Genomic DNA, 48,312 nt, shown 5'->3' with positions numbered 1-48,312 from the left:
CTGCCGCAGCGGCTCGTCGCCGACGACGTGCGGCGCGGCGAGCTCGCGATCGTCGGGGGCGCCGACTGGCAGATCGGCTTCGACATTGCGCTGTACCGGCGACGGAACGACCCGCACCCGGTACTGGACGCGATCTGGCGCACCGCGCCGGCCCGCGACGACGGCGCCGCGTAGCCTCCGCGGGCAGCGCCCGCGCGGCCTGCGCGCCGATCGGCACGATTGCGTGCCGAAACGGCACGAACGCCCGCCCCGCGTTGCCTACACTCCGCGCTTGACTGGCCCGAACGGCCGCCGGCAAAGCCGCGCGCCGTCTTTCAAAATCCTGACGGCCAGCATTACCGGAGGAGCAAAGGGATGACCCGCAATACACACGGCGCGATGCCGGCCCCGCACAACCCGTGGCGCGAGATTTGCGCCGCGAGCATCGGCAACGCGCTGGAGTTCTACGATCTGCTGATCTACGGTTACTTCGCGATCGTCATCGGCCAGCTGTTTTTCCCCACGCACGACGCGGCGACTTCGCTGCTGCTGTCGGTCGGCACGTTCGGCATTTCGTTCGTCACGCGTCCGCTCGGCTCGATCGTGCTCGGCAGCTACGCCGACCGCGCGGGCCGCAAGGCATCGCTGACGATGTCGATCGGGCTGATGATGCTCGGCACCGCGATGATCGCGTTCGCGCCGACGTATGCACAGATCGGCATCGCGTCGCCGTTGCTGATCATCGTCGCGCGGATGCTGCAGGGTTTCTCGACGGGCGGCGAATTCGGCGCGGCGACCGCGTTCATGGTCGAGCAGGCCGACGCGAAGCGCCGCGGCTTCTTCGCGAGCTGGCAGATGTCGACGCAGGGGCTCGCGACGGTGCTCGCGGCCGGCGTATCGGCGCTGCTGAGCCTGCTGCTGACGACCGACCAGCTGCACACGTGGGGCTGGCGCGTCGCGTTTTCGGTCGGGCTGCTGATCGGCCCGGTCGGGCTCTACATTCGCCGCAACATCGACGAACCGGCCGATTTCCGCCGGCTGGGCGAGCAAGGGCGCGCGAAGTCGCCGCTGCGCGACGTGTTCGTGCGTGATCGCGCGAACATGCTGCTCGGCGCGGGGGTGGTCGCGACGGCCACGGCCTTCAACTACGTGCACAAGCTGTACATGCCGACGTACGCGGTCAAGCAGCTGCATATCCCGGCCACGTCGTCGTATCTCGGCGCGGTCGTCACGGGCGCGATGCTGATGGTCGCCGCGCCGGTCGTCGGGCATCTGTCGGACCGTTTCGGCCGCATCCGCGTGATGCTGATCGCGCTGATCCTGGTCGGCGTGACGACGTGGCCGCTGTTCGTCATGCTGAACCGCTATCCGACGGTCGAGACGCTGCTCGCGGTCCAGGCGCTGGTCGGCCTGTTGATCGCGGTGAGCCTTGCGCCGCTGCCGGCGCTGCTCGCCGACATCTTCCCGACGAGCACGCGCGGCACGGGCCTCGCGCTGTCGTACAACTTCTCGGTGACGCTGTTCGGCGGCTTCGCGCCGCTGATCGTGACCTGGCTGATCGACGCGACGCACAACAAGCTGGCGCCGAGTTTCTACGTGATGGCGACGGCCGTGCTCGGGATCACGTCGGTGATTTCGCTCGGCCGCCGGATGCGCGGCACGGCGGCCGCCGCCGCGCCATCGACACGCGCGACCGGGGCGTGACGCGCCGGCCGCAAACCCGATTCCGGCGCAGCCGGCACACGCCGGCCGTGCCTTTTCCGAACCTTGTTGAGCCTTTCCGACATGACCACGCTTGAAGCCATCCGCGCCGCCTTGCCGGCCTATCCGATCGAAGTGGCCTTCCCCGACATCTCGCGCTGGCGCGCGGGCAATACGGGCATCGACTATCTGCATACGTTCGACAGCGGCCGGCCCGGCAAGCACGTGATGATCCTCGCGCTGACGCACGGCAACGAAGTCAGCGGCGCGATCGCGGTGGACACGTTGCTGGCCGCGGGCCTGCAGCCGGTCGCGGGCCGGCTGTCGCTCGGCTTCGGCAACGTGGGCGCCTACGAGCACTTCAGTGCGGAGAACGCCGATGCGACGCGCTACCTCGACGAGGACATGAATCGCGTGTGGACGCCGGCCGCGCTCGACGGCACGCGCGACAGCCGCGAGCTCGCGCGTGCGCGCGCGATGCGTCCGCTGCTCGATACGGTCGACCTGCTGCTCGACATTCATTCGATGCACGAAGCGTCCGCGCCGCTGATGATGACCGGGCCGCTCGAGAAGGCGATCGCGCTGGCGGCTGCGATCGGCACGCCGGAGCACGTGATCATCGACCGCGGCCATGCGAACGGCACGCGGCTGCGCGACTACGGCGGCTTCGGCGACGCGGCGAGCGCGAAGAATGCGCTGCTGATCGAGACGGGCCAGCACTTCGCCGCGAGCGCGCGTGACGTCGCGCTCGACAGCGCGGCGCGCTTCCTGCTGCATGCGGGCGTGGTCGCGCGCGACGACGTCGCGGCCTTCCTCACGAAGGCCGCGCCGGTGCGGCAGAAGTTCGTCGAGATCACGGAGCCGGTCGTTGCGCGTTCGATGGATTTCCGGTTCTCGCAACCGTTCACGGGGCTCGAGGTGATCGGGAAGGCCGGCACCGAAATTGCCCGCGACGGCGACCATGTGATCGTCACGCCGTACGACAACTGCGTGATCGTGCAACCGTCGATGCGGCATCTCGGCGTGAACGTCACGATGATGCGGCTGGGGCGCTTGCTGGATCGGTGACGTCGCCTTTGGCGGACCGCCGGGAGGCGGCCCGCGCGGTCGCGCTTCTCAGCCGATCCGTGGTGGGCCATGCCGCATGCGATTCACGCATCGGCGCGGGCGGCGCAGACCGAACAGCTAGGGCGCCCGTGCATCGATGTGCTACGCGTGTCGCTTCGGGTTCCACGCCTTGTGTACGAATTCGAGGCGGTTGCCGTCGAAGTCGGCTACGTTGGCGGCGTAGTAGCCGGGGGCGAAGTAGGTACGATCCGCCGGTTTCCCCTCGTCAATCCCGCCGGCCTTGATCGCAGCGGCGTAGGCGGCGTCGACCAGTTCATTGGTATCGCAGACGATCCCGACGTAAAGCCCGGTCTCGCCGGGATGACGTTTGCGCAGCCAGATGCTCGATCCGACTCCCGCTCCCTTGCCGTACACATCGTCGCCGATGCCGTAAAGATCGGGGACGCTTTCCGGGCCCGAGGCGGAGTCGTAGTTGCCGAAAATGCTCCAGCCGAGCGGCTTCAAGGCTTCAGCGTAGAAGGCCAGCGATTTTTCGATGTCGGTGACTGAGATGTAAACGTGGTCGATCATTGGGCGCCTTCGACGTGGATGGGTACGGTCTGCGCATGGCGATATCCGACAGCCGGGCGTCTGCTCATGACCGGGCCCCGACGGTCGCCGACGCAGGGATGCCTGATGCTACGGCCGTGCATGCGCTTTCACAAGCCGCACATGGAATCACGCGCGAGCCTGGCGCAACGAACCGGGCATCCGGCTCGGCGTGAACGTCACGATGATGCGATGGAGGCGACAAACGCCGGACGACGCCTGAATTGCAACGGCAAGCCGGCCGGCTTCGTCGGTACCCGGACGGGAATGGCAGACGGATGAACAGGTAGCGGGCATGCAGGTGCGATGTCGCGCAGTATCGGCACCCCAGCCCGCGGTGGTGCTGGATTCAGACCGTCAATCCAGCACCGGGCTTCACGTGTCGATAATCGTCGAGCGCTTCAAGATCGATTAACGAATCGCAAAGCGGGTCGCCGGCGAGCCATTCGCGCAATTATTTCCATAGATAAACATATTTCTGTTTTCCGAATATGCCTGGTAAATAATCGAATAAACTTCCTTGGCACTGAACGAGTAGACGCCATCGTTGATCGTCACCAGCAGGTTGCCGGTGGTGTCGGTTTCGATCTTGTCGATCTTGCCGGCTTTGCAAAGCGCCTGTGCGGACGCGCACGTGGAGGCGAGCATCAGTGCTGAAAACAGCACGGTTGCAATCTTCTTCATGACTTTCCTTTGGAATTGAATGAAATGATGCGATCTGACGACGTCGGCCACGTCCGGAAAGACATGTCTGTCCTTCCGGATTGCTGATTCGCAAGCGTCTGGAAATCAACGGGGCCTGGCAAGCTGGAACTTTGCGACAAAGCACGAATGAAATGATTCGTGCTGCGCCTCCGTTACCTCTTTGATTTTTGAATCGCGGTGTTGCGGCGCACAACACAGACTATTTATTTGGGTTTGAGGGCGCCAATCGAATTAATTTATCGTTAATGGAATTCGATAATTTTTTGTTTGAATTTGATTTAATTGAATTCTGGCTGGTGTTGTTTTTATTTTTTGATTGTTTCGATATTCAAATAATCGGCGGCGAATATTGAGGCGATGATCGATGGTGGTGCCGGCGCGGCAGGCGAAGCGCATGGGCGTACATGGGGCTCGATCGTTCGGGCGCGGGAGGAATCCCTGGCACGAAGCGACTCGTGCCCGAACGGAAAGGCGCTACACTGCGCGGGTTCCCGGGCACACCGGGCGCGCCAGGGCGTCGGGCACACGGTTTGCCGACACGCGACGATGGTTTCGCCCGCACCCCGGCTCATTCGAACAAATCACGAGAGCAAGAGAGGGCCCATGCTGACACGTCTTCGTATCGGTCTCGATCGCGCGCGCGACCTGCGCGAAGCGGGACGACCATCTCCCGTCCATCCACGGCCGCAGGCGAGTGAACTGGTCGACCTCAGCGCGCAGCGCGCGATGTGGCGTGTCGCCGTTCCGGGCCAGGCCGACTGCTACATGGCGGCGACGCCCGCCGAAACGGAGCGCTACGTCGTGCATCTCGACGCGCAGACGTTCTACAGCCTGTGGCTCGGCACGAGCCCGAGATTCCCGCAGCCGAACTCGCAGGACTGCGTGCCGCGCCGCGTCATGCCGCTCGACAGCAAGTACGCGTCGGCCGCTGCCGCGTTCCGGGCCGGCCGCCTCGAACCGGTGGCACTGCCGCCGGTCGGCTACTGGATCGAGGGAGGCGGGTACGAAGTCGCGATGAGCAACGGCATGACGCGCACCTTCTGGCTGCTCGCCAACCGCGTGCGGTCGTTTCCGGTCAGCGTCGACAACGCGACCTGGGCCACGATGCTGAACAACATGGCCGGCGTCGGTGTCGCGCCGATCGCGTACCGCGAACTGTTTTCCCGGCGTGCGTAGGTCGGTGGTCGCGATCCGGCAGCACCGGATCGCCCCGGTTTGACACGCCGCGTTCGCGGCCTTTAAAGTCGCATCGCGGGCCGGTGGGTCAAGCTCACGCCCGGAACAGGCAGCCGATGTTCCAGGACTACGGGGCTACCCCGTGGATCAGATCGACATCCCGATGCGTCGCAAGGAGCGCCGTTGCGCGTTGCGCAACGTGACTCCTCGCAATACCCGTCACGTTGGCTCATCGTCCCGCCCATCCTTTTCCATGTCTTCATCCCTGCGCGATACGACCCGCACGATTGCCGAGGCGATGCTGGCCGGTGCGCCCGAACGTGCCGGCGTCCTGTCCCGGATGGCGGCGGTGCTCGGCGGCGCGCCGCCGTGGACTCACGAAGTCGCGGACGCCGCGCTTGTACGCTTCGGCGCGCGCTGGGCCGATGTCGACATCGATGCGCTTGCGGCGCACCTCGCCGATGCGCCGCCGTTCGTGCTCGCGTGGTACGGCAGCGACCGGCCCGCCGCGATCCGCGTCGTGCGGCGGCCGCTCGTCCAACTGCCGTTGCCGGCGCCGCTGGCCGGCTGCGACGTGCCGCAATGGGCGACGCCCGGCGATCTCGCCGACTGGCTCGGCGTGCGCGTGCCGGAACTCGACTGGCTGTCCGACCATTGGCGCGTCGACGCGCGCAGCGGCGCCACGCCGTTGCATCACTACACGTACGTGGCGCACGACAAGCGCAGCGGCGGGTGCCGCCTGGTCGAGATCCCGAAGGGCCGGCTGCGCGAAGCGCAGCGCCGCATCCTGCACGGGCTGCTCGACCGCATCGCGCCGCACGGAGCGGTGCACGGTTTTCGCAAGGGGCACGGGATCGTGTCGTTCGCGGCGCCGCATGCCGATCGCGATGTCGTCGTCCGTTTCGACCTCGCGGATTTCTTCGTATCGATACGCGCCGCGCGCATTCACGCGCTGTTCGTCACGCTCGGATACCCGGCCGAAGTCGCGCGTACGCTTACCGGGTTGTGCACCAACCGCGTGCCGTCCGCGCGGCTGCTCGCACCGGATCTGCGCGACCGGTTCGACTGGATCGGCCGCCAGCGCTATCGAGAACGGCATCTGCCGCAGGGGGCGCCGACGTCGCCGGCGCTGGCGAACCTGAGCGCCTTCCGGTTCGACATGCGGCTCGCCGCGCTCGCGCGTTCGCTCGATGCAACCTACACGCGTTACGCCGACGATCTCGCATTTTCCGGCGGCGCCGCGCTGGCGCGCGACGTCGAGCGGCTGCAGGTGCGCGTTGCCGCGATCGCGCTCGAGGAGGGCTTTGCGCTGCACCTGCGCAAGACGCGCGTGATGCGGCGCGGCATGCGCCAGCAACTCGCCGGCGTGGTCGTCAATCGTCATCCGAACCTGGCGCGCGATGAGTTCGATCTCCTGAAGGCCATCCTGACCAACTGCATCCGGAGCGGGCCGGCGGCGCAGAATCGCGATGCGCGTCCGGACTTTCGCGCGCATCTCGCCGGGCGCGTCGCGCATGCGGCCGCGCTGAACGCGGCGCGCGGCGCGAAGCTGCGCGCGCTGTTCGACAGGATCGCGTGGGACGCCTGCGACGCCGGTCTGTGAGCGGCCGAAAAGCGATCGACGAGCGGCCGAAAAGCGACCAAAAAGCGACCGGGTCCGGATCGACGCCGGCCGACGACTTCTGCATCGCGATGCCGTGCACTGCTATCATTCGCGCCATGCCGCGCCAGTGCCTGGTGCGGCGCCTACTTGCCGCAGTCGTTCGCCCGTGCCTTCGTATGCGGCGGGCTGCGCGTTGCCGGGCCGGTTCAGTCTGTCATCGATTGACGCGCGACGTCGTTTAGTGCGTATCGCGCAAGCCACGCCGGCTCAGGCAAACGATACATACATTTGACAGCACCCATCGGCGGAACTTCGTGGTAGGTTCCGCCATCGGAGCTTTTTGCGAAAACATGCCCAAAGAGGATGAATACATGACCCAGGCCCTGCAGGAACTCGAAGCACAACTTCGGGACCTGAATATCAAGCTGTCGGATGCGAAGCAGAAGGAGAAGCAGGCCGCGCTCGCGGCATTCAAGGAACAGGTCGAGCTTTTGGGAATTTCGCAGCAGGAAGTGTTGAGCGCGCTCGGTTATATCGTCCAGCGAAAACGCAAGGCGCCTGCCAAGTACTACGATCCGACGACCGGCCGCTCATGGTCGGGCCGCGGCCCGCGGCCGAAATGGCTTGAAGGCAAGGATCTCGACACGCTCGCCGTCGACCGCGAGGCCAAGACCTGGTGGCCCGGAGACGACCAGGGCTGAAGCCGGCCAGGCCGCCGGACCCTCCGGCGCCTTCCGGCTCGCGCAAGCGGGCCGGCCGGCAACCTGCTCCCCCTACGTAGTCGTTCATCCGGTGTCCGGCCTGGCCGCGACATCGCCGGCTTCACCGCCGACACCGGCCCGCCGTTTTTCTCTCCCGTTCATGACCCGCAGGTTGCCGCCATGCCGTCCCGCAGGCGGGTGCCGGCGCGCGCGGAGCCTCGCCACTGGCCGACCTGCCGGTCCTTCGTTCGCGGGCACAGGCCTTAGAATGTCGCCGGACAATCGTGGCAGGACATCATGGCAGCAAACATGAAATCTCCGACGCTCGGCGGCCCGTCGGCCCCGCGCGTCGAGCAGGTCGGCGCGTACGCGTGGAAAGCGCTGGCCGGATCGGCGATCGGCTATGCGATGGACGGCTTCGACCTGCTGATCCTCGGCTTCATGCTGCCGGCGATCACGGCGGCGCTGCACCTGACACCCGGGCAGGGCGGCGCGCTCGTCACCTGGACGCTGATCGGCGCCGTCGCGGGCGGCATCCTGTTCGGTGCGCTGAGCGACCGCTACGGGCGCGTGCGCGTGCTGACCTGGACGATCCTGCTGTTCGCGGTCTTCACCGGGCTGTGTGCGTTCGCACAGGGTTTCCGGGATCTGCTCGTCTACCGCACCATCGCGGGCATCGGGCTGGGCGGCGAGTTCGGGATCGGCATGGCGCTCGCGGCGGAAGCGTGGCCGGCCAGCAAACGCGCGCGCGTGTCGTGCTACGTCGCGCTCGGCTGGCAGGCCGGCGTGCTGCTGGCCGCCCTGCTGACGCCGTTCCTGCTGCTGCACATCGGCTGGCGCGGGATGTTCCTGGTCGGCGTGCTGCCCGCACTGCTCGCGTGGGCGATGCGCAACAAGCTGCACGAGCCGGAAGCGTTCGTGCAGCGCGCGGCGCAGCCGAAGGCCAACGCGTTCCGCCTGCTCGTCGCGGACGGCCGCACCGCGCGCACGAGCCTCGGCATCGTGATCCTGTGTTCGGTCCAGAACTTCGGCTATTACGGGATCATGATCTGGCTGCCGACCTTCCTGTCGAAACAGATGGGTTTCTCGCTGACGAAGTCGGGGGTGTGGACGGCGGTGACGGTCGTCGGGATGATGATCGGCGTCTGGGTGTTCGGGCAGCTGGCCGACCGCATCGGGCGCAAGCCGACGTTCTTGCTGTACCAGCTCGGCGCGGTGGCGACGGTCGTCGCGTATGCGCGGCTGTCGGACCCCACGGCGATGCTGTGGGCCGGCGCGCTGATGGGCATGTTCGTCAACGGGATGGTCGGTGGCTACGGGACGCTGATGTCGGAGGGTTATCCGACGGCCGCACGCGCAACCGCGCAGAACGTGCTGTGGAACATCGGCCGCGCGGTGGGCGGCTTCGGCCCGGTCGCGGTCGGCGCGCTTGCCGCGCACTATTCGTTCCAGACGGCCATCGCAATGCTCGCCGGCCTCTACGTGCTCGACATGGTCGCGACGCTGTTTCTGATTCCCGAGCTCAAGGGCGTCGAGCTCGAATGAGCGCGGCGATCGCGCGCAATCCAACCCCTTCTCCGGAAACCACGATGCAGCAGAAGAACAGGACGATCGGCGTGATGGGCTCGGGCAAGGAGCCGTGGCTCGCGTTTTCGGAGCCGCTCGGCGCGTGGCTCGCGCAGGCCGGTTTCAACCTGCTGACGGGCGGCGGGCAGGGCGTGATGCTGGCGGTCGCGCGGGCGTTCGCCGGCGTGCCCGGGCGGACCGGGCGGTCGATCGGCATCCTGCCGACGCAGGCCGATCCGCTCGCGGGCTTCGTGCCGCTCGACGGCTATCCGCATCCGTTCGTCGACATCCCGATCCTTACGCCGCTGCCGCGCCGCGAGCCGGATGCAGAGCCGCACACGATCAACCGCAACTACGTGAACGTGCTGAGCAGCGACCTGATCGTCGCGCTGCCGGGCGGGCACGGCACGGCCGAGGAGATTGCGCTCGCGCGGCGCTGGCGCAAGCCGCTCGTCTGCTTCGGGCCGGAGGGGGCGTTTCGCGTGCTTGCGGCGGGCGCCACGTGCACGTCGTCGCTCGACGACGTGATCCGGTTCGTGGAAGGCGCGTTTTCGGCGGAGCACGCGAAGCGATAGTTCATGCAATCGGCCTCGGTGGAGATCGGACCCGCTCGTGTCCCGGCCGGTCGTCCCGCATGCCGAGTGCACGCTCACTGTCGAATGGCAGCCATTGCATCATGGTCGAGCCGCGCGCAGAGGCATGACCGATGGTCTCGTACCACATCTGGCCCAGGCGCCACGGGGGGGCGCCGGTCGACATGTTGGTAGATGCGGTTCACGTCGTGACGGTGTTCGTGGCGGTGACATGCAACACGGTGGGGCGTGCGGCTCCGGCAGGAGTACCCCTGCCGGGCGAGGCGCCGACCGGCAAACCAGTCCGTCAAGACGTGATTGCCGGTGAAATAAAACAAAGAGACTGATTTTTTAGAATATATAAAAGAGATCCGTTGATTGTTGTTTTTGGCATATCACACCTAGAATAATCCTGGTTAGGGCCTGGATTTTAGATGGGTTGATCGTGTTGATTAAACGGATTGAAAAATGAACGAGATTGTTTATATCGTCGCGGAGCGATCGGGGTACTTTCTCGGTAAATATTTGGGCTGGCTGATATACCCCTATCTCGTGATATTGAAAGGCGGCGCCTGGAATATTCAGCAAAGTTTTGAAGGGCTCGGACTTGTCTCGTCGAATTTTGTCGAGCAGGATGCGCAGGGGCAGGTCGTTTCGAGTTATTGGTCGCCAGGCGAAGCGATGCTGCCGATTCTGGTCGTGCTCTGGATACTCTTGCTGGTATTGGCGTTCCTCTACATCATGACGGGATATGTGCTCGCCAGGAAGAAGGGGGCCCTGGTTGCATTGTCAATTCTTTTGCTCCCGGGGTTGCTGGTACTGCAGGGCTGGTGGCCCTTGATTTCGCTTGTGCCCGATTCGTTCGTCATCGGCGGGAGCGGTGTGCTGGGCAGCGGTTGGGGCATGCTGACGCTGGTAGGCTTAGGGCTGGTCGCGGGATGGTGCGGCGTGCTTGTGCTCATCGACCTCCTGCCGATCGGCGACGGTTTCGGGCATGTCTACGATCATGTTTGGTACGCGGCCGCGTTGCTCGCGGGCATTTTTTTCGTGTTCGACTCGCAAGCGAACCGGCATGTCCAGTCTCTGCAGGAGAGTTCGCGCGATACGCAGAGAGCAAGCGCCTATCTGTTGAAGCAGGCGGAACGGTATGAATCGTGGTGCGCGCAGAACAGGCTGGGGGAGAGCCTGTCATGCCGCTGGGCGTCGAGCGTGCAGCAAACACTGCTCGATTACTCGGCAGAAGATCCGGCTGTCTTTGTCGTCACGGGGCCGCATGCCGCCGCGGATATGTATCAGATCAACGGGCGACGTCTGACACCGGAGCAAATTACGTCATTGCGAAACGAAATTGCGACATACAACGAGGACATGTGTCCTGTTACGCGGATCAACGATAGGGTCAGCGTGATGCCGCCGTCATCGTCGCGGTGCCTGAGAACCCCGATACAGTTCTGCGCGTCGTTTCCCGAACGGCTTGACGGGCGAGACGTCAGGCACGATGCGTTCAATCCGGCATCGCTTGCAAGCGAATGTGTCGTTTCGACACTCGTCGCGTTTCGCGACCAACAAGAGAAACTGCTGACGCAGGTCAACGACGATCGTCGGTCGAAGCACTATCGATGGATCTACTACGTGCTTTTTTCCATTGTCATCGGCGGGAAAATCGCGCTGGCGACGGCCAAGACGGCGGGCTTGAACAAGCGCACGCCGACCGAGAGGCGGAGAAGCCTGCACTGGGTTAGTCGTCTCTGGCAGATTTCATGGAGAGGATTGCAGATCATCTGGTGGGTGATCGCAGGGAGCGCGGCGATCTGCGTGGCATTACTGCGATTCGCGATGCCCCGGAGCGGAAAGCGATAAGTCGAGACCAGCTGGCCTTTGCGACAGCCCGATTGACGGTAGCCTTACGCGGAGAGTCGCGCGACCGTCCGTCGCGAAGTCGATGTCTGACGAGGGCTCGTCGGTCAGCTGGGGCGGGCGGTCGACGCCTTGTCGGATAGGTCGACTATTCCGCAGCCGATCGGAACAGTGCCTGCGGCGCGAGCCGCCGCAGGCACTGTTCAGTCCCGCGGTGCGACGCTCAGCGCCCCGTCTTCAACTGCGCCCACAGCCGGTTCTGCAGCCGGCGAATCTCGGGCGGCATCGGCTTGAGCAGCGTCATCCTGCTCAGCACCTCGTCGGCCGGATACACCGACGGGTCGCGCGCGATAGCGGGCTTCACGTACTGGCGCGCGGCCTTGTTCGCGGTCGGATAGAACACCGCGTTGGTGATGCCGGCGTTGACCTTCGGATCCTGCAGGTAGTTGATCCACTTCAGCGCGGCGTCGCGGTTCGGCGCATCCTTCGGGATCACCATCATGTCGAACCACAGCAGCCCGCCTTCCTTCGGGTTCGCGAAGCGGATCTCGTACGGGCGCTTCGCTTCGGCGGCGCGGCGGTGCGCAATGCCGACGTCGCCCGAGTAGCCGAACGACACGCACAGGTCGTTGTTCGCGAGATCGTTGATGTAGCCCGACGAGTTGAACTGCGTGATGTACGGGCGCACCTTCTTCAGCACCTCGTACGCCGCGCGGTAGTCGGCCGGGTTCGTGCTGTTCGGGTCCTTGCCCATGTACTGCAGCGTGGCCGCGAACACGTCGACGGCCTGGTCGAGGAACGACACGCCGCAGCTCTTGAGCTTCGCCATGTTGGCCGGGTCGAACACCAGCGCCCAGCTGTCGACCGGCGCCTTGTCGCCGAGCGCCTTCTTCACCGCCTGCACGTTGTAGCCGATGCCGTCGGTGCCGTAGGCCCATGGCACGCCGTACTGGTTGCCCGGATCGGCGTCGGCGACCATCTTCATCAGCAGCGGATCGAGGTTCGACAGGTTCGGCAGCTTCGACTTGTCGAGCGGCTGGTAGACGTTCGCCTGAATCTGCTTGGCCATGTAGTTCGACGTCGGCACGACGATGTCGTAGCCGGAATTCCCCGACATCAGTTTCGCCTGCAGCGTGTCGTCGCTGTCGTAGTTGTCGTAGCGGACGTGGAGGCCCGTCTGCTTCTGGAAGTTCGGGACCGTGTCCGGTGCGATGTAGTCGGACCAGTTGTAGATGTTCAGTTCACCGGCCGCGTGGGCGGTCGTGCCGGCGGACGCGGCGGCCGACAGGGTGGCGGCGGTTGCAATGCTGCGGGCAAGCGTGCGGATTCGCATGACGAAGTCTTCCATTTTCAGGGCGCGTGTCGATCCGCGATGCGCGGGCCGGTGCGCGACGGTTCATCGGATGAAGCGGGCGTGCGCGAGCACCGCTCGCGGTGAGCGAGCGTGGTGCGCGACGATCAGGAATCCGTTCGATTGCGGGCCGGCTCGCACGGAAACGAAGCGCGAGCGGATTCCGTCACCGGTCGGGCGACACGGCGGGCAGGTCGAACGGATGCAGGGAAAGGGGTGAAGCGCTAAGGCAGCAGCGAGGCTACGTCGTCGGTATGGATCGCGACGTACGCACGCGCGGCGACGGCGTTGTGGCGGCGAACGGAGCGGCGGGACAGGATGGTGTAGATCGACAGATGCAGGCGAGGACTTTGCCAGCCGTCACCACTGTCGGTGGACGCGATCGCGGCGCGCAGGTTTCGCGCATCGCCTCGTCTCCACCGCACCAGCGGGCCACGGAATCTCACGTTTACTCTCGACCGGGTTGTTGAAAGTATTGAACACCTGACGATTCGCCAGCGACTGCCGTTTCAGGCCGCGGTCATTGAATTTGCCGCGATGCGTCATCGGTTTCGAGACGCGAACTGAAAGCTTGGCGGACCGCTGGATCGCCGAAACATGACGCTTCCGTGAATCATCAGGTAAATCGCTGTAAGGATGTCTCGGGATTTTCCCTAGTGATTCGCAGGCCGATGCAGGCGTTCGACGTGATCGCGATAACGGATGAACCGCGCACGCGACGCGGCTCAAGCGGCCATGACGCGCGTCAAGTGATGAGAATATTCGACGGCATGCAGCCCGTCGACCCTCAGCCGCCGAATGGCCCGGGCCGGCTGAAGCGCTGCTCGACCACCTCGGTGCCCCAATGCGTGCCCGCGGATTCGCTCGTCAGCGTGAAGCCGAACGACTCGTACAGGTGGCGTGCCGAATCGAGGCCCTTGAACGTCCACAGATAGGTTTCGCGAAACCGCTGTGCGTCGACGAAGCGCATGGCTTCCGTCATGAGCCGGCGCCCGATGCCCGAGCCGCGCAACGCATCGTTCACGATGAACCATCGCAGGTGCGCGACGCCCGTTGCCGGGTCGCCGTCGATCGCGAGCGACGCGAGCGTCCGTCCGTCTTCCTGGCACAGCCAGAGCGCCTTGCCGTCGGCCGGCAGCGCACCGGCGAACTCGGCCAGCTCGGTCGCCACCCGCTTTTCGAAAAAGGCGCCGAATCCCCAGTGTTCCGAATAGAAGCGCGCGTGAAGGCTCGCGATATCGCCGATGCAGCCCGGCTGGTAGCCTTCGCGGATCGATGGCGCATCGGGTGTCGCGGTGCTCGCCCTGGCGGCGTTGTCCTGCGCGAGCGCATCGGCATACAGCGCGAGCGAGCGCAGCAGCGCCTGTTGATCCGCCGGCACCATGCGGCGCAACGCATTCGACACCTGATCCGTCGCGAACGCGTCGATTCTTTTCTGGAGCTTCTTGCCGTCGGCGGTCAGGTACAGCTCGGTCGCGCGCGCATCGTCGCTCGATACGCGCCGTTCGACGATGCCGGCCGCCTCGAGCCGCGCGAGTTGCCGGCTCGTGTTCGACTTGTCCAGCCGCAGGATGTTGCCCAGATCGCGGGCGTTGATGCCGGGCGCCATCCCGATCTCGAGGATCGCGTGAACCGCCGAAGGCGCCCAGTCGCTGTCGGCCAGCGTCGCGCGCATGAAGCCGAGCTCGCGAACCAGTTTGCGGGAGAAGTCGCGAAGCTCGAGGATGGTTGCTTCGCGAGGCTTGGCGGGAGCGTCGATGAGGTCCATGGTCAGCCCGGAAAGGTTGCGGATCGCAATCAATAATAGTTGCGGGTCGCAACTTGATCAAGGCGGATTTTCATCGGGACGCGTCGTGCCGAGCGGTGATTGCGGGGCCGGCGTCGGCGCGGATCACGGGGACGGATGGGCGGGCGGTGAGTGGTATTGGCGCGGATGGCGGAGTGCCGCGAACCGGACGCATACTCGATGCATCCGGACGCCCCGTCATGCGAGCACGGGTGTCGGCCGGTCATCGATCCGCGGCGGCGGACAACGGAGCCCACCATGAACAATCTGAAGCCGATGACGATTGCGTTGCTTGCCGGGTGCGGGATCGGTGCCGGTGCCGTTCACGCGGCCGGCAGCATGGATGCGCCGCCCTGCAGCGCGGCGCATGCGGCGGATCAGGGCGGGATCGCCGCGATGCCGGGCACGTCGGTGCGCAGCTTTTCGTCCGCCGGTTGCTCGGGCGCGGTGCTGCAGGGCGACCGGGCCACCGCGACGGTCAACGGCGACCGGATCGAGCTGCGGGACGGCATCGTCTACGTGAACGGCCGTTCGTACGGCGCCGTCACACCGGCGCAGACGGTCGAATACGAAGCCGCGCACGACCGGCGTACGTTGAAGGTCGACGGGAAACCCCGCACGCCGGTGCGCTGAGTCCGCGCCCGGGCCCGCGGCAACCGCGTCGCGCCTAGTCGACCAGCGTCAGCCGGCCGTCGCTGAGCCGCACCTCGCGCCCGATCCACGCCGCGTCGACGCGCGGCAGCACGGCCGACGGCTTGCGCAGTTCGCGCAGCAGCGTCGCGCCGTGCGACAGCCGGCCGCCCATGCGCGCGATCACCGCGCGCGCGGCCTGGTACTGCGCGTGCCGGCCCGGGTCGAGCGTGTCTTCGAGCAGGATGTCGCGGCCGAGCACGCCTTGCGTGTGGCCCGGATAGATCATGAAGCCGGCCGCCTCGTCGGTGCCTTCGCTGCCGTCCTGCCAGAAGCTGCCGTTGCGTTCGCGGCGATCGGGATGGGGCGCGAACCATGCGTCGCGGTCGGCGGCCGGCATCGCATGATGCAGACGGAAGAACACGCGCATCAGGTTGTCGCGATACCACTCGCGCACCTGCAGATACCAGCCGCGCATGCCGGGCGCGCCGAGCGCGTGGAGTACGCGGACGGGCAGCGGCCAGTGGGGAAACGCCTGCAACGGCAGATCGGCGGGCGCGGGCCGTGCGGTGCCCGGATCGGTTTCCCACGGCAGGCGATGCGGGCTGTTCTCGAGCCGGCCATACGCGGTCGGCGGACGGCCCCACAGTGCGCCGCCGCTGCTGGCCAGCGATGACGCGATGCACAGGTTGCCCTGCACGACGAACACGTAGAAGCGCGTGAACCAGTCGGCCAGCTGCCGGCCGTGGGCGCGTTGCTCGACGAGCGTCGCGAGTTCCCGGTCGAAGCGCTGCAGGCCGCGTTCGAGCGTCGGCAGATGCCCGCGTGCGGCGCGCAGCATGCGCCAGAACACCGGCAGCGAACGCAGCAGCCGCAGCGGACGCCAGCGCAGCGGCGGGGTCGCGCCGCCGATCTCGCCGCTGTAGTTGCCGGCCGATACGCCCCAGTCTGCGAGACGGGCGAGGAACAGGTCGTTGTTGATGTACGACGCGCCGCCGTAGAGCGCGGTGAATGGTTCGTTGTCCTGCAATACGCGCGCATCCCAGCGCGCCATGATGGCCGGGATGCTGCCGGCCGCGCGCCGTTGGGCGTACTCGACCAGCCGGCTGGGCTGCGGCGGCAGGATCTCGGCGATGTTCGCGGCAGTCAGGTGCCGGTGCCAGCCGTAGCTGCTGATCGGGCGGTATTGCAGCAGCCACAGCTGCGTGCCGTCCCACGCCCATTCGACATCGCCCGGCACGTAGTGGAACGCGCGCAGCACGCGTTGCAGGAAGGTCCACAGTTGCGTCGCGCCCAGGCCGTGCGCGCCCGGGAACGTGCCGCGTTGCCAGGGCTCGCCGAGCCGCGACAGGATCGCGCGTTGCGGGCTCGCCTGGCCGTCGGCGAGCGATTCGAGGTGGCCTTCCACCCATTCGACTTCGACCGCGAGATGCCGCACGAACGCGATGCCCGACAGCAGGGGCGTGATGAAGCGCTGTACGACCGTTTCCTCGAGGCCGCCGTCGAGCAGCTCGGCCACGCGCGCGGCGGCCTGCGAGGCCGGTACGCGCAGGAACGTGGTGTGCAGGCCCGCGTTGGCCGCATCGGCCTGGTCTTCGCCATGGCTCGACGAGCGGATCGCCCACTCGGCGTCGGGCTGGCTCGCGAGAAAGCCGGGCAGGCGCGGATCGTCGGCGCGGGTCAGCGACAGTGCGGGCGGCACGGGCAGGCCGGCCATCGTCGCCAGCGCCAGGCGCCCGCCCTTGGTGTGCGCGACGAACCCGGCGTCGCCCGCTTCGAGCCACTGCGCGAATGCCGCCGGCGCGTCGATCCACGGATAGTGTCCCCAGCCGGCCTGCAGCGTGACGGTGAGGTCGGCGCGCGCGAGGATGGCCGACCATGCGGCGGCCTGGCGCACGCCGAGCACGGCGTCCTGGTCGCCCCACACGAGTTCGATGCGATCGGTGACCCACTCGAGCAGCGGCAGCGCGGTATCGGCGCGCACGAGATCCCAGTGCGGCAGGAACGCGCGGCAGCGCGCGTAGCCGGCGCCCATGCGGCGGTACTGCGCGCGTGTCCAGGTCAGGTTCGAGAACTTGCGGGCGAACAGCGCCGGGTAGTGCGCGAGCAGCCAGTGAATGGTCTTGCGCAGCGGCTTCGGCGCCATCAGTTTCGGCAGGCGCCGTTCCCACAGAAATGCACCGACGGGCGCGAGCAGCACGCTGCGGCCGAAGTGGCCGGGGCGCCGTTGCAATGCGTGCAGCACCAGCAGCGCATTCACGCCGACCGCCATGATCGCGTGGCCCGGTTCGGTCGCGTCCAGCAGCGCTTGCGCATACGCGGCGAGATCTTCGCAGGGCGGCGCGGGGTTGTTGCCGAAGCCCGGCAGTTCCAGCGGCACGGGCCGGTAATGGCGGAAGTTGGGCAGCGTGTCGTCCCACCAGTCGGCCGCGCTGCCGTTGCCGGCGAGGAGGTACAGGATCGGTTTGCTCATGGAGGCTTCGTCGGCGGTCGATCGTCGCGGTGGCGCGCGCCCGGTTGGGGCGGCACGGCCCGCGGATGCCGCTGCGCATGTTCGTGTCGTCTTGTTCGCGTTGCGCCGGTGCGAGTGGAATGGAAGCGTGGCCCCGCTCGGCTTGATGGTTGCGCGCATTCTACTTGAGTCGACCCGGACGATAACCGCCATCTCGAACGCGACTTCATGCAGACGCAGGTCATGCATGACGTGTGCGGGAATGGCTGATGCCGTCAATGAATCCGGCTCGTGATCGTTCGGCGCGAAGGCTTGTGCGGCGGGCCTTTCAACCGCGCGCCCATGGCGCGTTACGTGTCGGACTCGGCGCCGGCGCGCGGCGGGTGCCCGGTCCAGCGTCGATACGCATGGCGGAAGCTGCGCGGCTCGCTGTAGCCGAGGCGTTCCGCAATGGCCGCGACCGTCAGCTCCGGATCGTCGAGCATTCGCACCGCCTCGTCGCGGCGCACGTCGTCGAGCAGCGACTGGAACGTGAGGCCGTCCTTGTCGAGCCGACGGCGCAGCGTGCGCTCCGTCAGGTGCAGCGCGTTCGCGAGCGACGTCATCGACTTGAAACGCGTGAGGTCGAGCGCCATCAGCTCCTTCGCGCGATCGGCGAAACGCGTGCCGACCGACGCGGCCCACTGCCGTTCGAGCGCCTCGCACTGGCCGTGCAGCGCATTGAAGCTGACTTCGTTCGCGAGCAGCGGCATCTCGGTGCCGTTCACGGACGTGAACACGAGCCGGTTGTCACCGGCATTGAACGCGACCTTGCAGCCGAAGTGGCGCGTGTAGTCGGCCGCGTTGCGTGGCGTGCGGCGCGCGAGCTGTACCTGCGCGGGCCAGACCGGCTTGCCGACGAGGTCGGACACGATCAGGCGCAGGCTCGACAGGCACATGTCGACCTGGAACACCTCGAGATCGGGCTCGCCGTTGTAGCGGCTGATGGTCACGCTCATGCCGTCCGCATGCGCATCGATACGCACGTCGAAATACAGGCCCATGAACAGCGGAAACTGGCTCATGCACCGGAATGCCTGCATGACGGAGCCGCTGATCAGCATCGCGTAACCGGCGAGGCCGAGTGTCGATACGTGCAGCCGTGCGCCGATCGACAGCCCGATCGACGGCACGCCGCTGCGCTGCAGCAGGTTGCGGAAGCAGCGCTGCTCCTGGCCGCGATTCACGTGCAGGTTCGGCGACGCGACTTCGTCCGCGCCGAGTCCCGTGCCTTCGAGCAGCGCGGCACCGTCGATGTGCCGCACGCGGCACTCGTCCAGCGCGACCGCGATCGCGTGGACGGTGGCGGGAATGTCCTCCTGGCGTCCGGCCGGGCGCGTAAGGCCGAGCGACGAACGCAGGCTGCGCTCGGCCCGGCTCTGGTTTCGATGAGATCGGGTGTCCATGGTGCTGACGGGGCGACTGGGTCGCGTAGAACATAGCCGGAATGTCCGCAAAACGCCAGTGCGGCACAGCACCATGCATGACGCGCCGACGCGATACGCGGCCGGGTGTCCGGAAATATCCCCCGATTACGTCCGCATTTCTCATTCGTGGCGGAATTTTTGGCGCACCACACTTTCTTCCAGTCGTGCGCCGCCGGCCGCGCCGGGCGAACGAGTGTTGAAGCCGTGAACGCCACCTACGTGAGGACAGCATGGACAACGACAGCCCCGGTCGATACGCATCGGCCGCCGCGACACAGGACTTCGCAGCGCACGCGTTTCGCAGCGACGCGGACGACCGCCGCAAACCGCACCTGCTCGGCCTCGCGACGCTGGTGATCTTCGGCCTCGCGTACATGCTGCCGATGACGGTGTTTACGACCTACGGGCTCGTCACGAGCGAGACGAACGGGCACCTGACGGCCGCGTATGCGGTCACGCTGGTCGCGATGCTGTTCACCGCGCGCAGCTATGGCCACATGGCGCGGCTGATGCCGAGCGCCGGGTCCGCCTATACGTTCGCGAGCCGCAATTTCGGCACGTCGGCCGGCTTCATGGTCGGCTGGGCGCTGCTGATGGACTACCTGTTCATCCCGATGATCAGCTACCTCGCGATCGGCATCTACATGAAGCAGATTTTTCCGATGGTGCCGGCCAGCGTATGGATCGTCGGGAGCATTGCGCTGATCACCGGGCTGAACATCGTCGGCATCCGGCTCGTCAATCGCGTGAACCTGATCCTCATCGCGAGCCAGCTCGTGTTCATCGCGATCTTCGTCATCGCATCGGCGCGGGTCGCGGCAGGCGAGGGGCTGTCGATGGCCGTCGCGCTGCCGTCGTCGGGCGATGCGCGCGCGATCTTCGCCGGGTCCGCGATCCTGTGCCTGTCGTTCCTCGGCTTCGACGCGGTCACCACGCTGTCGGAGGAAACGCGCGAGCCGAAGCGCACGGTGCCGCGCGCGATCCTGCTCTGCACGCTGGCGAGCGGCGTGCTGTTCATGCTGATCGCGTATGTCGGGCAGGTGGTGTTTCCCGACTGGCACGCATTCAAGGATCTCGATTCGGCCAGCCTCGAGCTGATGCGGCGCATCGGCGGCGGCACGCTGTCGGCGTTCTTCGTCGCCGTGTACGTGGCCGGCTGTTTCGCGAGCGCGATGGCCGGGCAGGCGAGCGTGACGCGCGTGCTGTTCGCGATGGGCCGCGACCGGGTGCTGCCCGAACGCGTGTTCGGCCACCTGCATGCGCGGCTGCGCACGCCGGTGCGCGCGACGCTCGCGGTCGGCGTCGTGTCGCTGTCCGCGCTGTTCGTCACGCTCGATCTCGCGTCGACGATGATCAGCTTCGGCGCGCTCGTCGCGTTCGCGATCGTCAACCTGTGCGTGATGCGCAGTTATCTGTGCCGCGCCGAGCATCGCCGCTTCGCGGGCTGGATCACGTTCGGCGTGATGCCGGCGCTCGGTTTCGCGATGAACGTGTGGCTCTGGTCGGGGCTGTCGCGCCAGACGTTCTACGTCGGCATCGGCTGGCTCGTGCTCGGGCTCTGCCAGCTCGCATGGCTGACGCGCGGTTTCACGCGCCCCGCGCCGACGCTGTCGATGAACTGAATGACCGGGCGCGCCGCGCCGGACCTGAAACCCTGAAGGAGGAGTGAACCATGAACGCTGTTGACGTCAATCTCGATGCGGACCTGCAGGCGCTCGGCAAGCGCCACCTGCTGATGCATTTCACGCACGCCGATGCGTATCGCGACCATGCGCTGACCGTGTTCGACCGCGGCGAAGGCTGCTGGCTCGTCGACCGCCACGGCAAGCGCTACTTCGATGCGCTGGCCGGGCTGTACTGCGTGCAGGTCGGCTACAGCCACGGCGCGGAAATCGGCGACGCGATCCGCGAGCAGATGGTGCGGCTGCCGTTCGCGACCAACTGGGGTGTCGGCCACGAGCCGGCGATCACGCTCGCGCACAAGCTCGCGACGCTCGCGCCGGAGGGGCTGAACCGCGTGTTCTTCACGTCGAGCGGCTCGGAGTCGAACGAAGCGGCGATCAAGCTGGTGCGCCAGTATCACCAGTCGCGCGGCGAGCCGCAGCGGCGCAAGTTCATCGCGCGGCGCGTCGCGTATCACGGCACGTCGTTCGGCGCGCTCGCGCTGAACGGGATGACGAACTTCCGCAAGCATTTCGAGCCGCTGATGTCGGGCGTGCGACACGTGGGCAACACGAAACGCTACGGCCGCCCGGCGGGCGAGACGGAAGCGCAGTTCACGCGCCATCTGCTCGACGAGATCGAGTCGCTGATCGTGCAGGAAGGCCCGGATACCGTCGCCGCGATCGTCGTCGAGCCGCTGCAGAACGCGGGCGGCAGCCTGACGCCGCCGGCCGGCTACACGGCCGGGCTGCGCGACATCTGCGACCGGCACGGCGTGCTGCTCGTCGCCGACGAAGTGATCTGCGGGTTCGGACGGCTCGGCGAATATTTCGGCTCCGCGCGCTACGGGCTGAAGCCGGACATCATCACGTTCGCGAAAGGCATCGCGTCGGGCTACGTGCCGCTCGGCGGCGTGATCGCGAGCGACGCGGTCGTCGAAACGATCCTCGACGGCCCGCAGCAGATGTTCCTGCACGGCGCGACTTACGGCGGCCATCCGGTCGCGTGCACGGCCGCGCTCGCGAACCTCGCGATCATGGAGCGCGAAGGCGTGCTCGAGAACGTCCGACGCAACGAAGCGGTGTTCCGCCAGACCGTCGACGGCCTGCTCGAACTGCCGTGCGTCGGCGACGTGCGCGGCGACGGCTACCACTACTCGCTCGAACTCGTGACCGACAAGGCCGCGCGCCGCTGGGCGGCAGGCATCAGCGCGCAGGCGTTCGTGTCGACGCTGCTCGCGCCCGCGATCTTCGACGCGGGGCTGCTGTGCCGCGCGGGCGTCGATCACGAAGGCACGCCGATCGTGCAGTTCTCGCCGCCGCTCGTGATGTCGCGCGACGAAATCGTGTGGTTCGTCGCGCAGATCCGCGACATCCTCGTCGACACCTTCGCGCGCGCGACGCGCTGAGCACGACACCGGCATCCGTCACAAGAGGAGCATTCGATGCGAACGTCACAACAGTCCTATATCGACGGCCAGTGGCTCGACCCGGCCGATGCGAAGGCGATCGACGTGATCGACCCGAGCACGGCGCGGCCGTATGCGCAGCTCAGGATCGGCGGCGCGGCCGACGTCGACCGTGCGGTGGGCGCGGCCCGGCAGGCCTTCGACACGTATTCGCGCTGGCCGGTGAGCGAGCGCGTCGCGCTGCTGCGGCGCGTGCTCGAGATCTACCAGCGCCGCTACGAGGAGGTCGCGCGGACGATCAGCCAGGAGATGGGCGCACCGATCGCATTCGGACGCGCGATGCAGGCGGCGGTCGGCACCGCGCACCTCGAGCAGACGATCCGCGCGCTGCAGTCGTTCCGCTTCAGCACGCAGACCGATTCGCTGCTGGTGTCGCACGAGCCGATCGGCGTGTGCGCGCTGATCACGCCATGGAACTGGCCGATCAACCAGATCGTGTGCAAGGTCGCGCCGGCGCTCGCGGCCGGCTGCACGATGGTGCTCAAGCCGAGCGAGATCGCGCCGTTCAGCGCGATCCTGTTCGCGGAGATCCTGCACGAAGCCGGCGTGCCGCCGGGCGTGTTCAACCTCGTGCACGGTTACGGGCACGAAGTGGGCGACGCGCTGTCGCGGCATCCGGACGTCGACATGGTGTCGTTCACCGGTTCGACGCGCGCGGGTGTCGAGGTCGCGAAGGCGGCCGCCGATACCGTGAAGCGCGTGCACCAGGAACTCGGCAGCAAGAGCCCGAACCTGATCCTGCCCGATGCCGACATCGAGGATGCGGTCACGCGCGGTGCGCGCAGTTGCTTCAGCAACAGCGGACAGTCGTGCAACGCGCCGACGCGGATGTTCGTGCATGTCGACCACCTTGCCGTAGCCGAGGCCGCGGCGCGCAACGAGGCGGCGCGCACCGTCGTCGGCGATCCGCGTTCGACGGAAACGGGTATCGGGCCGGTCGTCAGCCGCACGCAGTTCGACCGCATCCAGCAGCTGATCCAGTGCGGGATCGACGAAGGCGCGACGCTCGTTGCCGGTGGCACCGGTCGGCCCGACGGGCTCGGAGACGGCTTCTACGTGAAGCCGACGGTGTTCTCGAACGTCACGCCCGGCATGACGATCGCGCGCGAGGAAATCTTCGGGCCGGTGCTGTCGATCCTGACCTACCGCACCGAGGACGAGGCGATCGCGCTCGCGAACGATTCGGTCTACGGGCTTGCGGCATACGTGCAGACGAAGGACCCGGCACGTGCGCGCCGGGTCGCGGCACGGCTGCGGGTCGGCAATGTCCACATCAACTACCCGCCATGGAATCCGGCTGCGCCGTTCGGCGGCTACAAGCGCTCGGGCAACGGCCGCGAGTATGCGGAGTTCGGCCTCGTCGAATATCTGGAGACGAAGGGCACGACGGGGTACACGGAAGGCGGCGTGCGTTGACGATCCCGATCGCCCGGGTACACCACGAGACGAATACGTTCCGGCCGGTGCCGACGCCGCTCGCGGCGTTCGGCCGCAACGGTGCGCAACGGCGCGTCATCGGCATTCGCGGCGCGGTAGGGGTATTCAGGCCGCCGCGAAGCAGTCGGCCTTGAATCGACCGCGCCGGCCGACGCTCAGTCCTCTTCGGGATCCGTTGCGGCCGCATCGGGTCCCGCAATGTGAGCGGCAGCCCGCCTGCGGATCTCGGAGTCGAGGATCAGGCGCCCGCGCAGCTTGCCTTTCATCCGCTTCACATGCTTGGGCGCGTCGGTCATGTGCTCGACCATCAGCGCACGCACGCGCTCGGCATCGCGCTCGCGTGCGGCCTGCAGGATCGCCTTGTGGATCGAAACGTTTGCTTCGCCGAACCGCTTGTGCTCGACGAGCGGCGTGTCGTTCCGGAACTCGATCAACTGCCGGATCATCTCGTTGATCAGCTCGCAGCTGAATCGCAGGAACGGGTTCGGGTTCGCGGCTGCGAGGATGTCGTGGAACGTCGTGTCCTCCTGCCGCTGGCGCAGCATGTGGCCGCGGTCGTGCATACCCGAGCCGCCATCACAACACGCGATGTTCGCCTCCAGCGCCGCGAAGTCGCGCTCGGTCAGGTGCGGCACGGCGCCCGCCGCCAGCTCGGGTTCGAGCAGTTGGCGCACCGTATAGATGTCGTCGATCGTCACGTCCTTGAAGAACAGGTAGTTCTGCAGCAGCTGCAGCGTGCGGTCGAGCGGCACCTCGACGACCATCCCGCCGCCCGTCGGCCCCGTCGTGACCTTGATGAGCCCCTGCACCTCGAGCGACTTCAGCGCCTCGCGGATCGTGCTCTTGCTCACCGCATAGAGCTGCTGCAGCTCGGCTTCACGCGGGAGGCGGTCGCCCGGCTTCAGGTCCTTCTCGGTGATCAGCCGCTTGATCTCCTCGGCGACGAGGTCGGCCCGCTTCGGCTGCTTGATTTCGACTGCGAGGCCCGCCCTGGCTCGGTCCATGACCATCTTCACGACTCCTTTGTCTGACTGCGCGCCGCGTCATCGTCGACGATCCGTTCCGGCGCGAGTACGGAATTTTGCCTGATTGACACTAATTTTGATCAACTCTAGCATCAGGTTCATTCTATTTATCATGATAAATAGGATCAACCGGCGGCGCGCATCCTGCAGGGCGTGGGCACGGTTTGGCAGTCGGTCGCATCGCGTGTGTCCCCCATTATCAGGAGCGTCAACTTGAATCGCCGAGAACTGTTGAAACTGGCCGCACTGTCGGCCGTGCCGGGTGCGCTCGGCAGCATGTCGTCCCGTGCCGCGTTCGCGCAGGGTTCGCCCATCCAGCTTGCGTGCCCGGTGCCGATGTCGGGGCCGTTCGCCGCCAACGGCAAGTACGCCGATCTTGGCATGCAGCTCGTCGTCAAGCAGTACGGCAAGGTCCTCGGGATGCCGCTGGCCTATACGGCGCTCGACACCGAGGGCAAGCCCGCGACCGCTGTGCGGCGTGTGCAGGAGATCGCGCAGCAGAAGGGCGTGCGCTTCTTCGCGGGCGGCATCCTGTCGTCCGAATCGCTGGCGATGGGCAAGGAAGTCCAGAAGGCGGACGGCGTGTTCATCACGACGGCCGGCGCGGACGAAATCACCGGCAAGGATTGCAATGCCGCGACGTTCCGCTGGTCGGTGCCGACCTTCGGCGCGATCGAGCAGACGGTGCGCCCGTTGATCCAGATGCTGCCGAAGGCGAAGCGTTGGTACACGATCACGCCGCAATACGTGTTCGGCGACGGCCTGCTGTCGGCCGCGAAAGCGATCTTCAAGGAGAAGGGCATCGAGCATGTCGGCAACAGCTACCACTCGCTCGCAGAGAAGGAATTCAGCGGCTACCTGACGAATGCGGTGGCCGCGCAGCCGGACGTGCTGCTGATCCTGAACTTCGGCTCGCAATCGTCGGATACGTTGCGCCAGGCCGTCAGCTTCGGGATGAAGCGCAACTGCACGATCCTGCTCGCGTGGGCGTCGGGCCTCGAACAGTTCGAGGCGCTCGGGCCCGACATCTGCGACGGCGTGTATTTCGGCGCGCAGTACTGGCACGGCATCGATTCGCCGCTGAACCGCGATCTGGTGAAGCGCACGAACGCCGCGTTCAAGGCGAACCCGAACTACAGCCTCGCGGGGTCGTACATCTGCTCGAAGATCTTGGTCGACGCGATGTTGAAGGCCGGCAGTGCCGATCCGAAGAAGGTCGTTGCGGCGATGGAGGGCATGAAGTACGACGGCCTCACGGGCCCGGAGGAAATCCGCAAGGGCGACCACCAGGTGCTGAAGAACTATTACCTGCTGAAGGGCAAGCCGAAGGGCCGGATGAAGAGCGCGGACGACTATGCCGACATCGTCAGCTCGGGCCAGTCGTTCCTGCCGATCGACAAGACGGGCTGCAAGCTCGCGTGACGCTATGCATGCGTCCGCGGCCGTCGTGCGCCGCGGACGTCCGTTACCTTCCTTTCTGACACGGAAGCCATGAACGTCTATCTGCTGCAGATCGTCAACGGCATCGGCGTGGGCATGTTGTATTTCCTGCTCGCCGTCGGCCTGTCGATCGTGTTCGGCCTGCTGCGCTTCGTGAATTTCGCTCACGGCGCGTTCTACCTGCTCGGCGCATATCTCTGCTACCAGGCGCTGCAATGGTCGGCGAATTTCTGGGTCGCGCTCGCGGTCGTGCCGCTCGTCGTCGGCGCGTTCGCGTGGATCGTCGAGAAGCTCGTGCTGCGTCACGTGTATGCGCAACAGCACGAATTCCACATTCTCGCGACCGTCGGGCTCGCGCTCGTGCTGCAGGAGTGCGCGATCCTCGCATGGGGCCCGCTCGGCGACAACGTGCCGCCGCCCGACGCGCTGAACGGCGTCGTGATCTGGGGCGGCTTCGTCTACCCGAAATACCGGCTGTTCGTGATCGGGTTCACGGCCGTGCTCGCCGCGTTGCTGTGGTGGGTGCTCGAAGGCACGCGGCTCGGCAGTACGGTGCGCGCGGGCAGCGAATCGACGGAGATGGTATCGCTGCTCGGCATCAACGTGACGCGCGTGTTCAGTCTCGTGTTCGCGCTCGGCGCGGCGACGGCGGCACTCGCGGGCGTGCTCGCCGCACCGATCCGCGGCGTCGATCCGTTCATGGGCATCGAGGCGCTCGGCGTCGCGTTCGTCGTGGTCGTGGTCGGCGGGATGGGGAATTTTCTCGGAGCGCTCGTGGGCGGGTTGCTGGTCGGTATCGTGCAGAGCCTGATGAGCACGCTGTGGCCGGAAGGCGCACGCTTGATGATCTATGTCGCGATGGCTGCCGTGCTGCTGTTGCGTCCGAACGGGTTGCTGGGGAGGGCCGCATGATCGAATCGTCGAAACCGCTGCCGTCGGGAGCGGCAGTCTCGCAGCGCGTGCCTGCATGGCGCTCTGCGTTGCAACGCCCGGAGGGCTGGCTCGCGGTGGCCGTCGTGTGCGTGCTGCCGGTCGCGCTGAGCTCGGGCTCGCTCGCGACCGAAGTGCTGGTGTTCGCGCTCGCCGCGCTCGGCTGCAACCTGCTGCTGGGCTATACGGGGCTGTTGTCATTCGGGCAGGGCATCTTCTTCGGGCTCGGCAGCTACGCGGCGGGGCTGGTGCTGACGCATGGCGTCGCATCGGTGACCGCTGCGCTCGCTGCAGCCACCGTGCTCGGAGCCGTCGCGGCGGTGCTCGTCGGCTGGTTCTCGATCCGGCAGCGTGGCACCTACTTCGTGATGCTGACGCTCGCGTTCGGGCAGCTGTTCTACTTTCTCGCCTACACGACGCCGGACGTCACGGGCGGCGACAACGGGCTGCTCGACATCCCGCGTCCCGCGCTCGCCGCGTTCGGGCATCCGCTCGTTTCACTCGATTCGCCGTGGCGCTACTACGGCTTCGTCGCGGTGCTGTTTGTCGCGGTGTTCTGGCTGCTGTTGCGCGTGTCGCGCTCCGTGTTCGGCCGCACGCTGCTCGCGATCCGCGACAACGAGGCGCGCGCGGCGGCGGCCGGCTACGACGTGAAGCGCTTCAAGCTTGCGGCGTTCGTGCTTTCGGGGGCGGTCACGGGTTTCGCGGGTGCGCTGCACGCGTTGATGACGGGCATCGCGCCGCTGTCGAACATCGACTATCACACGAGCGAGATGATCCTCGTGATGACGGTGATCGGCGGCACGGGCAACCTGTTCGCGTCGGTGCTCGGCGCGGCATTCTACGTGCTGTTCGCGGACTGGCTGTCGACGCTGTGGCCGCGCTGGCTGCTGCTGCTCGGCCTCGTGCTGATCGCGGTCAGCCTGTTCATGCAGCGCGGGTTGTGGGGATTGGGTGAACGCGTCGTGGCGTCGCTGCGGCGCGGCGGACGCACGGCGGCGACGAGCGAGGAGCGGCAATGAGCGAAGCGATTCTCGAAGCGCGCGGCATCGTCAAGCGCTACGGCAAGTTCACGGCGCTGGGCGGCGTCGATCTGCGGATCATGCCGCGCACCGTGCATTCGGTGATCGGGCCGAACGGCGCCGGCAAGACGACACTGTTCCATACGTTGACGGGCACGCTGCCGATCACGTCGGGCTCGATCCTGTTCGACGGTCACGACGTGTCGCGCGAACCCGATCACAAGCGCGTGCGGCGCGGCATCGCGCGCTCGTTCCAGGTGACGAGCCTGTTTCCGAACCTGAGCGTGCGCGAGAACCTGCGGGTTGCCGCGCAGGGCGTCGAATCGCGGCGCGCGCTGAATCCGTGGACGCCGCCGCGCGGTGCGCTTGCGCACGACGGCATCGTCGACGACGTGCTCGAGCGGCTCGGCCTGCAGCGCTTCACCGATACGGCGGCCGGCGTGCTGTCGCACGGCCAGCAGCGCCGGCTCGAGGTCGGGATGGCGCTGGCGGCGCGACCGCGCGCGATCTTTCTCGATGAGCCGACGTCGGGCATGGGGATCGACGATCTCGACGACATGAAGGCACTGATCCGCGGCCTGCGCGACGACTACACGGTCGTGCTGATCGAACACAACATGGGCATCGTGATGGACATCTCGGACACGATTACGGTGATGCAGCAGGGCCGCGTGCTGGTCGAAGGCAAGCCGGATGCGATTCGCGGCGACGAGCGCGTGCGCAGCGCGTATCTCGGCAACATGATCACGGGAGGCCGCGCATGATGCTCGACGTGAAGGAGGTTCATGCGTACTACGGCAAGAGTCACGTGCTGCAGGGCATTTCGCTGAACGTGAACGAAGGCGAGACGGTGACGCTGCTGGGGCGCAACGGTGCGGGCAAGTCGACGACGCTCAAGACCATCGCCGGTGTCGTGGCACCAACCGGTGGCACGGTGACGTTCGTGGGCCGTTCGCTGTCCGGGCAGCCCGCACACCGGATCGCCACACGCGGGCTGTGCTTCGTGCCCGAGCATCGCGGGATTTTCCGGCTGCTGTCGGTCGAGGAAAACCTGCTGCTCGGCGCGCGCCGGGATTCTCCGTGGCAGCTCGACGACATCTACCGGATCTTTCCGCGCCTGAAGGAACGCCGCCGCAACGGCGGCGCGCAGCTGTCGGGCGGCGAACAGCAGATGCTCGCGATCGGACGCGCGCTGATGAACCACCCGCGGCTGCTGATGCTCGACGAGCCGGTCGAGGGGCTCGCGCCGGTGATCGTCGAGGAGATCGTCGCGCAGTTGAAGCAGATCAAGGCGGCCGGCGTCGCGATCCTGCTCGTCGAACAGAACCTCGAAGTGTGCACGCAGCTCGCGGACCGCCACTTCGTGATCGAACAGGGCGTGATCGTCTACGAAGGCAGCAACGCGGAATTCGCCGCCGATCACGAGGTGAAGGACCGTTACCTGGGCGTCGGCGTCGCGTAAGCGCCGTGCCCTTTCATTGCGAGGAATTTCATCGATGCAAGATCAGGATTCGACATCGGGCGTCGCGGCGTCCGGCTTGCGCGTTGACGGCGCGAGGCTGTGGGACAGCCTGATGCGTCTCGCGCGAATCGGCGCGACCGACAAGGGCGGCGTATGCCGCCTCGCGCTCACCGAACTCGATCGCGAGGCGCGCGACCTGTTCGTCGCATGGGCGAAGGAAGCCGGCTGTACGGTGCGTGTCGATGCGATCGGCAACATCTTCGCGCGGCGTGCGGGCGAACGTGACGACCTGCCGCCCGTGGCGACGGGCAGCCATATCGACACGCAGCCGACCGGCGGCAAGTTCGACGGCAACTACGGCGTGCTCGCGGGCCTCGAAGTGCTGCGCACACTCGACGACGCGGGCGTGCGCACGCGTGCGCCGCTCGAGGTCGCCGTCTGGACTAACGAGGAAGGCTCGCGCTTCGTGCCCGTGATGATGGGCTCCGGCGTGTTCGCGGGCGCGTTCACGCTCGACCATGCGCTCGCGCAATGCGACCGCGACGGCGTGTCGGTACGCGACGCGCTGGTTGCGATCGGCTATGCGGGCGATGCGGGCGGCGGGCACGGCGCGCATCCGGTCGGCGCGTATTTCGAAGCGCATATCGAGCAGGGGCCGGTGCTGGAGGCGCACGACACGACGATCGGCGTGGTCGAGGGCGCACTCGGGCAGCGCTGGTACGACGTGACCGTGCACGGCATGGAGGCGCACGCGGGCCCGACGCCGATGGCGTTGCGACGCGACGCGCTGCTGGTCGCGGCCGATCTGGTGCGCGCGGTGAACGCCATTGCGCTCGCGCATCCGCCGCACGGACGCGGCACGGTCGGCTGGGTCGACGTGCACCCGAATTCTCGCAACGTGATTCCCGGCCGTGTGACGCTGACCGTTGACCTGCGTGCAGCCGACGACGCGACGCTGGCGGCGATGGATGCGGAGCTGCATGCAACATGCACCGACCTGGGCGCGGCGGCGGGGATGCGGATCGATATCGAACCGGTCGTGTACTTTCCGCCGCAGCCGTTCGATCCAGCGCTGGTCGAGCAGGTCCGCGCCGGCGCGAGCGCACTCGGGCTGTCGTCGATGAACGTGATCAGCGGTGCGGGCCACGACGCTGTGTATCTCGCGCGCGTTGCGCCGACCGCGATGATCTTCGTGCCGTGCAAGGACGGGATCAGCCACAACGAGATCGAGGACGCCGATCCGGCGCATCTGGAAGCCGGCTGCAACGTGCTGCTGCACGCGATGCTGGGCGCTGCCGGGATCGCGGAGGACTCTGCGCGATGAAGATCCTGATCGCCCGGATGAACCACGAGACGAACACGTTCTCGCCGGTGCCGACGCCGCTCGCCGCGTTCGGCCGCAACGGCCCCGACTGGGGCGACGATGCGTATCGCGCGAATCGCGGGATGCGCACCGCGATGGCCGCGTTCCTCGACGCGGCCGAGCGTGAAGGCGCCGGGATCGTCACGCCCGTGTCGGCGGCCGCGAACCCGAGCGGGCCGGTTGCGGCCGACGCGTATGCGGCGATCTGCGACGCGATCGTCGCGGCCGCGCCCGGCTGCGACGCGGTGATGCTCGACCTGCACGGTGCGATGGTGGCCGAGCAGAGCGCGGACGGCGAGGGCGACCTGCTCGCGCGTGTGCGCGCGGCGCTGCCCGATGCGCCGATCGCGGTCGCGCTCGACCTGCATGCGAACGTCACGCAGAAGATGGTCGATCACGCGGATGTGATCGTCAGTTTCAAGACTTATCCGCACGTCGACATGTACGAGACCGGCGAGCATGCGGCACGGTTGCTATTCGACCGGCTTCACGGTCGCGCGCGGCCCGTGCTCGCATGGCGGCAGCCGCCGCTGATGACGTCGACGCTGCGCAGCGCGAGCGCGGAAGGCGCGATGAAGCGCGCGGTGGAGGCCGCGCGTGCGGCCGAGGCCGACGGGATGCTGGCGGTATCCGTGCTGCCCGGCTTCTCGCTCGCGGACATTCCCGCGCCGTGCATCAGCGTCGTCGTGGTGGCCGACGGCGACCGCGCCGCGGCCGACGCGGCGGCCGAGCGCATCGCACGGCAGATCTGGGACGCGCGCGACGAATTCGTCTATCGCAGCGCGCCGCTCGCCGAATCGGTCGCGCAGGCGGCGGCGCTCGCGCGCGACGCGGATCGCCCCGTGCTGATGCTCGATCACGGCGACAACTGCATGTCGGGCGGCCCGTGCGACACGATGGACCTGCTCGAGGCCGCGCTCGCGCACGGGCTCGACGGCATCGTCAGCGGGCCGCTGTGCGACCCGCAAGCCGTCGCCGCGCTGATCGACGCGGGCGTCGGCGCGACCGTGACGGTGCCGGTCGGCAACCGCCTGCCGTCGCACGGCGGCGTGCGGCGCGAGCCGTTTCGCGCGACCGGCATCGTGCGTGCGCTCACCGACGGCGAATACGTGATCACGGGGCCGACTTACACGGGCCAGCGCGCGTACATGGGTCGCACGGCCGTGCTCGATATCGGCGCGGCCACGCTCGTCATCACCGAGCGTACGCAGGAGCCGTGGGACCTCGGCGTGTTCGAGAGCGTCGGCGTCGATCCGCGCCGCGCACGCTTCCTGCTGCTGAAATCGCGGATGTATTGCCGGCCGGTGTTCGTGCCGATCGCGGCTGCGCTGGTCGAGTGCGACAGCCGCGGCGTGACGGGCTCGGACTACGGGCTGTTTCACTACGAGCGGCTGGCGCGGCCGGTGTATCCGCTCGATGATGTCGGCGAGTGGCCGTCCGGCGCGCGACGGACGGGTTGACCGAAACGAACCGGGTGCGGGACGCCGGATTCGGCGGCTTTCGGGCATCATGCGGTGGTTTCGACCCGTCGAGCAGCAGGGTCGAGCCAACCATTGCATCCGCAACCGATCCGGAGAACCGACCGCCATGCATTCGAATCCTTTCCGCCCGCGCAGCGCGCGCCTGCTCGCCGCGCTGACCCTCGCCACGACGGCCGTTGCCGTGCACGCCGCCGACTGGATCGTGTCCGGCAACGACGGCAAGTACCAGCGCGTCGAGGGCCGCGATACCTATCTCGCGTCGCCGCCCGCCGACACGCTGACGCTGCTCGACGCCAGCACGTTCCCGCCGAAGGTCGCGCGGCAGATCGACGTCGAGAACGGCATCCAGGGGCCGCCGCAGGCCGTCGCGATCACGCCCGACGCGAAGCTCGCGCTTGTCGGCGCGCCGACGCGCTACGACACGGCCGCGAAGCAGCTCGTGTTCGACACGTTCCTGCAGGTCGTGAATCTCGACGCCGCGCCGCCGTCGGTCACGCGCATCGAGCTCGGCACGCATCCGCAGGGGATCGCGATCGACCGCTCGGGCAAGCTCGCGCTCGTCGCGAACGTCGACGGCAGCGTGTCGATCCTTCGCATCGACGGCACGCAGGTGACGCTCGACGGCAGCCTGAAGATCGGCAAGAAGCGGCTGGCCGGGATCAGCTTCACGCACGACGGCAAGCATGCGCTCGTGTCGCTGCGCGACGAGCAGGGCATCGCGGTGCTGAACGTCGACGACGGCAAGGTGACCGACAGCGGGTCGCGCCTGAGCACGGGTGTCGCGCCTTACACGATCGACGTGTCGAGCGACAACCGCTGGGCCGTCGTCAGCAACGTGGGGCTGGCCGGGCTGCCGGGTTATACGGGCACGCTCGCGGGCGATGCCGATTCGGTCGCGCTGATCGACGTGTCGCGCGTGCCGTTCCGCACGGTCCAGTACCTGACGGTGCCGTCGCTGCCGGAAGGTGTCGCGATTTCGCCGGACGGGAAGTGGATCGCCGTGCAGGCGATGGACGGTTCGAACCTGACGGCCGACAATCCGGGCCGCCACAAGATCGGCAAGGTGCTGCTGTTCGAAATCCGTGACGGGCAGGCCGTGAAGGTGAGCGAGGTGCCCGGAGGCGAAGCCGCACAAGGCATCGTGTTCACCGCGGACAGCCGGCACGTGATCGTGCAGTTCAACGTCGAGCGGCAACTGGCGTTCTATGCGGTGGAAGGCGGCAAGCTGCGCGATACGGGCAAGCGGATCGCGCTGACGGGCGGGCCGTCGTCGCTGCGGACGTTGCCGCGCTGACGCGCACGGCATCCGTTCTTCACGTTCATGCGGCGCCCGGGTTCGCCGGGCGCCCGTCAATGCACCTCCCGGTGCGCCGCCGTTGCAACGCAACAAATGGCGGGAATGCATCCCCGAAGCTGCTTAATTCTCGATTGTTTAGTTAAACAAACTGAAAATTCGGGAAACTTCTCGTGGTGAATAAACAGTCGTTACGGCACTGTAAGCCCCTGGGAAGGATGTGACGTTCCCGGAGACAGGGCGGTGAGGCGACGGTTGCGGCAGCAACGATCGTCGCGGGGTATTCGCATGTAACGAGTCAGCGTGACGTCGCCTGGATGGCCAGTCGACGCCACGCCGCGCGGCATCGACGTGCCGCGCAGGGCCGCAAGCCGCGCGGCGTGCCGGACGAGTAAGGCGCCGGAACAATCGTTTTGATTAACGGTACTAAACGAAAAAATGAGACATCCACGACTCTTGCTCGTCGCCGCGCTGACTTGCGCGGCGCTTGCCGCGTGCGGCGGCGACGACGTGAACGGTGTTAAGACGGCCAGCAACGGCGCGGGAGACACGCCGTCGACCGTGCCGCCGACTTCGGACCCCTCCCGGCCGTCGCAGCCCGATCAGCCGGCGCCGCCCAGGCGCACCAACATGCAGCTGACCCGGTTCGTCAATCCGCTCATCGGCACACAGGTCAACTCGGACTCGGGCTACGCGGGCAACGTGAGCCCGGGCGCGATGGTGCCGTTCGGGATGGTGAATTTCGGGCCCAACACGCCGCGCTACAACTTCAACGGCTCGGGCGGTTACCTGTCGACGGGCGGGGCGGGCGGCACGATCGACTTCTTCAGCGTGACGCACCTGAGCGGTGTCGGGTGCCCGGGGCAGGGCACGGTCGCGATGCTGCCGTCCGATGCGGCGAAGGCGATCGCGTCGGGCGGCCGGCCGACCGGAATCGGGTACAGCTATGCGGATGAAACGGCCGAACCCGGGTACTACAAGGTCCGCCTCGCGAACGGCATCGTCACGGAACTGAGCGCGACGGCGCGCTCCGGCATCGCGCGTTTCACGTACACGGACAAGGACAAGGGCTTCTTCTCGATCGACGCGAAGCTGAACGGCAACAGCGATTCGGGCAGCACGAAGGTCACCGCCAGCAACGTCGCGCTGGCGCTCGCGAGCGACGGCAGGTCGATGAGCGGGCAGGCCGTCGCGCCGGCGTTCTGCACGCCGTACGGCACGGTGTGGAACGCGCCCGTGTATTTCTACGCGACCTTCGACAAGCCGCTGCGCAAGCAGGCGGGCACGTCGGCGGTGAATACCGTCAGCAACGGCGCGGCGACGCTGCAATTCGACCTGACCGACACCGACCGCACCGTCACCGTGAAGGTCGGGGTCTCGTCCGTCAGCATCCAGAATGCGCAGGCCAACCTGAAAGCCGAAGGCGAAAAGCTCGCGTTCGACGAGGCGCGCAACAACGCGTCCGGCTTGTGGAACGACCGGCTCAACACGATCCAGATCGACCAGGCCGCCGCGCCCGCATCGCTGAACGCGACGCAGAAGGCGAACCTGACGAAGTTCTACACCGCGCTCTATCGCGTGTTCGGCACGCCGACGCTCTACAGCGACACGAACGGCGAATTCCGCAGCATGCGCCAGCCGAAGAACGCGAGCGGCGGCTATCCGGCGTCGGTCGACCAGACCGGCACCGTGCCGCAGCGCGCGACGGCAAAGGTCGGCGACTACGCGTTCCGGCGCACCGACGGCTCGCAGGGCGGCGCGGGCAACCACTACACGGGCTTCTCGCTGTGGGATACGTACCGGTCGCAGACGCAGTTGCTGGCGCTGCTCGCGCCAAAGGAAACGAGCGACATGATGCAGTCGCTCGTGGTCGACGGGCTTCAGTGCGGTGCATTCCCGCACTGGGTCGACGGCAGCGACGACTCGACGCCGATGGCCGGCGACAACGCGCTGAACGTGATCGCCGGCGCGTACAGGTTCGGCGCGACCGATTTCGATCTGGTGTCGGCCGCGCGGCTGACGAAGCAGTCGGTGTTCGATCCGTCGAGCGCATGCAACGACCGCACGAGCGCAGCGGGGCTCGCCAACTTCCTGACGGCCCACTACCTGTCGCAGGGCGACGACGGTCACTCGTCTTCGGCCACCATCGAGCGCGTGCTGAGCGACCGTTCCGCGGCCGCGTTCCTGCAGGCATTGCCCGCCAGCGTGCTGAACGCGCCGTCGGTCGGCGTGACGCCCGACAACATCGGCACGCTGTACACGCGGGCCGGGTGGTGGCGCAACATCTTCGACTACACGAACAAGGTGATCGCCGCGCGCAATGCGCCGCCGGCCGGCTCGGCGCCCGGCACGCTGGGGACGCTCGTGCAGGGCTCGTTCCATGAATCGACCGAGCCGAACTACTTCTGGACCTTCGCGCAGGACTGGAGCGCGCTGATCGACGCGATCGGCGGCAAGCAGGCGGCCGTCGCGCGGTTGAACACGCTGTTTGCGATCACGACGCCGTTCTCGACCGTGCCGGCCTCCGGCGACCTGAACGGCGGCGAATCGTCCACCGGCCTGTACATCGGCAACGAACCGTCGTTCCAGTCGCCGTGGGGCTACAACTGGGCCGGGCAGCCGAGCGGTGCGCAGTACATCCTGCCGATCATCATGTCGAAGGCGTTCACGACCGCGCGCGACGGGCTGCCGGGCAACGACGACATGGGGGCGACGTCGAGCTGGTACGTGTGGGCGGCACTCGGCATGTTCCCGGTGATTCCGTCGGAAGCGGGGCTCGCGCTGTCCACGCCGCAGTTCAGCGGGATCACCGTCTGGTTCGGCAACGGCAAGACGCTGCGGCTCGAAAGCGACAAGCAGGTGGCGATGGACGGTGCGGGGCACCCGTCGTTTGCGTATATCCAGTCGCTGAAGGTGAACGGCGCGGACTACGCGGGCTCATGGCTGCCGCTGGGCAAGATCGCCAATGGCGGCACGATGAGCTACACGCTGTCGGCGGCGCCGACGCAATGGGCGGCCGCCGACAACCTGACGCCGCCGTCCGGACCGAACGCGGACTATACGCAGATGACGGCAGGCAGTCCGTCGACGGTGATGCGCATGCGCCGGGCCGGCGCGCAGTGAACGTGACCGGCGCGCGCGCGGTTTCGCACCGCGCGCGTGCCCGCGACGATGGCGGCATCATTAGGGAGACGACCACATGACGTCGAAAGAACGCCGGAAATTCCTGTCGTATGGCGCCGCACTGGTCGGCACGAACTGGCTCGCCGGCTGCGGTGGCGACATGGATGCGCCCGCCGGCGCGTCCGGCACGCCCGGCGCCGACGGCCCCGCGACGGTCACGCCCGTCGTGCCGGGCGACCCCGAACACAGCCTGCTGGCCGCGCAGGATCTCACGACGAACTGGACGTTCGCCCCGGCGAGCAGCCTGCCGGGCGCCGGCGGCGCGCAACTGTCGGGCGCGGCCGGCGTGCCGGGCATGGCGCCGGCGACGGTGCCCGGCACCGTGCTGAACAGCATGATCGTCAACGGCAAGTATCCCGACCCGTTCTACGGCCGCATCGTCACGGACACCATTCCCGACACGCTGAAGGACACCGACTACTGGTACCGGACGACCTTCACGGCGCCCGCACGGCAACCGGGGCAGCGGCTGTGGCTGCGCTTCGGCGGCGTCAACTACTGCGCCGAGGTCTGGCTGAACGGCGCGCCCGTCGGCCGGCTCGAAGGCGCGTTCAAGCAGGGGGCGTTCGACATCTCGAGGCTGGTGCCGCAAGCGGGCGGCGCGGCCGGTCTCGCGGTGCGCGTCGTCAAGCCGGATTTCTCGGAAGGGCCGCTGCTGCCGAGCTACGCGAGCGGCGTCACGCGCGGCGGGCGCAACGGCGGCCCGACCGGCGTCACGCTGAAGAACGGGCCGACCTTCTTCTGCTCGGCGGGCTGGGACTGGCTGCCGACGATCCCCGATCGCGAACTCGGCATCTGGCAGCCAGTGGCATGGTTCACGACCGGCACGGTGCGGATCGCGGCGATCAACGTCGCGCACACGCTGTCCACCGACCTGTCGCGCGCCGAGTTGCGGCTCGATCTCGAACTGGACAACGGCTCCGGCGCGGATCTCGTCGCGACCGTCGTCGGCACCGTCGGCAACGGCGCGCCGTTTCGCCACGACATCGCGATTCCCGCATCGAGTACGACGACGAAGGTGTCGCTCACGTCGTCGGATATCGCGGCGCTGTCGATCAGGCAGCCGAGACTGTGGTGGCCGAACGGGTATGGCGAACCGAACCTCTACGCGGTGACGGTCGGCATCGAGGTGGCGCGCAGGCGCTCGGACGAGCGCACGCTGAAGGTCGGCCTGCGCCGCATCGAATACGTGCGCGACATCGGCATGGGGCCGCAGTTGAGCATCACGGTCAACGGCCTGCCGATCCTCGTGATGGGCGGCAACTGGGGGCTCGATGAAGTGCTGAAGCGCATTCCGCGCGAACGGCTGTTCAACCAGGTGCGGCTCCATCGCGACGCGAACCTCAACCTGATCCGCAACTGGAACGGGCAGAGTACGAGCGACGATTTCTTCGATGCGTGCGACCGCTACGGGATCCTCGTCTGGCAGGACTTCTTCTTCTCGACCGAAGGCGACGGGTCGGGGCCGGCCAACGTGCCGCGCGATCTCGACAACATCCGCGACGTGATCGCGCGCAACCGCCATCGTCCGTCGATCCTGCTCTGGTGCGGCGGCAACGAAGGTGCGCCGCCGCCGGCACTCGTCAAGGGGCTCGACGCGCTCGTCGCCGAACTCGACCCGCAGCGCCTGTGCCTCACGAGTTCGGCCGGCGATACGGGCGCCGGCGCGGTGAACGGCTATTCGTCCGGCGGCCCGTACAACTGGGCCTCGCCGCAGGCGGCATTCAGCCGCGGCTACGGCACGACGTCGATCGCGTTTCACAACGAGGTCGGCTCGCATTCGATCCCGACGCTCGAATGCGTCGAATCGATGCTGCCGCCCGGCTCGTACGAATGCCCGGACGACTTCTGGGCCGACCGCGACATGAACGGCAACGGCGCGTACTACCCGTCGGTCGGCAAGCAGGGCGGCGCCGGCTACATCGCGATGACGGCGCAGCGCTACGGCCCGATCCGCAATCTCGCGGACTTCGTGCGCAAGGCGCAGATGATGAACTACGAATGCATCCGCTCGATCTACGAGGCGAACGCGGCCGTGATGATCGGCCCGGTGGCCGGGAAGATCACGTCGCCGGCCACCGGCGTGATCATGTGGATGACGAACCCCGCGCAGCCGAGCTTCGTGTGGCAGATGTACAGCCACGACCTCGACGCGCATGCGTCGTTCTTCGCGGTGCGGCACGGGTGCCGTCGCGTCAATGCGATCCTCGATGCGAATACCGCCGACGTGACGATCGCGAATCATACGGCGGCGGCCGTCACCGGCCGCGTCGAGATGCGCGTGTACAACCTCGACGGCACGTCGAGCAGCCGGACTGTCGCGGACGTCGGCGGCGTCGCGAAGGCCTCGTATCGCGTGGTGGCGAACCTGAAGGCGGCGATGGCCGCGGCGAAGTCGGACGTGTGCATCGTGTCGCTCGTGCTGACCGACGCGGGCGGCAATCCGCTCGCGGAGAACGTGTACTGGCGACAGCGCGACGGAGGCGACACCGCGTACACGTCGCTCGATACGATGCCGGGCGCGGCGGTTGCCATCGGCGCGGCATCGGCCGAGACCGACGACACGACGACGCGCATCACGGTCGACGTCGCGAACATCGGCACGACGTTCGCGTTGATGACGCACTTGCAGGTATTCGATCCATCGACCGGTGCGCGCGTGCTACCCGCGTTCTACAGCGACAACTACCTGAACCTGATGCCGGGCGCGAAACGGCAGATCACGATCGATTTGCCGCATGCGAGCGGTGCGCCGGTGCCGCGCGCCGCGCTGCGCGTCGACGGGTGGCGGCTCGACCGCCCGAACTGCAGGCTCGGGCTCGGCGGCGTGCCGGTCGTGTTCAACGAGCGCGCGCTGGCGGTCGATCCGGCGGTGCCGACGTTCGGGGCATGCTGACGGCGGCGTGGGCGTGGGCACGATGCCGTGCAAGCGGCAGCGAGCCGTTCAAGCGCCGCGTGAAGGCACGCGGCGTTCGTTGCATGCCCGATCGCCGGCGAGCCGTTACGGCTTGAGAAACCTGTCGAGCCAGCGCGGTGTCGCCGCGCGATCGAAGACGACGTGCAGCTCGGGACTGAACGCGCCGTATTCGAGCCCGTGGCGTTGGGCAAGCAGCGTCAGGGACTGCGGCGTGTGGAACGAGATGTGCCCGTTGCGCGGCACGCAGTACCACCACTGCTCGATGCCGCGCTCGATGATCTCCCGGCTGATCAGCGACGTCTGGAACAGCAGCGCGCCGTCGCGTTTCCGGTAACGCATGATCTGGTCGAAGAGGTCGAACGGCGCCGGATGATGCTCGAACACCTCGAACGACAGGATCGTGTCGAACGTGCCTTCGGGCGGAACCGGGTGCGAGAACGGATCGTACGACGTCACGTCCGCGAAGCCGCGCGACGCCAGTTTCCGTTCCAGCAAGCCCAGCCCCGAGCCGAAATCGAGAATCCGGCCTTCCCGCATTTCCGCGAAACTGGTGCAGATCAGGTCGGCATGCTGCTGCGGACGGATCTCGAGATACTCGGGATCGTGGCGCGCATAGTCGGCGTTATAGACATGCTGCGCGAAATCGTCGTGGGTCCAGCTGTCGAACATGGGCGCCCACGTGAAGCCGCATTGCTCGCAAGCATGGTAGTAGACCGGCACGCCCGCAAACGGGTCGACTTTCTTCCCGGCAATGAAGTCGGCGCCGCAGCGCGAGAAGTCGACCAGCCCGCAGATGGGGGCGCGGGCCGAGCACACCTTGCACGCGAGGGCGGCCGGGTGGCGGTTCGAACCATGATTCAAATTCCGTTCTCCTGGTTGCCGGCGAGGCGTGCGCGTGACAGACGGTGCGGGAGAGGCTATCACAGTCGCGCCGGCCGTCGCGACCGGGCGCGGCCGCGTGGCCATGCGCGCTTACGGACGCAGCAGGTCGAATCCGCCGAACACGACGACACCGCTCAACACGATCATCGCGACGGAATGCTGGCCGAAGTAGAGAATCGCGGCGGCAAGCCACGTCGTGATGCAGAAGGCGCCGATGCGGGCCATCGTGTGTTCCTCGAATGCGTGATGAAGTGAGCGCGCGCCGGACGGCGCTCGCCGCTTGAAGCGGCGAGCGGGGCACGCAGGCGAACGGAAAAAGCGACCCGCGCAGCCGCGACCGCGGCGCCGGCACGTGTCGCGTGCCGCGCCCGGAAGGGCGGGAGTCGATACCGGCGGCGTTGCGCGCTCGCGCCCCGGGGCAGCGGGCGCGCGACTTCCGCCGGCGAAGCCGCGATTTTATCAGCGCTGCGGTGCCGCGAATCTGGCCCTTTCGCGACTAAAACCGGCGATCTTCAGCCAAATCTGTCGGGCCCCGATACTCAAGTTTCGTGTGACGAATGCCGTAAACGAATTGGAAGGCAATTTTGCCCCCCAGCCACGATTCGTTTACCGACACAGGGACCGACACGATGCAGATCGATTTCTCCACGACCACGCGCACCTCGCTGGCGGACGCGAGCCCGGGCGCGAACGCTTCGTCGGCCGCGCCCGCCGCGACGTCATCCACCGATGGCGCGACGAATGCCGCGGGCGCGACGGGTACGGCGAGTACGGCAGGCACGTCCGGTGCACAGGGCTCGACCGGTGCCACCGGCGAAACGCTCGGCGCATCGGGCGCGTCGTCCGACGATCCGGCGGTCGCGCAGCTGAAAGCGTTGATCGACCGGTTGCAGAAGCAGCTGGCCACGATCGAGCGCCAGATGGCGAGCGCGGCGCAGCGCGCGAAGGACGACCCGGCCGCCGCGGTCGAACAGCAGTCGCTGAGCGCGGAAGCCGGTGCGATCGCGGGGGCGCTGGCGACCGCGATCGCGCAACTCGCGGCGGCCGTCGAGAAGACGGGCGGCTCGTCGGCGGGCGGGCTGGTGTCGACGCAGGCCTGAGCGGATGCGGCCGCGTCGGCCGCACGCATTACAATCGCAAGCACGTCTCCCTCGACAGGACGGCAGAACGATGCATGCGGAACTCGATGACGACGACCTCGTCCGCTTCGACGCGCAAGGCGGCACGCCGCTGCCGGCGGCCGACGAGCAAGGATGGCTCGAACACGACGGCGCGCGCATCTGGCACGCGTCGTTCGGCCACGGCCCGCCGGTCGTGCTGCTGCACGGCGGCCTCGGCCACGGCGGCAACTGGGGCAACCAGGTGCCGGCGCTGCTCGCGGCCGGCTACCGCGCGATCGTGATCGACAGCCGCGGCCACGGCCGCAGCACGCGCGACGCGCAACCCTATTCCTACGAACGCATGGCGTCGGACGTGCTCGCGGTGCTCGATGCGCTGCACGTCGACCGTGCGCGCTTCGTCGGCTGGAGCGACGGCGCGTGCATCGCGCTCGTGCTGGCCGATCGCGCGCCGGAACGTGCGGCCGGCGTGTTCTTCTTCGCATGCAACATGGACCCGGGCGGCACGAAAGAGATCGTGCCGGGCCCGCTGCTCGACCGCTGCTTCGCGCGGCATCGCAAGGACTATGCAGCGCTTTCCGCGACACCGGGCGAGTTCGATGCATTCGTCGCGGCCGTCAGCGAAATGATGCGCACGCAACCGGATTACAGCGCGGAGGATCTCGCGGCGATCGCCGTGCCGGTCACGATCGTGCTGGGCGAGCACGACGAATTCATCCGGCCCGAGCATGCGGCGTACCTCGCGCGTACGATTCCGGGCGCGACGCTGACGATCCTGCCCGGCGTGAGCCATTTCGCGCCGCTGCAGCGGCCCGCGCGGTTCAACGCGGCGATGCTGGCGTTTCTGGACCGGTTGCCGGGGTGACGCGCTCGAGCCTCGTGTTGCCAGCGCCGTGACTCGCTTGTACGGCAACGTCACCGACGTGTCGCGTTCGTGGCAGTGCACTTGACGGTGCTGCCCGACGTTCCCCGCAAACCATCGAGCACGCCGCGACGACGGCAGCAGTCATCCACGCCTTCGCCAAGCCCATAAGTTTTTCTTTAGGCTCGATCAACATAACGTCGATTGTTGACGGACGGCTTACAGCGGATAGTCCTGCTTCGGCAGGCCGGCCGCTGCGATTTCCGCATGGCGCGACCGGATCTGTTGTCCACGCAACCATCGGAAATCGAAGGAACCGCAACCATGCGATTCAACGCGACACGCTTCGCCGCGACCCTGCTCGTCGCCGCGTGCGTCACCGCCACGGCCGGCCGCGCGGCCGCCGCCACCCCGGACGACCTCCACGACACCGTGACCCGCCACATCGCGCCGCTGATGAAGCAGTACGCGATTCCCGGCATGGCGGTCGGCATCGTCGCCGACGGCAAGCCCTACGTGTTCGACTACGGCGTAATGTCGACGCAAACCGGCAAGCCCGTCACCGGCGACACGCTGTTCGAAATCGGCTCCGTCAGCAAGACGCTGACCGCGACGCTCGCGGCCGACGCGCAGGAGGGCGGCGAACTGTCGCTGGCCGACCCGGTCGGCAAGTACCTGCCTGCCCTGCAGGGCAAGCCGTTCGGTGTCGTGACGCTGCTCGATCTCGGTACGCACACGTCCGGCGGCATGCCGGTGCAGGTGCCGGACAGCATCCGCGACGACGCGGGCCTGATCCGCTATCTCGACGCGTGGCGGCCCGCGCACGCGCCGGGTACGTACCGGACGTATTCGAACGTGTCGGTCGGCATGCTCGGGTGGCTCACCGCGAAGGCGATGCACAAGGATTTCGCGGTGCTGATGGAGCAGCGGCTCTTTCCCGCGCTCGGCATGACGCACACGTACATCAACGTGCCGGAAGCACGTCGGGCCGACTACGCACAGGGTTATACGCAGGACGGCAAGCCGATCCGGATGACGGGCGGCATGCTGTGGCAGTCGGCCTACGGCGTGCGGACCACGGCGGCCGACCTGCTGCGCTTCGTGCAGGCGAACATGGGGCTGATCGAAACCGCGCCGCGCCTGCAGCGCGCGCTCGAACGCACCCACACCGGCTATTTCCGCGCGGGGCCGCTGACGCAGGACCTGATCTGGGAACAGTATCCGTATCCGGTCGCGCTGCCGACGCTGCTCGAAGGCAACTCGATGAAGATGCTGCGCGACGGGTTGCCGGCCTCCGCGATCAAGCCGCCGCTCGCGCCGAGCGCGGATACGTGGATCAACAAGACGGGCTCGACCAACGGCTTCAGCACCTATGTCGCGTTCGTCCCGTCGAAGCGGATCGCGATCGTGATGCTCGCGAACCGCAGCTTTCCGAACGAGGACCGCGTGAAGGCCGCGTACGGGATTCTCGGGGCGCTCGACAGCCGGCGGTAACGTTTCAGCCGGCGGGCCGGTCGTGCCGCACGGCCGGCGTGCCGAGCTGTCGGGAAGGTGACCGATGCGGTCGCGGCGAACCCGGACGAACGATGGCGCACGGCGGCGATGCCGCGCGGCTGGCGGATCGTCGACCTGTCGTGCAATGCCGCATCGATCGCGCCCGCTCGCCGCTCATTCGGGCGGCTGCTCGTCGTACGCGACGAAGATCTTCCGCGTGCGTTCGACGACTTCCCACGTGCCGCGAAAACCCGGCGGAATCACGAAACGATGGCCGGCGCGCAGGGTCTTCCGGTTGCCTTCGAGGTCGGTGATCACCGACGTGCCTTCGAGGATCTCGCAGTATTCCGCTTCGGTGTACGCGACGTGCCAGCAGCCGGGCGTGCTTTCCCAGATGCCGGTCGAGAAGCGGCCGCACGGACTCGCGAAGCCGGGTGTGAGCGTGTGCAGCGGATCGCCGGAAATCAGTTTCTCGGGCGATACGCGGTACTGCGTCGGCTCGCCGCTCGGGGCGAACGCGTCGGTGATGGAGGAAACGTCGATCATGATGAGCATGCTTCGTCGGGGTGGATGGATCGGGTGCGCGCGCGGCGCGCCCGTGCGAGGCGATCGCGATGCGTGGCCTCGCGTCCGACATCATCGCAGATCGACGCGCCTGTGCGGGCGGCGGCCGGATCGGACGCCGGGGAATCCCTGCCCGACGCAGCGCCGCGCGATCGCGCAGCCGCGACGAACGCTTATGATGGGCGATCGACGCGGTCACGCGAACGCGACACACGAGGAGATCCGGTTGAGCATCACATGGGACGGCATCACGGGCGCCGACGTGCTCGGCGACGCGCAGGTCGCGACCCGGCACGCGCTGGCCGACGCGGCCAGGAACGGCGACTGGGCGACGATGCTCGCGCTCGTCGCGAAGGAGCGTGCGCTCGTCAACGCGACCCGGCTCGGCGGCACGTCGCTTCGTGCGCCGCTGCATCAGGCCGCCCGCGGCGGTGCACCGAAGGCGGTCGTCGCCGAACTGTTGAGGCTCGGTGCGTGGCGCATGCTGCGCGATGCCCACGGCGAACGCCCGGTCGATATCGCCGGGCGGCGCGGGCATCGGCATCTGGTCGACCTGCTGGCGCCGCAGCCGCGACGCTTCGTGCCCGACGCCACGCTGTTCGCCATCCAGCGCCATTTCCACGCGATGATGCTCGGCCGCATCGCACATTTGCGCGTCGACGCGCTGCGCCTGCCCGAACTCGAGCCGCTACTCGAACTCGACGCGCAGGCCGAACGCATGTGGTTCGCGGTGCCGGGCATGTATGGCGGATTCGGCTATGCGCTGCACACGGACGGCGATGCGGCGATGCTCGTGTCCGAAAGCTGGAGCCGCGTGGCCGGCGGCTCGGGCCAGCGGCACGAGATCACTGCGGACGGCTGCACGCTGGTCGACGAGGGGTTCGTCTGACGCGGCCGATCATCCCGTTGCGCTCAAAACTGTTTTCGCGACGCCGCCCTTCCTCGCGCAACGCCAGCCGCCGATACTGCGTCGCACGACATTTCGCGAGACGTCTGCCGTACCGGCTGTCTCGCTCTCGGAGCAGCAGATGAAAGGCATCAGGATATTCGTGACGGGCGCGAGCGGCTACATCGGCGGCTCGGTGGCCGCGTGGCTCGTCTCGGCAGGGCACGTCGTCACCGGCTTGACGCGCGACGGCGACAACGCCGCGAAACTCGCGGCGGCCGGCATCATGCCGGTCGTCGGCACGCTCGACGACTCGGCGCTGCTGCAAGCGTTCGCGCGCGACGCGGACTGCGTCGTCAACGCGGCGAGCAGCGATCACCGCAAGGCTGTCGAGGCGATCATCGCCGCGCTGAGCGGCTCGGGCAAGACGTTCGTGCATACGAGCGGCACCAGCGTGATCGCGGACGACGCACAGGGCGCGCATGGCGATGCCCCCGTATTCGACGAGACGACGCCCGTCGTCAAACCCGCGAAGGCCGAGCGCCGCGCGATCGACCGGCTCGTGATGTCGTCGGCCAACCTCGGCATCCGCTCGGCCGTGATCTGCAACAGCATGATCTACGGCGACGGCCTCGGCATCCGCCGCGACAGCGTGCAACTGCCGCTGCTCGCGGCGATCGCGCGCGATGCCGGCGCGGTGCGCGTGATCGGCAAGGGGCTGAACCGCTGGTCGAACGTGCACGTCGCCGATGTCGCCGATCTGTATTTGCGCGCGATCGATGCCGCGCCGCCCGGTGCGTTCTACTTCGCGGAAAACGGCGAAGCGTCGTTCGCGGAAATCGGCCATGCGCTCGGCGAGCGGCTCGGCCTGCCGTCGATCGTCGAATGGGACATCGCGGATGCGGCGCAGGCGTTCGGCCATTCGCGCGCGCATGACTCGCTCGCGTCGAACAGCCGTGTGAAGGCGCTGCGCGCGCGGCAGGAACTCGGGTGGGCGCCGACGCACGGCGCGATGCTCGACTGGATTCGCGACGAGATGCCCGTCGCCGCCTGACACGGCGTTGCCTTGTCTGATGAAAAGCGCGCCCGCCCGGGCGCGTTTGCGTGTGCGGCCGCCCGCTTCATGCCGGATTGTTCGGACCATATTCGCCGCGAATCATTGAATCGAAATCAACTGTGATTCGCGCGCGCGCCGGCTTATCAAAGCGGCGCGGCGGCACTATCGTGGCGGTTTCTGAAACTGCGGAAGACTGCCGACCATGAAGACGACCCTCGACGAGATGCTCGCGTTCGTGACCATCGCCGATACCGGTTCGCTGACGGGTGCGGCCGACAAGCTGCATCAGCCGACCTCGGTAATGAGCCGGATCCTGCGGCGCCTCGAGGAGAAGCTCGACACGACGCTGATCCGCCGCACGACGCGCCGCCTCGAATTGACCGACGAGGGCAAGCTCTTTCTCGACTACGCGCGCGACATCATCGCGTCGGTCGAATTTGCCGAGGAACAGATCGTCAGCCAGCGCGAGACGCCGTCCGGGCGCTTGCGGATCAACGCGGCGATGCCGTTCATGCAGCACGTGATCGCGCCGATGATGCCCGGCTTCCGCGAAGCCTATCCGGCGATCACGGCCGAACTCCATACGAGCGACGAGATCATCGACCTGCTCGAACAGCGCACCGACGTGGCGATCCGGATCGGCGAGCTGCGCGATTCGACGCTGCATGCGCGCCGGCTCGGCAGCAGCCGGCTGCGCATCCTGGCGAGCCCGGCCTATCTGGAGAAAGCCGGCGTGCCGACGAGCGTCGCCGATCTCGCGAACCACGCGCTGCTCGGCTTCGTGCAGCCGGAAACGCTGAACCACTGGCCGTTGCGTACCGCCGACGGCGGCGTGTACCGGATTCATCCGGCGCTGCAGGCGTCGAGCGGCGAGACGCTGTTGACGCTCGCGCTCAGTGGCGCCGGCATCGTGTGCCTGGCCGACTACATGACGGGCACGCATCGCCGCGACGGCAGCCTCGTCGAGCTGCTCGTCGACGATACCGTCGAGTTCCGCCAGCCGATTCACGCGGTGTTCTATCGCAATGCGACGCTGTCGTCGCGCATCGTCAGTTTTCTCGACTACTTGAGCGCGCAGTTGAAGGAAGGCGGCGACATCGACTGAGCCGGTGCCGCACGCAGCTGGCCACGCATCATGCAAAAGGGCGGCGGGTTCGAATCACATCGAACCCGCCGCCCTTTGCGTATCGACCGATGCGCGGCAGCGGTCGAACCTGAACCGCGCGCTTACTGCCCCAGCGCAGTCATCAGCCTGACCCGGCCGAGCATTTCCTCGGTGCGCGCTTGCGCGAGCGAATCCTCGGCCGCGAGCAGCGAACGCTGCACCTCCAGCGTATCGATGAACGCCGATTCGCCGCTGCGCCACGACCGGTTGATCTGCGTATAGGCGCCGCGCGCGTTCGACACCGCGCGTTCGAGGCGCTCGGTCCGGCTGTGATCGCGGGCGGTGGCGGCGATCGACGTCTCGACGTCGCCGACGGCCGTCAGCACCGTCGAGCGATACGCGGCGACCGCCTGCGCGGCCTGCGCGCGGCGCAACGCGACGACGCTGCGCCGGCGCCCG

Annotated in this window: 40 protein-coding genes; 28 read left to right on the top strand and 12 right to left on the bottom strand. The window is 67.3% G+C overall.

Annotation, left to right across the window (positions count from 1 at the left end):
* Nucleotides 1–354 precede the first annotated feature (354 nt).
* Together DPV74_RS12100 and DPV74_RS12095 are read left to right on the top strand one after the other, a co-directional pair.
* On the top strand, nucleotides 355–1,683 hold the full coding sequence (locus DPV74_RS12100) for an MFS transporter (protein ID WP_119337239.1): 1,329 nt from the start codon (nucleotides 355–357) through the stop codon (nucleotides 1,681–1,683).
* Between the two features lie 81 nt (nucleotides 1,684–1,764).
* Nucleotides 1,765–2,748, top strand: coding sequence for a succinylglutamate desuccinylase/aspartoacylase family protein (locus DPV74_RS12095; protein WP_060085853.1), 984 nt, complete (start codon nucleotides 1,765–1,767; stop codon nucleotides 2,746–2,748).
* A 141-nt stretch (nucleotides 2,749–2,889) separates the two neighbouring features.
* Here the strand turns inward: DPV74_RS12095 and DPV74_RS12090 are convergent, their stop codons facing one another.
* Nucleotides 2,890–3,318 carry a VOC family protein gene (locus tag DPV74_RS12090; RefSeq protein ID WP_027792136.1) on the bottom strand — a complete coding sequence of 143 codons (429 nt, stop codon included), beginning with the start codon at nucleotides 3,316–3,318 and terminating at the stop codon, nucleotides 2,890–2,892.
* A gap of 429 nt (nucleotides 3,319–3,747) precedes the next feature.
* Nucleotides 3,748–4,020, bottom strand: coding sequence for a hypothetical protein (locus DPV74_RS12085; RefSeq protein WP_027792135.1), 273 nt, complete (start codon nucleotides 4,018–4,020; stop codon nucleotides 3,748–3,750).
* Nucleotides 4,021–4,644: 624 nt separating this feature from the next.
* On the opposite strand from DPV74_RS12085, the gene DPV74_RS12080 reads away from it, so the two are divergent.
* The 6 genes from DPV74_RS12080 (at nucleotide 4,645) to DPV74_RS12055 (ending at nucleotide 11,519) form a co-directional block, all read left to right on the top strand.
* Nucleotides 4,645–5,217, top strand: coding sequence for an Osa protein (locus DPV74_RS12080; RefSeq protein ID WP_119337238.1), 573 nt, complete (start codon nucleotides 4,645–4,647; stop codon nucleotides 5,215–5,217).
* A gap of 253 nt (nucleotides 5,218–5,470) precedes the next feature.
* Nucleotides 5,471–6,820: a reverse transcriptase family protein gene (locus DPV74_RS12075; RefSeq protein ID WP_119337237.1), complete on the top strand. Its 1,350-nt coding sequence runs from the start codon at nucleotides 5,471–5,473 to the stop codon at nucleotides 6,818–6,820.
* A gap of 371 nt (nucleotides 6,821–7,191) precedes the next feature.
* Nucleotides 7,192–7,521, top strand: coding sequence for an H-NS family nucleoid-associated regulatory protein (locus DPV74_RS12070; RefSeq protein WP_027792132.1), 330 nt, complete (start codon nucleotides 7,192–7,194; stop codon nucleotides 7,519–7,521).
* Nucleotides 7,522–7,818: 297 nt separating this feature from the next.
* A complete protein-coding gene (locus DPV74_RS12065) occupies nucleotides 7,819–9,066 on the top strand; it encodes an MFS transporter (protein ID WP_119337236.1) in 1,248 nt (415 codons plus the stop codon).
* Nucleotides 9,063–9,662 (top strand): DNA-binding protein, encoded by a 600-nt coding sequence (locus DPV74_RS12060; protein ID WP_119337235.1) that lies wholly within the window; start codon nucleotides 9,063–9,065, stop codon nucleotides 9,660–9,662. Before DPV74_RS12065 ends, DPV74_RS12060 begins: the two co-directional genes overlap by 4 nt.
* A gap of 465 nt (nucleotides 9,663–10,127) precedes the next feature.
* Nucleotides 10,128–11,519 (top strand): hypothetical protein, encoded by a 1,392-nt coding sequence (locus tag DPV74_RS12055; protein ID WP_119337234.1) that lies wholly within the window; start codon nucleotides 10,128–10,130, stop codon nucleotides 11,517–11,519.
* A 220-nt stretch (nucleotides 11,520–11,739) separates the two neighbouring features.
* Here the strand turns inward: DPV74_RS12055 and DPV74_RS12050 are convergent, their stop codons facing one another.
* From DPV74_RS12050 to DPV74_RS12040, 3 genes are all read right to left on the bottom strand, one after another.
* The gene (locus DPV74_RS12050) at nucleotides 11,740–12,849 is read right to left on the bottom strand and encodes a polyamine ABC transporter substrate-binding protein (protein ID WP_119337242.1); all 1,110 of its coding nucleotides are present in this window, start codon (nucleotides 12,847–12,849) and stop codon (nucleotides 11,740–11,742) included.
* 242 nt (nucleotides 12,850–13,091) lie between these two features.
* Entirely contained in the window at nucleotides 13,092–13,313 is a 222-nt protein-coding gene (locus tag DPV74_RS12045; protein ID WP_119337233.1) for a hypothetical protein, read from the bottom strand.
* A 341-nt stretch (nucleotides 13,314–13,654) separates the two neighbouring features.
* Nucleotides 13,655–14,635, bottom strand: a complete 981-nt coding sequence (locus DPV74_RS12040) for a helix-turn-helix domain-containing GNAT family N-acetyltransferase (protein ID WP_119337232.1) — start codon at nucleotides 14,633–14,635, stop codon at nucleotides 13,655–13,657.
* Nucleotides 14,636–14,911: 276 nt separating this feature from the next.
* Here DPV74_RS12040 and DPV74_RS12035 point away from each other — a divergent pair, with 276 nt between their 5' ends.
* Nucleotides 14,912–15,286, top strand: a complete 375-nt coding sequence (locus tag DPV74_RS12035; RefSeq protein WP_119337231.1) for a sugar ABC transporter ATPase — start codon at nucleotides 14,912–14,914, stop codon at nucleotides 15,284–15,286.
* Nucleotides 15,287–15,320: 34 nt separating this feature from the next.
* Here DPV74_RS12035 and DPV74_RS12030 read toward each other — a convergent pair whose 3' ends face one another.
* Nucleotides 15,321–17,756, bottom strand: coding sequence for a PEP-utilizing enzyme (locus DPV74_RS12030; protein ID WP_162923021.1), 2,436 nt, complete (start codon nucleotides 17,754–17,756; stop codon nucleotides 15,321–15,323).
* A 329-nt stretch (nucleotides 17,757–18,085) separates the two neighbouring features.
* Entirely contained in the window at nucleotides 18,086–19,180 is a 1,095-nt protein-coding gene (locus DPV74_RS12025) for an AraC family transcriptional regulator (protein WP_119337230.1), read from the bottom strand.
* A gap of 251 nt (nucleotides 19,181–19,431) precedes the next feature.
* On the opposite strand from DPV74_RS12025, the gene DPV74_RS12020 reads away from it, so the two are divergent.
* From DPV74_RS12020 to DPV74_RS12010, 3 genes are read left to right on the top strand one after another with little or no spacing between them, the layout of a single operon-like run.
* A complete protein-coding gene (locus DPV74_RS12020; protein WP_027792123.1) occupies nucleotides 19,432–20,823 on the top strand; it encodes an APC family permease in 1,392 nt (463 codons plus the stop codon).
* Between the two features lie 50 nt (nucleotides 20,824–20,873).
* Nucleotides 20,874–22,271, top strand: a complete 1,398-nt coding sequence (locus DPV74_RS12015) for an aspartate aminotransferase family protein (protein ID WP_119337229.1) — start codon at nucleotides 20,874–20,876, stop codon at nucleotides 22,269–22,271.
* A 36-nt stretch (nucleotides 22,272–22,307) separates the two neighbouring features.
* Nucleotides 22,308–23,747 carry an aldehyde dehydrogenase family protein gene (locus tag DPV74_RS12010; protein ID WP_119337228.1) on the top strand — a complete coding sequence of 480 codons (1,440 nt, stop codon included), beginning with the start codon at nucleotides 22,308–22,310 and terminating at the stop codon, nucleotides 23,745–23,747.
* 176 nt (nucleotides 23,748–23,923) lie between these two features.
* Here DPV74_RS12010 and DPV74_RS12005 read toward each other — a convergent pair whose 3' ends face one another.
* Nucleotides 23,924–24,778 carry a FadR/GntR family transcriptional regulator gene (locus tag DPV74_RS12005; protein WP_027792120.1) on the bottom strand — a complete coding sequence of 285 codons (855 nt, stop codon included), beginning with the start codon at nucleotides 24,776–24,778 and terminating at the stop codon, nucleotides 23,924–23,926.
* 228 nt (nucleotides 24,779–25,006) lie between these two features.
* On the opposite strand from DPV74_RS12005, the gene DPV74_RS12000 reads away from it, so the two are divergent.
* The 10 genes from DPV74_RS12000 to DPV74_RS11955 all read left to right on the top strand — a co-directional run bounded on the left by DPV74_RS12000 (nucleotide 25,007) and on the right by DPV74_RS11955 (nucleotide 39,864).
* Nucleotides 25,007–26,215 (top strand): ABC transporter substrate-binding protein, encoded by a 1,209-nt coding sequence (locus tag DPV74_RS12000; protein ID WP_027792119.1) that lies wholly within the window; start codon nucleotides 25,007–25,009, stop codon nucleotides 26,213–26,215.
* Nucleotides 26,216–26,284: 69 nt separating this feature from the next.
* Nucleotides 26,285–27,145 carry a branched-chain amino acid ABC transporter permease gene (locus tag DPV74_RS11995; RefSeq protein ID WP_027792118.1) on the top strand — a complete coding sequence of 287 codons (861 nt, stop codon included), beginning with the start codon at nucleotides 26,285–26,287 and terminating at the stop codon, nucleotides 27,143–27,145.
* On the top strand, nucleotides 27,142–28,185 hold the full coding sequence (locus DPV74_RS11990; protein ID WP_119337227.1) for a branched-chain amino acid ABC transporter permease: 1,044 nt from the start codon (nucleotides 27,142–27,144) through the stop codon (nucleotides 28,183–28,185). Before DPV74_RS11995 ends, DPV74_RS11990 begins: the two co-directional genes overlap by 4 nt.
* Nucleotides 28,182–28,949 (top strand): ABC transporter ATP-binding protein, encoded by a 768-nt coding sequence (locus DPV74_RS11985; protein WP_060198764.1) that lies wholly within the window; start codon nucleotides 28,182–28,184, stop codon nucleotides 28,947–28,949. Before DPV74_RS11990 ends, DPV74_RS11985 begins: the two co-directional genes overlap by 4 nt.
* A complete protein-coding gene (locus DPV74_RS11980) occupies nucleotides 28,946–29,647 on the top strand; it encodes an ABC transporter ATP-binding protein (protein WP_119337226.1) in 702 nt (233 codons plus the stop codon). The genes DPV74_RS11985 and DPV74_RS11980 overlap by 4 nt, the downstream gene beginning before the upstream one ends.
* A 34-nt stretch (nucleotides 29,648–29,681) precedes the next feature.
* Nucleotides 29,682–30,971, top strand: a complete 1,290-nt coding sequence (locus DPV74_RS11975; protein ID WP_119337225.1) for a Zn-dependent hydrolase — start codon at nucleotides 29,682–29,684, stop codon at nucleotides 30,969–30,971.
* On the top strand, nucleotides 30,968–32,470 hold the full coding sequence (locus DPV74_RS11970; RefSeq protein ID WP_119337224.1) for a M81 family metallopeptidase: 1,503 nt from the start codon (nucleotides 30,968–30,970) through the stop codon (nucleotides 32,468–32,470). The genes DPV74_RS11975 and DPV74_RS11970 overlap by 4 nt, the downstream gene beginning before the upstream one ends.
* Before the next feature lie 127 nt (nucleotides 32,471–32,597).
* A complete protein-coding gene (locus DPV74_RS11965; protein WP_119337223.1) occupies nucleotides 32,598–33,785 on the top strand; it encodes a beta-propeller fold lactonase family protein in 1,188 nt (395 codons plus the stop codon).
* A 438-nt stretch (nucleotides 33,786–34,223) separates the two neighbouring features.
* Nucleotides 34,224–36,908 (top strand): glycoside hydrolase domain-containing protein, encoded by a 2,685-nt coding sequence (locus DPV74_RS11960; protein ID WP_119337222.1) that lies wholly within the window; start codon nucleotides 34,224–34,226, stop codon nucleotides 36,906–36,908.
* Between the two features lie 76 nt (nucleotides 36,909–36,984).
* Nucleotides 36,985–39,864, top strand: coding sequence for a sugar-binding domain-containing protein (locus tag DPV74_RS11955; RefSeq protein WP_119337221.1), 2,880 nt, complete (start codon nucleotides 36,985–36,987; stop codon nucleotides 39,862–39,864).
* A 105-nt stretch (nucleotides 39,865–39,969) separates the two neighbouring features.
* Here the strand turns inward: DPV74_RS11955 and DPV74_RS11950 are convergent, their stop codons facing one another.
* Nucleotides 39,970–40,746: a class I SAM-dependent methyltransferase gene (locus tag DPV74_RS11950; protein ID WP_240439962.1), complete on the bottom strand. Its 777-nt coding sequence runs from the start codon at nucleotides 40,744–40,746 to the stop codon at nucleotides 39,970–39,972.
* A gap of 111 nt (nucleotides 40,747–40,857) precedes the next feature.
* Nucleotides 40,858–40,992: a hypothetical protein gene (locus DPV74_RS11945; RefSeq protein ID WP_006767081.1), complete on the bottom strand. Its 135-nt coding sequence runs from the start codon at nucleotides 40,990–40,992 to the stop codon at nucleotides 40,858–40,860.
* Between the two features lie 404 nt (nucleotides 40,993–41,396).
* Between DPV74_RS11945 and DPV74_RS11940 the strand changes: the two genes are divergently transcribed.
* The 3 genes from DPV74_RS11940 (at nucleotide 41,397) to ampC (ending at nucleotide 44,241) form a co-directional block, all read left to right on the top strand.
* Entirely contained in the window at nucleotides 41,397–41,867 is a 471-nt protein-coding gene (locus DPV74_RS11940) for a hypothetical protein (RefSeq protein ID WP_119337219.1), read from the top strand.
* 70 nt (nucleotides 41,868–41,937) lie between these two features.
* Nucleotides 41,938–42,750, top strand: coding sequence for an alpha/beta fold hydrolase (locus DPV74_RS11935; protein ID WP_027792107.1), 813 nt, complete (start codon nucleotides 41,938–41,940; stop codon nucleotides 42,748–42,750).
* Nucleotides 42,751–43,071: 321 nt separating this feature from the next.
* Complete coding sequence (gene ampC, locus DPV74_RS11930) at nucleotides 43,072–44,241, top strand: class C beta-lactamase (RefSeq protein WP_119337218.1); 1,170 nt, start codon at nucleotides 43,072–43,074, stop codon at nucleotides 44,239–44,241.
* 174 nt (nucleotides 44,242–44,415) lie between these two features.
* On the opposite strand, the gene DPV74_RS11925 is transcribed toward ampC, so the two are convergent.
* A complete protein-coding gene (locus DPV74_RS11925) occupies nucleotides 44,416–44,787 on the bottom strand; it encodes a cupin domain-containing protein (RefSeq protein WP_049096504.1) in 372 nt (123 codons plus the stop codon).
* Between the two features lie 244 nt (nucleotides 44,788–45,031).
* On the opposite strand from DPV74_RS11925, the gene DPV74_RS11920 reads away from it, so the two are divergent.
* From DPV74_RS11920 to DPV74_RS11910, 3 genes are all read left to right on the top strand, one after another.
* Entirely contained in the window at nucleotides 45,032–45,694 is a 663-nt protein-coding gene (locus tag DPV74_RS11920; protein WP_119337240.1) for an ankyrin repeat domain-containing protein, read from the top strand.
* A 139-nt stretch (nucleotides 45,695–45,833) separates the two neighbouring features.
* On the top strand, nucleotides 45,834–46,745 hold the full coding sequence (locus DPV74_RS11915; protein WP_119337217.1) for an NAD-dependent epimerase/dehydratase family protein: 912 nt from the start codon (nucleotides 45,834–45,836) through the stop codon (nucleotides 46,743–46,745).
* 205 nt (nucleotides 46,746–46,950) lie between these two features.
* Complete coding sequence (locus DPV74_RS11910) at nucleotides 46,951–47,853, top strand: LysR substrate-binding domain-containing protein (protein WP_060064276.1); 903 nt, start codon at nucleotides 46,951–46,953, stop codon at nucleotides 47,851–47,853.
* 122 nt (nucleotides 47,854–47,975) lie between these two features.
* Here the strand turns inward: DPV74_RS11910 and DPV74_RS11905 are convergent.
* Nucleotides 47,976–48,312, bottom strand: a 337-nt coding sequence (locus DPV74_RS11905) for a TolC family protein (RefSeq protein ID WP_162923020.1), incomplete at its 5' end; no start/stop codon positions are given.

It is taken from the genome of Burkholderia sp. HAN2018, from assembly GCF_024704855.1.
In the GTDB taxonomy this organism is placed as follows: domain Bacteria; phylum Pseudomonadota; class Gammaproteobacteria; order Burkholderiales; family Burkholderiaceae; genus Burkholderia; species Burkholderia cepacia.
Note: the sequence above shows the minus strand (reverse complement) of the source record. Positions and strands in the feature narration are given on the sequence as shown.

Coding starts and splice junctions, on each gene's coding strand:
- DPV74_RS12100 (WP_119337239.1), top strand. CDS start 355: ATGACCCGCAATACACACGGCGCGATGCCGGCCCCGCACAACCCGTGG.
- DPV74_RS12095 (WP_060085853.1), top strand. CDS start 1,765: ATGACCACGCTTGAAGCCATCCGCGCCGCCTTGCCGGCCTATCCGATC.
- DPV74_RS12090 (WP_027792136.1), bottom strand. CDS start 3,318: ATGATCGACCACGTTTACATCTCAGTCACCGACATCGAAAAATCGCTG.
- DPV74_RS12085 (WP_027792135.1), bottom strand. CDS start 4,020: ATGAAGAAGATTGCAACCGTGCTGTTTTCAGCACTGATGCTCGCCTCC.
- DPV74_RS12080 (WP_119337238.1), top strand. CDS start 4,645: ATGCTGACACGTCTTCGTATCGGTCTCGATCGCGCGCGCGACCTGCGC.
- DPV74_RS12075 (WP_119337237.1), top strand. CDS start 5,471: ATGTCTTCATCCCTGCGCGATACGACCCGCACGATTGCCGAGGCGATG.
- DPV74_RS12070 (WP_027792132.1), top strand. CDS start 7,192: ATGACCCAGGCCCTGCAGGAACTCGAAGCACAACTTCGGGACCTGAAT.
- DPV74_RS12065 (WP_119337236.1), top strand. CDS start 7,819: ATGGCAGCAAACATGAAATCTCCGACGCTCGGCGGCCCGTCGGCCCCG.
- DPV74_RS12060 (WP_119337235.1), top strand. CDS start 9,063: ATGAGCGCGGCGATCGCGCGCAATCCAACCCCTTCTCCGGAAACCACG.
- DPV74_RS12055 (WP_119337234.1), top strand. CDS start 10,128: ATGAACGAGATTGTTTATATCGTCGCGGAGCGATCGGGGTACTTTCTC.
- DPV74_RS12050 (WP_119337242.1), bottom strand. CDS start 12,849: ATGCGAATCCGCACGCTTGCCCGCAGCATTGCAACCGCCGCCACCCTG.
- DPV74_RS12040 (WP_119337232.1), bottom strand. CDS start 14,635: ATGGACCTCATCGACGCTCCCGCCAAGCCTCGCGAAGCAACCATCCTC.
- DPV74_RS12035 (WP_119337231.1), top strand. CDS start 14,912: ATGAACAATCTGAAGCCGATGACGATTGCGTTGCTTGCCGGGTGCGGG.
- DPV74_RS12030 (WP_162923021.1), bottom strand. CDS start 17,756: ATGAGCAAACCGATCCTGTACCTCCTCGCCGGCAACGGCAGCGCGGCC.
- DPV74_RS12025 (WP_119337230.1), bottom strand. CDS start 19,180: ATGGACACCCGATCTCATCGAAACCAGAGCCGGGCCGAGCGCAGCCTG.
- DPV74_RS12020 (WP_027792123.1), top strand. CDS start 19,432: ATGGACAACGACAGCCCCGGTCGATACGCATCGGCCGCCGCGACACAG.
- DPV74_RS12015 (WP_119337229.1), top strand. CDS start 20,874: ATGAACGCTGTTGACGTCAATCTCGATGCGGACCTGCAGGCGCTCGGC.
- DPV74_RS12010 (WP_119337228.1), top strand. CDS start 22,308: ATGCGAACGTCACAACAGTCCTATATCGACGGCCAGTGGCTCGACCCG.
- DPV74_RS12005 (WP_027792120.1), bottom strand. CDS start 24,778: ATGGTCATGGACCGAGCCAGGGCGGGCCTCGCAGTCGAAATCAAGCAG.
- DPV74_RS11995 (WP_027792118.1), top strand. CDS start 26,285: ATGAACGTCTATCTGCTGCAGATCGTCAACGGCATCGGCGTGGGCATG.
- DPV74_RS11990 (WP_119337227.1), top strand. CDS start 27,142: ATGATCGAATCGTCGAAACCGCTGCCGTCGGGAGCGGCAGTCTCGCAG.
- DPV74_RS11985 (WP_060198764.1), top strand. CDS start 28,182: ATGAGCGAAGCGATTCTCGAAGCGCGCGGCATCGTCAAGCGCTACGGC.
- DPV74_RS11980 (WP_119337226.1), top strand. CDS start 28,946: ATGATGCTCGACGTGAAGGAGGTTCATGCGTACTACGGCAAGAGTCAC.
- DPV74_RS11975 (WP_119337225.1), top strand. CDS start 29,682: ATGCAAGATCAGGATTCGACATCGGGCGTCGCGGCGTCCGGCTTGCGC.
- DPV74_RS11970 (WP_119337224.1), top strand. CDS start 30,968: ATGAAGATCCTGATCGCCCGGATGAACCACGAGACGAACACGTTCTCG.
- DPV74_RS11965 (WP_119337223.1), top strand. CDS start 32,598: ATGCATTCGAATCCTTTCCGCCCGCGCAGCGCGCGCCTGCTCGCCGCG.
- DPV74_RS11960 (WP_119337222.1), top strand. CDS start 34,224: ATGAGACATCCACGACTCTTGCTCGTCGCCGCGCTGACTTGCGCGGCG.
- DPV74_RS11955 (WP_119337221.1), top strand. CDS start 36,985: ATGACGTCGAAAGAACGCCGGAAATTCCTGTCGTATGGCGCCGCACTG.
- DPV74_RS11945 (WP_006767081.1), bottom strand. CDS start 40,992: ATGGCCCGCATCGGCGCCTTCTGCATCACGACGTGGCTTGCCGCCGCG.
- DPV74_RS11940 (WP_119337219.1), top strand. CDS start 41,397: ATGCAGATCGATTTCTCCACGACCACGCGCACCTCGCTGGCGGACGCG.
- DPV74_RS11935 (WP_027792107.1), top strand. CDS start 41,938: ATGCATGCGGAACTCGATGACGACGACCTCGTCCGCTTCGACGCGCAA.
- ampC (WP_119337218.1), top strand. CDS start 43,072: ATGCGATTCAACGCGACACGCTTCGCCGCGACCCTGCTCGTCGCCGCG.
- DPV74_RS11925 (WP_049096504.1), bottom strand. CDS start 44,787: ATGATCGACGTTTCCTCCATCACCGACGCGTTCGCCCCGAGCGGCGAG.
- DPV74_RS11915 (WP_119337217.1), top strand. CDS start 45,834: ATGAAAGGCATCAGGATATTCGTGACGGGCGCGAGCGGCTACATCGGC.
- DPV74_RS11910 (WP_060064276.1), top strand. CDS start 46,951: ATGAAGACGACCCTCGACGAGATGCTCGCGTTCGTGACCATCGCCGAT.